We start from the raw sequence: 57,671 nt of genomic DNA, 5'->3' as shown, positions 1-57,671 counted from the left end.
ACAATTATCGCGATGGTGGGGGCCTAAAGGTTTTACATCTCCAATATGTAAGATTGATTTTAAAGTAGGAGGTAAATATCTTTTCTGTATGCGTTCTCCTGAGGGTCAAGATTTTTGGTCCACCGGAATTTATAAAGAAATCCTTAGACCCGAAAAAATCGTTAAAACGGATGATTTTGCAGACAAAGACGGTAATGTTGTTCCCGCTTCCACTTATGGAATCCAAGGAGATTGGCCCGAGTCTATTTTTATCACCCTTATCTTTGAAGATCATCAAGGAAAAACAAAACTGATTCTGCACCATACGGGTATTCCCGCCGGAGAAATAAGAGAGATGACCAACGCGAGTTGGAACGAATCTCTAGATAAATTAGAATCGATTCTCAAATAATCAATTCGAATACGATCCAAGTTTGGACTACTGATTCTTGATTGTTAGAGTGTCTTTAATTTTGGTAAGAATCGGTCTTCTGGATATAAATTAAAGGTACTCTATTATATTGGTCATCAGTAAACTTAAAAAATGAAGAACCAAATTCGACAATATAAAAGTCGGACAGATTTTAGGATAAATAATAAATACAAAAAATTGAATATTCTAAAAATAGAATTATTTATTTGAACCTTTCTTTCGTTTTAAAATCTCAAATAAATTTAGTATTCACTAAAAGGAGCCATGATGAACACTTCAACTTCAGATAGAGAGATTCGAGCAACTCGAATCTTTGACGCACCTAGAGATCTCGTTTTTAGAATGTGGACGGAACCGGAACACGTCATTCACTGGTGGGGACCAAAAGGTTTTACAAACACGTTCGAAACCATGGACGTCAGACCTGGCGGTATCTGGAAATTTATAATGCATGGCCCAGACGGTGCAGATTACCCAAATCTGATTGTTTTTTTAGAAGTAATTCGCCCAGAAAAATTAGTCTATAAACACGGCTCCGACATGGAAGATCATCCGGGAGATTTTCACGTTACTGTTCTTTTTTCGGAGCAAAATGGAAAAACCACCTTGGATATGACTATGCTTTTCAATACGGTTCAACAACGTAACGAAACCGTTGAGAAGTACGGCGCTATCGAAGGTTTGAACCAAACGATGGATCGTTTAGTGGAATATCTGGCAAAACAAAAAGATTAAAAACTATATTAGGAGAATATTATGTCAAAGTCAAAAATGATCGTTTTATCAGTGTCAGTTGTACTTGTAGTTTTAGTTATAGGAGCCGTCGCGGTTACTTCCAGACAGCCAGCAGAATTCCGTTTCGAAAGAACATTAAGTATAAAAGCACAACCCGAAAAGATTTTTACTTTCGTCAATAACTATCACAACTGGGCATCTTGGTCTCCTTGGGAAAAACTAGATCCAGGAATGAAACGGTCTTATAGCGGCGCGTCTATCGGTTTAGGCTCCGTTTACGAGTGGGAAGGAAACAGCGAAGTAGGAAAAGGACGTATGGAAATTATAGAATCGAATTCGCCTTCTAACATAAAAATGAAGTTAGACTTTATTTCTCCTTTTGAAGCTCATAATACCGCTGAATTTACGTTTATTGTCAAAGACGGCAAAACTAACGTCACCTGGGCGATGTATGGCCCGAACGCCTTCATTTCCAAATTGATGGGACTATTCTGCGATATGGATCAGATAATCGGAAAAGATTTTGAAACCGGTTTGAATAATATCAAAGCGATCGTAGAAGAAAAATAAGTGCGACTGATTTCGCAAGGACTTAAAATTAAGAATATCAATTATTTTGAATATTCTTAATTTTATATAAAAGAACGATAAAGCTATTCTTAAAATTGCGGAGAGTAGATTAATCGACACAATCTGTGTAGAAATCAAAATGTTTGGAGAGAAGTTCAATATAGATTTAGAAAAACTTTGAGCGTACTAATACATATTTTGCTTAAAGTTTCAAATTTCGATCAGCATGATCGTAAAAAATCTAATATTTACAACTTCTGGAAAATTAAAATTAGGAGAATGATCATGCCAAATCAAACGATAACCGCTTCCGATCGTGAAATCGTCAGTGTTCGTGTTGTCAACGCTTCTCGAGAAATTGTTTTTAAAGCTTGGACTGATCCACAACATTTACAGTTATGGTGGGGGCCAAAAGGTTTTACGAATACATTTCATGAATTCGATTTAAAACCAGGAGGCCACTGGCGCTTTACAATGTATGGTCCGGACGGTGCAGATTTTCCAAATCACAGTGTTTTTGTAGAAATTACAAAACCGGAAAAACTCGTATTTGATCACATTTCTGGACACGTTTTTAGAGTTACTGCATCTTTCGAAGAAGAATCACCTAACAAAACAAAGGTGATTTTTCGTATGTTGTTTGAATCTCTTCAAGAATTTGAAAAAGCTAAAAAATACGTAATTGAAGGAAACGAACAAAATTTTGATAGATTAGAAACTGAACTTAAAAGAATGATTAGTCAGTAATTCAAAAACTTCTAAATAATGTAAAACGATGAATGAACTTAAAATGTGGAAACTCATGTGATTATTCCAATCGCAAAAAAGTGCGTAAGAAGCTTATAGAACGGTAAAGAGACGATTTCTGTGGGAACTACCACGTTTAATTCAAGTTTAAAAATCAATTTTTTGGAAGCAGGTTCTAAAAATCGTTTTTGAAAGGAATTCCAACTTAGAGACGTCCTAAAACTATCTTTTTAAAATTTTGTTTCTTTTAGACGTTTATAGAGGTTTTGCGAAAATGAGAAATTTTTACAGATTGTATTATCCCAGACAGAATTAATGGCGTTTTCAAAGGAGATCCTACATTCTAATTTTTTGAACAAATTTATAATATTATTTTCAAAAGCTTTTCGCAGCAAAAGCCACATCGAAAACAATTCGATTTTGTTTTAGTTAGATGCTAAAAGTTTTTCTAAAGCGTTTTCGAAATGTATGATAATTTCAAAATAAGTTTTAGAATTTTTTTATAAAGAAAAATTATTATTGACTAATAAATTATACTTTTCTAATTCATTTGTTCAAAAGAAAATCCTGTAGTCAAAATATGAGAAATAAAATCGTTAAAAATTAAAAAAGAATAAATTATAAAATCTATATATAAGTCTTAAATCTTTTTCAATGATACCATTTTTATCACTACAAGTTATTTTAGAACAATCTGAATCGACATTTTGAGCAAAGATAAAATATTTTAGAGATAGCTTTTAATCAAAACTCCATCTCTATAAAAGGGCTTTTTTTAAAATTCATGTAATTTCTTCATAGAGGTAACAGCAAAATGTCAGATCTGGAAAAAAACAGAAAATTTTAAATTAATATATGATAAAATTCTTAATCAATAACATCTCTCGCTTCAAGACTTCTTTTATTTTATTGGTCTTCGTTTTACTTTTTCCAACTCGAGGAGAAATATTTCCATGTGCGTGTTGTTCCAACCTAGGTGAACGATTTGATTCGGAAATAGACCTAGATTCGAGATACGTAGATATTTTCGAGCAATTACGTTTTGATTCTAAAGCTTTTCTTTTTCTAGGTGAGAACGATCCAGAGTCCGTAACGGATATTCATACTGCTTCTGTAGAATATAAAATAAAAGTTACCTGGAAAAAGAGTCGTTTCGTATTTGAATTTCAGGATCTCAAAAATCATTCTGGAACGTTAACAGTAGAACTGCCAAAAAAAATTTCTGTTTTTTACGTAGACGACATCAATTCGACCCCATCAAACACGCAACCACTACTTTATAAAGAATTTCGCATAATGTCAAAAATGATTGGTACAGGAATTTTCGCTCCGGTTTTAAAAGCAAATCAATTCATTACTTTGATCTTGCGCGGAAGAGGTAATCTTTGTCACGATACTCACGATTTTATCCGTTGGACTCTGGGATACAAGGTCCCAAGTCGAATTATCATCTTTTCGGTACATTGATTCCTTAGAAATGTAAGGCGGAGAACGTGAAAAAAATTATTCTTCAAACGATACTTTCAGTGGACGGATATTTTGAAGGACCAGATAGAACCATCGATTGGCACGTAGTCGACGAGGAATTTAACAATTATACAATCGATTTTTTGAATCAAGTAGACACTTTGTTTTTTGGAAGGATCACATACGAACTTATGGCGAGTTATTGGCCTACTGCAATTACAGACAATCCGATTATAGCAACAAAAATGAATGAACTTACCAAAATCGTTTTTTCAAAAACTTTAGAAAAGGTCCAATGGATAAATTCTACATTAATTCATACTAATATTCAAAAAGAAGTGACTAAGTTAAAAAAACAACAAGGCAAAAATATAGCAATTTTCGGAAGTTCGGATTTAGCCGTTACACTCATTGAACAAAAACTTATAGATGAAGTTAGAATTTTCATAAATCCTATCGTGTTAGGCGAAGGTAAAACTTTGTTCCAAGGAATTCAAAATCGAATAAATTTGAAATTGATTCAAACAAAAACATTTCGATCTGGCAATGTACTACTTTATTATCAACCTCTATAAGAAGAAACAAAATGAATTCAACAAACACAAATCTCGCCAGTAAAAAAGAATGGATCGGTCTTGCGGTAATTGCACTTCCTTGTCTACTTTACGCTATGGATTTGACCGTACTTTACTTAGCCGTACCTCATCTTACCGAAGATCTAAAACCTACTGGCTCACAACTTTTATGGATTGTGGACATCTACGGCTTTTTAGTAGCCGGTTTTTTAGTCACCATGGGCACGTTAGGCGATCGTATTGGAAGAAGAAAACTACTCATGATAGGCGCGGCATCGTTTGGGGTTGCTTCCGTTCTGGCGGCGTTTTCCAAAAGTGCAGAAATGCTAATCGCAACCAGAGCCTTGTTAGGTATTACTGCCGCAACCTTAGCTCCATCTACTCTATCACTAATTCGTAATATGTTTTTGGACGCTAATCAAAGAACGGTCGCAATCGGAATCTGGGGAACTAGTTTTTCCATTGGCGGAGCGATCGGTCCTTTGATCGGCGGATTACTTTTAGAACATTTTTGGTGGGGTTCCGTTTTTCTACTGAGTGTTCCCGTTATGATCCTTCTTTTAATTGTGGGCCCTAAACTTCTTCCCGAATTTAAAGATCCCAAAGCGGGAAATCTGGACATTCTTAGCGCGATCCTTTCTTTGAGTTCTGTTTTGAGTATCATATACGGATTTAAACGGGTCGCTGAGGACGGTTGGAAAATTCTTCCATTTCTTTTCATCGTTAGTGGCCTTATCATCGGAACATTTTTTATCCGAAGACAACAAAACATTAAAGATCCTTTAATCGATCTTCAATTGTTTAAAGCTCCTGCCTTTAGCGCCGCACTGATCGCCAACTCATTGACCATTTTTGTCGGATTGGGTAGTTTTTTATTTCTGGCCCAATACTTACAATTAGTTCTCGGCTTATCGCCGTTAGCTGCAGGATTTTGGACTCTCCCTTCGGCTGCCGGAAACGTCGTGGGTTCCCTTACCGTTCCTATGTTAGTTAGAAAAATTCGTCCAATCATCGTAGTATCCGGAGGTCTCGTTTTAAATATCGTCGGACTCGCCTTCTACGCGTTAATCGACGCGGATTCTGGTCTTACTTATGTAGTAATTGGTTCCGTTATTATATCTTTGGGAATTTGTTCGGTGGTCATTTTAGGTACAGATTTGATTGTAGGTTCCGCGCCCCCAGAAAGAGCGGGAGCCGCTGCCTCTATTTCGGAAACCGGCGTCGAATTCGGTGGAGTTTTAGGAATCGCCGTTCTGGGAAGCATCGGAACCGCGGTTTATAAAAGTCGTATGAACAGTTTGACTTTAAACGGGATCTCACAGGAATCGATGGAATCCGCAAAAGGTACGTTAGGCGCTGCGGTCGCAGTTGCGAAAGAACTACCGGAAGATATTGCGCTTTCTCTACTACATTCCGCCAAACATGCGTTCACAGATTCGTTTCAATTAGTTTCGATCATTTGTGCTGTGATCTCCTTCGTATTAGCAATTACTATTTTTATAATGCGTAAAAGTTTGGAAAAAGAGGAAGAATTATAGACGTAACTGAAATAAATCTATTCAATTAATTAGAATATACTAAAATACTATGAAGTAAAAAATCTTGGCGACAAAAAACCAATACGCATTCCTGAATGCTGGCCTGCGAGCAATCATAGAAACGATGTGCTGAGCTTTCAAACCCAGAAAACGCCATCTGCAACTTGTTAATTACTACTCGGAAGTATGAAAATGATACTAAGTTATCAACGGTTGAATTTAGGAAAAAATAGCGGTATTTAAAAAATAACATAAATGCGGAATTTGCGACATTTTAGAGCATGGCCAAAACATTCAAATTATTGAAACAACCTAATCTAAGTATTCTATTTATGTGTTCGAGTAGTAAATCATCTCACTTTTTACGAGTGCTTGTTCAATAGATTACAACTAATAATCGTTTTGGTATTCACGTTAGATACAAGATTTTTGAGATGATTTACAGAAAATCCCTAGTCAAATTAATTTTTAATTCTATAACGATTCTATGTAAAAGTTTGACCCTACTGATCCCTATTTAAATGCCCATAAATGTTCTGACAAAGCGTCAACCGCAAGTTTGGCATAACTCAATGCGAAAGCAATTGAGGCGAGAACTCAGCCAAAAGTACGGTCCGGTAACGCCGGATTCGAATCTATTTTCTTAAACAGAATTCATATTATAAAAATTTAAAATATTAGAGCTGTTGAATATTTAATTTTCTAGCTGTTTCGTTTTATAGAAACGATCAATTGAAGTAGTTTAACCAATCTGAACTATGAGATTTTTCAACAACTCTAATGGATTTTATATAATCCTGAGTAATATCTTCGTTTTTGGATTTTATAGAAGTTTCCTTTAAATAAAAGACCCCTAATAAAATTAAAAACTAACGATAAATTAAATCGTTTTTCCAATTTCTTTCAGGTTGTGTATTTAATCGAACTCTGAAAGTTTCCCTTAGATTGTATGTTTTATTCCAAAGATATAAATATCCGTCCCAATTACCACCATCCCAAACTGTAAGGTAATAATAATCCAATGTGTTTTCATCATAATCTTTGAATACAATCCGACTTCCGTCTCTTATACATTCTTCTTCATCAATTATATGAATTTGTAAATTATTGGAAGCATCATTGAATTTAGGATAGTAAGCATAGTTACCTCCACCTCCTCCGAGCCACCAATTCCAATAGTAATTTAAATAAGATGAAGGTTCAATCCGAGTATACCCGCTCTTACTGACAATTGCATAATATATCACCAAAAAGAAGTACCCAAATAATCTAATAAAAAAAGACTGTAGAAATGGGTAATATAGCGGGAGTGAAACGAGATTTCAAAGGATTAGAGAAACGTCGTTTAAAAGGCCTGAAGCTGCGAGGGGAAGGGATTAAAAGATCTGAAGTGGCGCGTCGTCTGGGAGTGACTCGGCATGCAGTAAGGCAGTGGGAGAAACAAGTAGAGGAAGGAGGCGAAGAATCTGTTCTTTGGAACGGTCGAGCCGGTAGACTTCCTCGCTTGACGGAATCGCAAGTAGAAGAACTCACGAGCATGTTAATCGAAGGTCCAATGAAACACGGCTTCGATACTCCGATTTGGACTTGTCGTCGTGTAGCAAAGTTAATAGAAAAGAAGTTCTGTATCCACTATCATCCGGATCATGTATGGAAAATATTACGTAGAATTGGTTTTAGTGTACAAAAGCCGATTCGACGAGCTAAAGAACGAGATGAAAAAGCGATCTCGAATTGGAAGAAGCGTCGTTGGCTGAAAGTTAAAAAAAGCCCAAAAAGAGCGAAGAAAGATAGTTTTTATCGATGAAAGCGGTTTAACGCAAATACCTACCGTGTTTCGCACATGGGCCCCCGTAGGACAAACGCCTGTTCTTACACATGTAGGGTCTTGGAAAAAGATTTCCGTAATCGGAGCAATTACACAAAGGAATTTATATTTTCAAATATTAAAGGGAGCGGCTAAACAAGAAGATATTATTTGTTTTCTTAAGTCCCTACTTCGCAATATCCCCGGGAAATTGATCATCATCTGGGATCGAATCAATATTCACCGTTCCTTGGCAGTCAATGAGTTCATTAACTCTTTGAATGGTAGAATAACAATTGAATTTCTACCTCCTTATGCTCCAGAACTAAATCCTGTCGAATATGTTTGGGGTAAATGGAAACGATATCTTCTTCCTAACTTTTGTCCGGAATCCTTTGAAACTTTGAAAAAAGAAGCTAAACGTTCATTAAGAAAATTGAAACGTAGAATTAATCCTGTTAAATCATTCTGGAATCAAGCTCGGTTGTCTATTTAAATTGGTGATATATTATGCAAATGTCAGTAAGACAATTAGTATTGGATTTTGGATCATCCTCCTGTAATAGATTGAACTTTGTAAATTCAGTTTCATCCGATGTGTTTACTTGTAACCATCCATTTGCTTGTTTAGGATCAGCTTGGATTTTTTTTCCAGTTGCCACTGATTCAAAAGATACTTGGTCGTAATTTCTTCTATGTGCAGATTGAGTTGGAGTATTAGAATCCGCATAAGTAAAACCATAAACAGGATAGTGATTAGAAAACTCATACCCCGTGTATCCGGCAACGTTCCAAGTAGTCGACGTAATTGGGTCATACGCCAAATTTTGCCAGACTTTAGGCTTAGAATGAGTTTTTACAACAAATATGTATTCCAAATATCTGGATACTTGACCAGTGCTGTTGGTGTAAGAAGCAATTGCGTTTTTTTTAGGATCCCATGTATAAGAAACTCCTGCGTAATGGGGTTCATCTACACTAAGAATCATTAACATATCTTGATATTCTAAATTATCTTTGTCTACGTTAAGACTCCCAGTCAGAAATATAGGTTCATCTTTTGGAATTTGTTTCAAATCAATAAATTTTTTAATCTCAGTGAATTGATGTTTTCTTGCATTTTGTCCCAAATCCGAACAAAAATTATTTTGAACATCAGTTCCAATAATATGATACTTATGACCGCCTTTATTAATTTTTACGTAAGCAAATCCTTTGTTATAATAATAATCGTTTCCACATCCGTGATTTTCAAAGATGTATTGTATCTTTTCTTCAATAGGCCATTTGCTTAAAACGACTACTCCTCCATTATAATCGTTATCAAGCGGAAAAGCTCTAAAATCACCTAAAGTTTGATTCCAACCGTATTTAGTTCTTCCAATTACATCGGTTAAATTTGGATATTGAGAACGAAGTCCATCTAAAAGTACATTTTTCGACTTTGTATCAAAAACACCTTCCAAAACAATTACATCCTGATCTTTAACATATTTTGAATTTGCGAGCAACTGCGCTCTTTTCTCTTGACCCCAATTTCCAGAATTAAAAAGTCCTTTATGATACATAAAAAGATTGTAACTTAGAACTTTTATATCCACCCCCTGAGATAATTGAGCTTCAGTCCCAAGTCTTTCTGCACTTATATTTGTAAATTGAATATTTTGATTCTTAGGAAGAAACAAAATATTCATTAGTAAATCTGCATGTAGACTTTGTTTATCTGGCAAACAATTCAAAAAAAATACAAAGAGGTAATAAAAACACATTAGATATTTCAATTTTTTGCATGTATTTTGCACTTCATTAGTTTTTTTTCGGAAAACATTTCGCATAATTGAATCCTCGTTAATAATTAATTTACCAGATTCTGAGACACAGTATCAAAAATAACAGCATTTTTACTAAAAATTTTTAAAATAGAAACAATCATATTACCCAAGTAATTATTTGGGCGCATAATATTCATTCAAATGGAATATATTATTACTATTTTATATTATAAAATTCTGTTTTAATACAAAACATTGATATTTGATTATATAATTTTGAGCAATAACTTGTCTAAATATCTAAAAACTACGAATTTTTGATAAAAAACACCGAAATGACCGCAAACTTCAGATGTGAAGTAATCTGTGGGAACTGCAATATTTTAATGTGAGTTCGGCCTAAGAGAAAGAATTTTATAGAAGTATGAACTGCTACAATTTTAAAGTTTGCCTGTAAAATTGTAATATACAATAGTTTTTACAGTTCAAAGTTTTACTGTAAAATCATGTTTGTGATAGTTCCCACATTTTTATAAGACTTAAAAACCTCACTTCCTAAATGCTAATCCACCTACTAAGTTTCCCAATTAGCGCCTCGCTCTATGGTCACTTGACGAATACTCTTGGAATCCCTATCAAATCAATTTTTAATTCGATAAAAACCGTAAAACAACAATTTTGTGTAAAAGTTTTTAAGTTTTAAATTTTACTTAGCTGTTCACTCGTTGATATTATCAAGATAAAATAATTTCCAACCGGTTTTAGTATATGTAAATCCGTAAATGACAGGTTCTTCGTCCGGTGCTCCATTTCTCATTTTACAACTAATGATATATTCTTTACTATTTTCCGGATCTATAACCGGTTGTTTTTCTTTTTGAAAACATTCCTTTGTATCAGCTTGATGAAAAAAAATTTCATCATAACGTTTTAAAAACTCTTTCTTATTCTTAATTTGAGTATATCCATACGGCATTTTGATCGGAAATCGGGACAAGCTTGCTAACTTCTCTCGATCGTTTTTGAGAAATGCATCTTTAAATTCCTTCCAGAAAGTAGAAATAGGAGTCTCACTTTGAGATTTTACGTTTTTAGGACTTATAAAAAAAACACCTAACAAGATAAAAATGAAGAACCATTCATTTTTTGTTTTTTTATTTTGATTCATATACCTACCTGTAAATAGATAGATAATCATTTTTATTATCAACGTCAAGATTTTTGTGTTTCAATTCTATTTAACTACGCGTCTGCATAATATGATGAACTTGTTCAAAAGTTAAAATGAGATTTTCATTCAAAAAAAAATACATTTTGAAAATAAAAGGTGATAACTTCTACATCTTCTTAAAATCGATTGTTCATTTTCATACATCCAAATGATACGCGAAACGAGTATTTTATATTTTCTTAATATATAGTTTGAAAGATGATGATTCAATTTCAATCGAAGATTGTTGCAACTTCCAATTCTTAAAGAAATAAAAAATAATTATAACAAATTTGATTTTTAAGAGTTCAACTTTTCTTTTTTTCTTTCTTTGGATTCCGTTTTTCCCACGTAATTGGCCAGTACCAAAAGGATTCCTCCTAAAAACGCTGACCAAAATCCAGGCACGGATAAGGTTTCTGGAAACCAATCTCCGATGATTAGGATCACCCAAGCATTGATAATCAATCCGATCAGACCCAAACTTAGATAATAAAAAACGATTCCAATTCCAAGAGTCATAACGATTAGTATAAACCTTAAAATCGCATTAAGTATTACAAAGGCAACTACTACAATGAGAGAATTAATCCAGCCACCAACAACGTGAAAATCAGGATGAATGAGCGGAAATACAAACTCCACTACAAGTGACATTAAAATCAGAGAAAATAAAAAATGAATCATAAAAGTTTAAACGTATAAATCTATATTGTTACCAATCGAAGAAGGTGGAGATCCTGGAGAAACCACAGAAACGTCCGGGCTTTTTGTTTGATTGTCCTGAGTAGCCACAATCTCTCTCGGAGAAGAACCGGTTGCCGCCGGCGCTATTGAATCCGAAAAAAGAATCTGCCTAGATCCCACTGCCATATATGACATCGTATTTACTCCTTCTAAGGATATTATAGAAAAGTTCTAGAAGTCTTTAAAGGAAAATTAGAAAATCTTCACAAAAAATTTACTCGTTCATTTGTATTCATAATTTTGGTTCCCCAGAAAAACAGAAAATCATAGCCCAGAGATCCAAAGAAAACATTCAATTCGTTCTTTACACTACCTCCATAATCAAGAAACAAACTTCCATTTTATTCCACTTAGAGCTATACAAAAGAATACCTAATATTTTGCTCTGTAATTGACAAAACATTTTCTAAGTTTTTTAATTCAGTAAAACTCTCTTTATGAATTTCGTTATAGGCGCAACATAATAATCGCCTTTGACTTGGTCCCCAAATTTACAAATATTTTAATAAATTAAAATATTATAATATACACTTAATAAATTAAGTATCAATAAAATTGAAACCTTTTAGAGTTTTTGAAAAATATCGTTATAATTTTTGCCCAAAAACACCAGTCACAATTCCACCATACCAACTAAACAGATTTACTTTGGAAAACACGGAACGAAAGGATGGTTCGTCAGAGAAGATATTACCAAAAGTAGAGATTGAATTTGCTAAATATTTATTTTTCACAAACGGATAAGAAAATAATTTTCCAATCAGAGGAAGAAAATATACAAAATATAATTTCCAGAAAATATAAACAAAACCAACAGGTTCAGATAATTCTACAAAGACAAAAGTGCCGGAAGGTTTTAAAATCCTATACACTTCCAAAATTAAAAGATTTCTTTGTTCAGGTAAAAGAGTTTTTAATCCGAAAGTACAACAAACCGCGTCACAATAATTAGAAGGAACGGAAGAAGCCAAAACATTTTCCGTAAAATAAAGTATATTCTCTTCTCCAAAACGATTTCTTGCACACCCGATCATACGAATAGAAACGTCTACACCTATGATTTTTTTACAATGGAAATACTTTCTTAAAATTCCAATGTTTTGCCCATTACCACACATCAAATCACAAACAATATTATCCTTCAAAGGATTCAAAATGATAAGAGAACGTTTTCTAGCCCGATTCGCAAAACCCAACGTAAGTAATTCTATTAAACTATAACTTTCTGAAAAAAGGTCAAAAAATCTTTTTTGATTTTTAATTTTATTTAAGAGCATTCTATTTTATTTATATACTCAATTTATAATACGATTATATTTTTCAATTTATATCTTAATTGTTTTACTTCTCGAACGTATAAAGATAATTACTGACTTTTATAAAATTGAGTATTTAAATTTTATCATAAGACACTTTTTTAAAGCAAAATATAAACACTCTATTATAGTTTTGAGTAAAAGCTAAATTAACGATCGATTGTATAAAAATGTAGAAGTTCATACAAATTATATTTAATTCGAAATTATTATTGTTTTCTGAGTGAGATCACATTTTAACTTTTTGAACAAACTCGTTTTTATAAGTTCAAGTCATAAGATTTGGAAACAAACTCATCTTTGTTCAATTTTATTTTTAATCTTGTTCAGAACATGAAGATGAATTTCGTCTATCAGATAATCTTCCCATAGTTTCCAATAAAATTTAGGGCCGAGACTATTCACGTATTCTGTTGTAGCAACTATTTTAGTTTTGTTTTCGGAAACCTCTACCAGATGAAATTCTCCGAGTACCGCCCAAATTTTACCTCGAATATGTTTCGGTTCTACTTCTCCGTACAAAGACGTTTCTTTCATAGTAACTTGTGGTTCAGGAAATGAAAATGAAAACCTTTCCAAATTTTCAAAAGAATCCACGTTAGCCGATATTGTTCCATTTGTGTATTTACATAATAAAAAAAGTTTTCCATTTTGTTTTACAATTCTCATAAAAACCGGATAAGAAACTCCGTTACGAAGGAAAAAATTTTCCGCCTCTCCAAATTCAAACGGAGAAACAATCTGGTTCCAGACTTCTTTTTTAGAAGTATTGATTTCGATTGAAGTTTGAACTTTTTGTTTTTCGAAGTTTTTATTATTCCGATCATAAATATACGCGGACACGTTAAAAAATAGTACTATTAAAATTACTAAATACTTGGACAAATTTTTCATGTAGATATAAGAACCGACCAAGGCTCCGATAAAAATTAAAAGGAAAGCAATAGGAAACGCCATTAAAATACAGATCAAACCCTCCTTTCCGAAAACTAGAAATGTGAAAATGGAAAAACCAGCAGATAAAATCGTAGCAATCCCTATATATAAAAATTTCCTTTTAGGAGTTTTTGTGAAAATAAAAAGTAAATGAAACCACATCAACAACCCTATCGAAAACGGAAATGCAATAAAAAGAGCCATTCCATATTCTCCTTTCAAAGCCCAAAAAGGAGCTGTAAACAAAAACACAAGAAATAGAATTCCAAATATATAAAAGGTAACGATTCCTTTTGTTTTAGAAATTTGGTCCGACTCCATAAAGTTCTCCTAAATCCAAATTTTTAGAAAAATACGCTTTTTACCGATCTTTTTTGAAAAACTCGGATGCAATCCATTTCTAAATTATACTTTTTTTAAAAGTATAATTCAATTTCTCTTTTAAAGATTTTTGAATTTGAAATTTTATTTATATTTTGTCTATACTTTTTTGAACGTGTTCAAAAATAATTTAAATCGACCACAAGCTATTTCAAAAATATCTTATAATCAACATTTTAAGTAAAAATAAAGTATGGCCTTTATTTAACATACGTTCTGCGTAAAAAAATGAGAAAGAATTTTCTAAAAGTATGAGCTCCTACAATTTTAGAATTTGTTTGTGCTGCGGTAGTTCCCACAGATTTTATCTCTTAAAACAAGATAGAGATCTTCGAATCGTTTTTTCGTTATTATAAAAATGTGGTAGTTCCTACATTAGAGATTTGTTCGTAAAATCGTGATTTGTGATAGTTCCCACATCATTTTACAGAAAAACTTAAGTTTTGTGTGAGTTCCCACGTTTGAATGTGGCAGATTCAATTGTTATAAACTTTTATCTTTAAATTGCAGTAGTTCCCACATTTTAAGAATCAATCCGTAAAGTTCAGATTCCGAGTTTTTGCAGAAAAATGAATTATGATCGAACTCACTTTATTAGAGTTGAAAAATTAATTCTCCATCAGTTTTCGTTTTATGGAAACGATTGATTGAGACAGTTTTGTTGATCTGAACTATGGAATTTTTCAACAACTATAGGGAAGCTCTATAAAATCCGAAAACAGTGTTCTCAATATCAATTTTATTCATAAAATCGCCGTTTGTCGAAGACATCAAATTAAAAATTCATTTATGCTTCCTAAATAAAAATCTAATATTCTTTTTTCACAAACCAAATTTATTTACGAATCTTTCGATAAAGAAATCTTGCGGGATGTAAAGATTCTAAAATGGAAGATTCAACAGAAACCGGCTCGCCCAATATCAAAGAGGCAAGAATCTCAGAACCTAAAAAAGAACTTAAAATTCCTCTTGAACCTAAACCTCCAAATACATATAACCCTTGAATCGTTTTTAAATTCGGGAAAGTTTTATTCTTATTTTTAGGCAAATCGATTTCTTTATAAATTTTTTTAAATTCTCTTGGATCGAAGATCGGACCTAAAATCGGGAGACGGTCCGGAGTTTGAGCCCGCAACCCCACTTTTTCAGTAAGCACACAACTTGAATCAAAATCTAAACTTGGATATTTCTTTTGAACAAATTCTAAAAGTCGGTCCGTATCTTCTTTTCGGGGAAATGGATTTAAATCAAATTCGTCAAAAGTAGAACCTAAAGTATGTTCTCCCAAAATAGAAGGAGTCAAATAATGTTCTGCACATAAAATGTTCGAGATACAGAATGATTTTTCCGTTTCTTTTAAAGATATAAGTTGTCCTCTAACTTTTTGAATTAGAAACGGCTCTTCTCCTTCAAACAAAGAAGCAACTAATTTTCCAATCGAATGAGAATTACAGAATATAATAGAATCCGCAACTACTTCTCGACCTGATTCTTGAATTAGTAGTTTCCAAGAAGTCCCATTTTGTTCTATATGATGTGCGGTTCCCTTTATAAATTCGATTCCTGGTTGTTCGACACATTTTTTTGCAATAAATTCAGGGCGAGTCCAAAATCCGTTTCGGAAAAAAATTCCTGATTCGTTCTCTAAAAGATTTCCATTCTGAAGCTCGGAAGCAATCGGTTTCCAAAACACAATTTCTTCGGAAAGTTTATGATTTTCTATACCCTTTTGAAATCTTTCCGAATTCATTTCCTCAGTTACACTATGAAATAATCCTGTCTTTCCAAAAAAGTTTTGATCCGCAAATAAAGAAAGAAAAGAAAGAGCATATCTAAAGGCGCGTAACGTGAATAGACTGATAGGTCCTGGAATTTTAGTTAGATGAGGATGAGAAATCGCTATTGGAATTCCTGAAGTTTCCTTTGCAATCCCACAAGGATCGATCAGAAAAACTTGTATTCCTCGTTTTGATAAGGAATAGGCAAGAGTGGAACCCGCAATTCCCGCTCCTACGATCGCTGCAGTTTTAATTTGTAATTCCGGATAAGCTCGTTTACACCAAGGTTTTTCTTTTGAATTTGATTCTAAAAAAGAATCGGAACAACTTCCGATCAACATCTCTCTTTTTCTTCCAAAACCAGGACGTTTTTCCAACTTAAATCCAGCGGAAGATAAAGAATCTCGAACCGTTCTTGCCACCGTAAATGTGGATAACGTTGTTTCTTTCTTAGAAACGTATTTTAAGTTTTCTAAAACAGATTTGTCCCACATCTCAGGATTTTTAGAAGGAGCAAATCCGTCCAAAAAAATGGCATCCACCTTTCCAGATATTTCGCCTAACGCAATAGAGACGTCTCCCAAAAAAAGAGAGAGATGAATTTTTCCTTCTAAAAATTGGAAATAGTTCATTCCAGGAATTAAATCCTGATATGAGAATAGAAACTCCTTTTTAATTTCCGCAAGTTCTGAAAACACGGAGAGAGCTTTGGAAATTTCTTCCCGACTGAGAGGAAATTTTTCAACGGATATAAAATGTAACCTAAACCGATTTTTGAACTCTAAATATTCTTTCCAGGCGGTTAAAAAGTTAAGTCCCGTACCAAAACCCAATTCCAAAATACAAAAAGAATTTTGAATATTCAAATTTTTCCATCTATTGTAAAGATCATTCCCGCCGATAAAAACATGTTTAGTTTCCTCCAACCCGTTTTCCGGAGAAAAATAAATATCATTAAATCGTTCGGATATAGGAGTAAGATTATCTTTCCAAGTAAGCATTAGATTTTCGGTGGTACTACGGGTTCGGTGGATTTTGGAGGGGAAGATTCATTTCCAGGACCACTTTCTTTGCGAAGTAAATCTTCGGAGTTGGAACTGGATAATTGAATTTCTTTTCGGACTCCGATTCGGAAAGTGTTCATGGTCAGATAAAGATCGTGATGACCTTCTCCATTTGTACTGGGTATCGTCTGAGTAATCGGCGTTTTACCAAAATTACCAAAACTGAATAAATCCCTACTATCTCCGCTATCGTTATTCCCAATACTTGATACCTCTAAATATAGATATAAATTATAAAAAATGGTATCTTGTAAAAACCTACCTATATTATATTCATATAATATTTTAAATCCTGCAATTGCCCTTTTCTGGTTCCTTGCCGAGGAAACTCTAAAACCATTTTCCAAAACGTCAAAGTCGTAAATACTGTAACCCAGATTAATTCCAACTCCTAAATTCCAATTTTGAAGTTCCCAAAATCCTAAATAAAGAGTTGTATAGGCTTGATAGTCTATATATAAATATTCCATTTTTCTTGCAAAAGGTTCAGGAAGGGGATACACGCCATATAAGGATTGTTCCGTTAAATCGGAATAAACTCTTCCGTCATCCGGAAAATTAAGAAGGTTTCCTCGAAAAGTTCTAGGAGACGTTAACGTAAAATTATAAGCGAAGTAGTTTAGAAATTTAAAATAACCTTTAAATGGAAAACCCGGTAATCTTCTAGGAATAGATCCGATCGTATAAAACGCTACTGATTTAAAAGAATCATCATTGACCATACGATCGCTTTTATCCGAAATTTTAGAACCTCCATTGGTTCGGACGAAATTTTCAAGAGGATTGTACTTCGTAAAAAAATTCAACTGAGTGTTATCCACTCCTCCAGTAAGAATTACACTTTCGAAAAAGGACTCGAGAGTTTTACAAGAAGTCATACAACAAATCCATATCAATAGGATTACGATCTTTTTCGATACAAACGTTCTCTGTTTTTGATTTTCGAAAAGGTTCATCTTTTACTTATATTCTTTTACAATTCATTTTAGAATTTGTATTTAAACCTGTCTGCTTTTATTGTTTTTAAATTTGTTTTTTATTTCTTTAAAGTTTTTAATTTCCAAGCTTTAATTATAATTGAGAGGGTTCTTGACCGAAGGGTCCGGAATAATATTCTGGTAATCCGATTCTTTTATGTTAGAGAAATACGGTAAAATTCCCAAACGATATCCCATTTCGCTCGCCCCTATGATGGATTGGACCGATCGACATTTTAGATATTTTTTAAGACTAATTTCTAAACATACATTTTTATATACAGAGATGATTCATACTGGAGCCGTACTTCACGGGGATCGTCATCGACTTTTATCTTATAGTCCCGAAGAATTACCTCTTGCAATTCAGTTAGGGGGAGATGACCCGAAGGCGCTTGCAAAATCTTCCAAGATCGGAGAAGACTATGGATATACCGAAATCAATTTGAATGTGGGTTGCCCAAGCGATCGGGTAAGAGAAGGAAATTTTGGTGCCTGTTTGATGAAAACCCCAGAAAAGGTAGCCGAATTGACATCTGCAATGGATATTTCCGTTTCAATTCCAATAACCGTAAAATGTAGAATTGGAATTCCAGGTAAGGAAACTTTTGAAGACCTATGTAGGTTTATAGAATGTGTTCGTCAAACAGGCGTTAGACGATTTATCGTTCATGCTAGAATTGCGATTTTAGGTGGACTTACCCCCGCGCAGAATCGCCAAGTTCCCCCTTTACGTTATGCGGATGTTGAATCCTTAAAGAAGGAATTTCCAGATCTTTTGATAGAGATCAACGGAGGAATCCGAACTCTTACTTCGATTCGGGAAAAACTCGAAAAAAACGACGGAGTGATGATCGGAAGAGCCGCATACGAAACTCCTTATCTTTTTTCGGAAGTAGATTCCTTATTTTTCGGTGAAAGTCTACCTCCTTTAAGTAGGAGAGAAATTTTACTTAAAATGAAAGATTATATAGAAGAAGTAATCTTAAAAGAGAAAAACGGAAAACCACATCACGCACTTAGGCATATGTTGGGTCTGTTTTACGGAGAAAAAGGAGCCCGCAGTTTTAGAAGAATTCTTACGGAAGGAATGTATTCGGGTTATTCGAAAGATCTTTTATTCAAAGCCATTCAAGAAATTTCTAATGATTCTTTGGATCATATTTCATCTAACACGTGTTTGTATAAATTCGGTTCGTAAAACGGCTACTCTCCAAAGTTATCTTCAGAATAGTATAAAATTTGTTCAACTTTTTTGAATTCTTCCTCATACCAATCGGGGCTTTCGTTAAATGAAGGATCGTTTTCTAAAAAAGGAGGCATGAACGGCTTTCCAGATTCCTTCAGAAAAGATAAACAATATTCGTTCAACTCGTTGTTTTTTGTCGAATTTATATGTTTATTTAGAAGTTGATTTAACGATGTTTCTTTTGATTTTTCGTTCTTAATCCATATGATCGGATAAGGTTTATTTCCCATAACTCCTTTGAGTAGTTGCGGTTCTTCAATATAGAATTTAAATAAAGTATTGGTCACTTTAGTCAATAAAATCAATACCTCGACGGAAATGATAAATTTTAATTCGGTAGCAAATTTACTAATTCTAAAACCTATATCGATTTGGGGACCTATGTAATCTTTAGTTTCACTTTCGTCATTATCTGGAATTATGATTGCGTTGATAACTGGAAAGCCTGCAATCCAAGCACAACCTTTTAGTGATAAGTTTTTATCTTTTATATTATGAGAATAATCAAAAACCGCATCAGAGAATGCTTTTACAAGATATTGCACTTCTTGGTGTTGTTTAATTTCACATTCAAAAATTAATTCGTCTCCAAGAGATTTCCATAATTTTGGTGAGAGTAATTGTAAATTTTGAAACAAAGAAGAATGGGCTTCAATTTTACTTAAGAACGTAATCCTAAAATCTTTGTAAAAGATGGTAAAAAAACGCAACCAATGATTTTGAGATTGAGCTTTATTTTTGTATTCAGTAGAACCAACAATATCCACCGATAAAAATAAAATAACCTTACGACGTAAAGATGGAATTATAACGGACATCTGCCGCCTTCCGTGAGACTAAAAAATGGGCTGCTACGTAATCCATATTATGATGCGAAAACTTTTCGACCACTCTCTTAAATTCTTTTTCCGGCATTAAGAATGCAGCAGCAAACCAGTTTGCTTCCCATTCGCAAAGATTCGAACCGCTTCTTGCAGCAACGATTTTCTTTTCTCCTTCTGCAGAATGAAGAAAATAGTGACCTAATTCATGGGCTAAAGAGAAACGATTTCGTAATGGACCTGTGAAGTTAGAAATATAAATCTCGAAATTATTTTTTCCGGATACTCGAATAGAAGCGTCTTGAGTGTTATACCATTCTTCGAGAGACACGTAATGGATTTTCCCACCTAAACCTTGGATTACAGGTTCGAGATCCGCACCTACACAGTAATTGAGTTCTTGCGCAATCGATTCAGCTTTTGTAAAAATGGTCGGTTTCGAAAGATGACATGCTGACGCCTGAGAAAAAGTAGGTTCGCTTATCATATATTAAGTATTATTTGAAGAATTAAAAAAACAAGAAAAAAACTTTCTACAAATAATAGGAATATGACATAATTTGTATTGTCTTTTTTAACATTTAGATAGTTTTCAAAACCGTTATTTTGCTGTGAAAATGTGGGAACTACCGCGGTTTGTTATAACCAAATAACTTTCAAAAAACGTAATGAATCTCAATGTGACAAAAATCTGTGGGAACTACCGCATATCCGAGATTTTACAGTGAAACTCTGAAAATGCGGGAACTCATACAGAACAAGAAAAAAGACGTTCAAAATCTATAAATTCTCCAAAGAGACTTAACTTGTAAGAACTATCGCAATTTCTTAATAATAATTTTTTTGATTCAAAACCCTTTTTAAAATTGCACTGCGAAATCTTAGTTTTGTAGAAGTTCCCACAAAGTTAAGTCATCTTAAACATTCATTTCTCGAGATGGGAGTTCCCACATTTTCCAATTTTAAAATAAAATTCATTTAAGAATTTGTCCCAAAACCTCAAAATGTGGGAACTATTACAAAATTTAACAAGATTAGAACTACTCGAAAGTTCGCAAATTGGCACTGCGACCCAATTTATAGGAACTACTACATTTTATTAAAAATTTCTAAAGAATGATCGCATAAAATTCTTTGAGATTTTGGGACAAATTCAAAATTCATTTAAACATCTTTTAAAAAAAGCCCAATTTTTTTCGGTAAGTCTGTCTCACTCGTATTGAACCCTTTCTATATTTCTTTCGTGATTTCATTGGAGGTTCAATACGATGAAACAAAATAAATTACAAAGAGGAATGTTGAAGATTGCAATTTTCGCAACTATGGCATTGCTCCTAATTACAAACTGTAAAAAAGATAAGGACGATGATAAAAACTTATTGATGATGTTGGCAGTCTTAAGCAGTCCAAACGGAACCGCTGAATTTAAATTTTCAAATACAGCCAACTTGCTCGCAGCAAGAAGTAAGGATTCCTCGCGTTTTTTGACTCTTCCAAATTCCATCGGACAAAAACCCACATTTTTAACGGATTTAGCGGGAGAGAATCCACAAAATTATGGAGACGGAGCCACAGATGGTTTTAACGATAAATTCTTAACTCCAAAAGCAGTTGGGATCCAGGTTTGTCAAATTGTAGCTTACAAATCTGTGGAAAAGGGAGGTCCTGCAAAAGGAACTGAAACATTAAAGAATTCTAATTTTACTTCCTTCAACGCCACTGCAGGTATAGCTGGTCTGTTAGCAGGCGATTCAGGTCCTTGCGGTGCATTCGTATCAGTAGGGCTTACAGATATGGAAGGTGCAGATACCCGCATGTTCGGAATTCAACAAATTCCTGAGAATGAAAAAAATGATTATGATCGAATAGGAGTTGTTGTTAGAGCATTCACTTATTACTTCGAAAGTGCAGATATTCCAGAAAATTCATATCGATATGTCGACTTGATACTTAACAATGCAGATGTAGAAGGAAAAACTCCACCCGCAGGCTCTCCCGCAGCTTCCGGTATTTTATGGGGATTGGCCGAAAGAGGTGATGTAGTAACACCGATATTTGCGAAAGAGTGTTATCCTTCTTATTTAAACTCTGCAAGTTTTATATTTTGGGATCTTGTACCTTACCAGGAAAAAAGCATTCCACGTCCAGGATGCAATTATCTCGAAGGTTTTATAGACTCAAACAGTGGTTCTTTTATTAACGGGCTCGGCTCTAGAGAACATTTCAAAAGACCAAACGATTTTCTAAATCCTCCCGACAGCGTAGGAATCGAAACTTCTGATAAAACTAAAAAACTAAAATTCAAATTACCTACTCCTGCAAACTCCTTGGGAAAACGCGATCCTTATATCCTTGTTTTAGATCTAGATACAAACAAGGAGACACAAGGAAATCTATTATTTAACGTTTCCGCAGACAATACTCTATTCTGGGATTCCAACAATGGAGATAACGTATTTTCTCCACAATTGAATGCTGCAGATAGACCAAACGCAACTAGTGGGGAAGATAATTTGACAAACACTACAAGAAGAAATATGATCTTTCATTTACCGACTATCATTAGCTCGCTAAAATGAATTAGAATCTATTTAATCTTATATAGATGATCAAAAAATACGAGAAAGAATTCAAACGATTCTTTCTCGTATCAATTTTATAAGGGAGTTTATATGCAAATGACTTTGTATTTACAATTCAATTTGAAAAAGATTTTTATGAAGTTTATAGTTTGATCGTTTATATCTTGAAAATTTTCTATTCGAGGAAATGAGTTCAATTTCAATAGACCAAACCGAATCAAAATTTTTAAGGACAACTTCCTGAATATGTTTGAATTCTTATATATAGAGCATAGGTAATGAAATTAAGCCAGGATCACGATTTCTCAGTATTTTATAAAAACTATAAAGACTCCATCTATAAGGTGATCCGATTTCTTTCCAGCGATCCGGAAGAAGTAGAAGACGTAGCACAAGAAGTTTTTTTGAATCTATATAAATCCTTTCCCAATTTCTCACCCGAAAAAGGTAGTTTTTATACTTGGGCTGCAACGATCGCAAAGAATACTTTTTATACGTATAGAAAAAAACAGAAGAAAGATATGATTGTAGAAGGAGACGCAGTCTTTATCGAATCTCTCCAAGTAGAAGACAATTTTATTCAGAACATAGAAACAAAAATTGTAGAAGAAGAATTAAGGGAGATTATCTCTTCTTTACCAGAACCTGAAAAGAGTATTATTTTGTTAAAAGAAATCAATAATTATACATTAGAAAAAACTTCACAAGCGTTAAACATATCTTCCAGAACCGTCAGCAGAAAATTATTAAAAGCGTTGGATCTACTTAGAGAAGAATTAGAAAGAAGAAAAGTGGTATTATAATTATGGAAAGTAAAGATTTACAAGAAGAATTTGAAGAACTGATGTCTCTGTTCCTTTTCGGAGAGACGAAACCGGAAGAAGAAAAAAAATTAAACGAAATCATATCTCTTCATCCAGAATTTAAAAAAAGATATGATAATTATGTAAAGTTACAAACTGGTTTAAAACAACATAAAACTGGACTTGAGAAAGTCCTAATCGAGCCGTCAAAACATTCTTCTAAAATCAGTTTATTTCCCGGAAAATTTAAAAATCAATTTCTAGCAATCGCTGCGATCATTTCTTTAATCGTTTCTTTGTCCGTAGTTTTTCAATTAGGAATATTCAAAAAAGATGAACAATTTTCTATAATAACAACGGGAATGTGTAATCTGCAAACCTTACGTAGAGATTGGATTCGAACGGATCAAAATTCTTTTTGTGACGTAAAGATAGAAGACCAAGTTCATTTTAGAATCTTTCCAAATTCGGAAGTGAAAATTTTACAATTGGCCGAAACCGCGCAAGAAACAAAAATCAACGGTTTATCCATATTTGTACAGAAAGGAAACTTATTGTTAAACGAAACTCTAACAGATAATAAAAAACAAACTAGAATTTATCTGAATGGAACCGAGATCCAATTGACTGGAACCAAAGTATGGATCGAAAATTCGGAAGAACGTTATAAAATCAACGTTTGGGACGGATCTGCGGCAGTCCGGTCGGGAGTTCGTTATTTACTTCCATTCTTATTGAACAAACAAATGGAAAAGTTCGTAAAATATACGTTAGATGAATATCCAGAACAAAAAATAAAATATGAAAGCATCTGGAACGATATTTCTTCGGAAAAACTTTCTAATTCCTCTTTAGAAACAAAATCCTTATTTTTTCAAAAAGATTCTGTTCAAAACCCGCTTCTTGCTCTGAACGAAAAACAAACGAATCCAAATGAAATGTTCCTTGTTTTGGAAAAAATGCAAAAGACAATTGTAGAAACGGCTTCGTACAAAAAAACAACCGTATTAGAAAAAAAAGATATTCAAGAACTAGAGACATTGGTGAGTCATTTTGAAGATCCTAAATCGATAGAACTTCCAAAAGAAAAAATGGAACCTATCATATCAGTAGAAAAAAAAATAAAACCTAAAAAAGAAGAGCCCATTCGTCTAGGGGATAAAACGATCAAACTAAAAGACGGTTCCGAATGGAGGGGAAATTTAATTCAATACGAAGACAGATATATCATAGAAGTCGAAGGCAAAAAAAGAGTAATTTTATCCAAAGACGTAGAATCGATTTCATTTTAAATCGTTTAACATAAATTATGTTTTATAGAAATACACAAAGAATTGTAGTTTTTATAGTAATTCTTTGTTCTCATATTTTATTAAATTCGGAAAAAATTTCTGCGAACACAGTCATCTTAAAAGACGGCCAAACGTTCGAAAACGTCAAGACTTCTCTCAGACAAGATCACGTTTTAGTCCAAGACGAAAAAGGCAAAATCGAGAAAATAGACTTAACCTTAGTTGAAAAAATTTTAGTTTCCGAAATTAAAAAATCCGAAGTGACCCAAGAAGAAAAAGAATATAAGAATATCAAAAAATTCTATTTTTCTATTAACGGCTCCTCGTGGAATTTTAAGGTTTCGGAAGGGATTAATTTTGATCGTGGCTATAGTTTAACAGATGTTAGGACAAACGTGGTGAATATCGATCCGTATTTCGAAAGGAAATATACCGTAAACGTTCGAACCCTTTCTTTAAACGGAGAATATCGCCCAAAATCAAACTTTGGTTTTTCACTTGGACTGGAACAAAACTCTTATTCTTTTCCGGATCAACGTATTTCTCCTTTGATCGGAATGAATACGTACGATACTCTAAATACAACTCAGGAATATCAGACTCTTTCTTCCGTTTCCTTAAGTTCATTTCTAATCAATCAATTTAGAGGAAAATTTACTCAGAGTAGCGGCAAATTTTCCATAGAAACAATTTCGCTTTTATCGGGAGTAAAATATTATATTCCAATTTCAGAATCTTTTTTTTGGTTTGTTCAAGGTGGTTTTGGATTCGGAAAAAGTTATGAAAATGGGATTTACACCAAAGCGTTGATTCAAACCGCTCTTTTAATAGGAACTGGAATTCAATGGGAATCGGATCTTTATTTCTTCAACATGACTCTACAATTTCGAAAAACGGATTTAACTGGGTCCGTAAATTCTTATCATTTTCAAGAACCAATTTTTATGATTGGAACCGGATTTAAGTTGTAGCGTCCTCCAACTTCATTTTGCTCGTTCGGTAGAAGACTTCTTCTACAAAAATCCAAATCCTTTATCTATGTTTGCAATTTAAAATATAGTCTAACTTGAGTTCGATGGTCGAAAATCTAAGAGCCGGTCTCAAAACTGTTTGTAGAGAGAAAGGGTAATAATATCAATGTGAAATGGACAAATATTATTCAGAGATACCGGATGCACTTTGGAAACAAATAGCCCCATTAATCCCGAAAGAAAATGTAAATCCGAAAGGAGGTCGCAATCGAGTACCAACACGAGTAGTAATGTCAGGTATCATCTATCGAATGAAAACAGGCTGTCAGTGGCGTGCCATTCCGAATGAGTTTGGATCAGGCCAAACTTGTCACAGAAGATTTCAAGAATGGGAACGAGCAGGAGTATTCAAAAAGATTTATAAATCTATTTTAAAATATTATGATGTAAAGAATCAAATAGCATGGGACTGGGCTTCGATGGATTCGGCAATGGTTAAAGCTCCCAAAGGGGGAGCTTAACTGGGAAAAACCCTACAGACCGTGCCAAATTAGGTGTTAAACGGCATATTCTTACAGATGGAAATGGAATTCCTTTGGCAATTACATTGACTGGAGCTAACGTTCATGACAAACACGGTGTAAAAGATACGTTGAATTCAATCCTAATATTTTCCGGAAAAAGAAGAAAGAAGCCAAAACATATTTGTTTAGATAAAGGTTATGATTTCAAAGATATAGAAGTTTTAATCAAAAGAAGAAACATTCAATCTCATATTCGGAAAAAAGGTGAAAAGCCTCTCATCGGTAAATATAAAGGAAAACCTAGACGTTGGGTCGTTGAAAGAACTAACAGTTGGCACAATCGATTCAGGGCTATCCTAATTCGTTGGGAAAGAAAATCTGAAAATTATCTTGCATCTCTTTATCTCGCAAGCTCTATCATTGCTTTTAACTTTTTTGATAGGTAGTTTTGAGACCGGCTCTAAGCAAATCCTAGCTTTAGCTAATAAAATACATTAAATAAATTTAATACAATAGATTGTCTTAAATTTCAATTTATCATAGAAGCGAGACACTAAGCGTTCTGCTGAAGTTCCTCCGTATCAATCGCTTTCACATTGGTTATACAAACTCAGGTTAGTTTCAGGAATCAGATTTAGAATCTAGGTTCAATAATAAATTTTATGAAATAGAGTTATTGAAAAATATTCTCTCCACTTTTACTTTCCGAAAATAAGCGCGCGCTTATTGCCTTCTGTCCTCTATCTTCTGTCCCATGCCTTCCGTTTCCCAGTCCATCTTAATTACTAAAATATAATTATCTCTGAGAGTATAAGTAAAGATCACAACTTGTTTATGAAGATCCATATCGTACATTGGTTCGGTTACGGTCCATTTTGCAGAATTCTGAACTACCTTTGCCTTATGACGTATAAAAAAAGGCCTCCAGGCGTAATTGTTTCCAATTTCAGTAAGATCGGAATCCCACTCTTCTCCGGGATGAACTCGAAAATATGTAGGAGTAATCTGATAACCGAAAATATCACAGGCAAATACGGAAAGAATTTCCGTAGGAAGTTCCGAGAGCATCAGATGAAGAACTAAAGGAAGATCTTCCTTTCCATTATGTCGAAGAGCTTCTAATTTTTCCCCTAAGGAATCTATAACCGACTGACCTTTTTGAAATTCCTCTAAAAGTTCCATAAACCGAAGGCCGGAAAATTTTTCCAAAGTATCTCTGAGAGTTCTAGTAAATTGTTTTTTATCCTGAAACTCTACTTGAGGTCTTGAAAAATAAAATCCCTGAAGAAGATTTGCTCCCATAGAAAGAGCGAGATGTAATTCTTCTTCCGTCTCAATTCCTTCAAATAGAAGATCAGAACCAAGTTTTTGAGACATATCTGCAATCGCACTCAGTACGTTCTTAAAAGATCTTCGGTTTAAACTTTCCCGCATGATCTTGATATCCACCTTCATAATATCAGGATGAATATAACCGATTCTTTCCAGATTGGAAAACCCAACTCCTAAATCGTCCACTGCAATCTTAAACCCGTAATCTTTGAACACGTTTACGATCGAAAGAAGTTTTTCTATATTACCGTCAAACTTATCTTCCGTGATTTCTAAAACCACTTCGGAAGGTGGAATATCATATTTTTCGATTAGATTGAGAACATGAATTCTTTTGAGATCCAATACATCTCCTGTATGAATCATAGATAGAAAATTAGGCATCATGTTGAGGAAAAGTTTTGTTCGTAAACCGGAGTCTTTTAGATGTCGAATCGCCTTTTCTCGGATCAATCGATCGATTTGGATCAACCGGATTGCATCTAATTCAGGATTGTGAAACTGATAACCCAAAGAACGATATTCGTTCTTTTCGGGAAAATAAAATCTTCCTAAAACTTCGTATCCTATAATGTTACAATTAGTTACCTCCAGAATCGGCTGGTAATGAGGTTGGTAATTGTTTTCTCCATAGGAGAGTAAATTGCTTGTGTCCTGGCTATACAACATGTACTTACTTAAGAATCCCTTACTGAAATCCGCGAAACCGAGCTCCGCAAGCAAAATTCCAGATAAAAAAGTACCTAATTCAAGATTAGGAAAGACTACATTCTTCTTTTTTTTTGAAACCTTTTAAAAAAACTGACAATTTTAAAGGTATTTGCATGAAAGAGGCGATCGGCCATCTTCTCAACCCCTCTACATTAGAACCAAATTTAGGTCTTTATTCTGGAACTCTTGGGATCGATAATTCCAGAGAGTATAAAACCTCTTTTTTGTCTTCCTTGAAAAAGATAGACTCCGTTTTAGTTGATTTGATTACAGAAGATTTTCTACTTGGGCTTCGAATTTTTAGAGGGCCTGGAGCCTGCAAGGCGCTTCTCAATCTCTGGTTTTTCGAATCTGAAAATTTTAGAGACTTTGAATGGGCGGGAAGCGCAGGTAAAGATTTTTTATCCAGAGGTACGTTTCGAAACGGTTATTGGAGTTTTACAAAAGGGGATCAACGATTCAATTTTCGTTTAGACGACACGATCCAACAAGGTTATACCCATTCTTCTATCTTTAGTCCCAATCTCAATTTACAGTTGGACGCACTTGTCAGTACCGTAGAAAAAATAAACAAACCAGTTTCTTCCTTAGAAACTTCTGGAAAAGATTGGTTATTTAGACTGATTTCCCCAGATCTTTCGGTCAGAGGTCAGCTCGCAATCGACGACAAAACTTGGAATTTAGAATCTTCGGAAAGATTATCTTATAGTATTACAAGCGGCTTTGAGAACAGATCTTTTTTGTCGGAATCTAGAATTTACGGTTTTGGATCTGGAAAAAATTCGTTTCGCTTGAACTACAATCCAAACACTGGATTTCTTCTCTGGAAAAATGGAGTTCCTACATTTTTAGAAACTGCAAGTTTAAAAAAAGAATCCTTATCTTATGTACTTCATGACCCTTCGGACCAGATCGAACTTACAGTTACTCCGATTCGAAAAACTCAACATATCGTTTCTGGTTTTTTCGGAAAAAAAATTCCAATGGAAAGAGTAGAAGGTAGTGTTTCCGGTAAAGTTCGTATCGGAAGTAAAAAAGAGACGATCAAAAAAGGTTTTGCCATTTTAGAAATTTAAACTCCGACCTTCGTAGTAGTTCACACAGTTTACGTCTTTTAAAGGAATTATACAATCCATCCAGACAATATTATTGGTGAAGTTTGAGTGCGAGCCATTTCTGGCTATGAAACTCACAACCTGAAACGCTTTCGTAAAAAACGTTTCTTGAGTTCCAATTCCGCCGGAATTTAAACTTACTGTTGCTTCTTGAATGCCGACTCATAACTAATAAACATTCATTCATCTGCTACTGACATTTGCATAATATATCACCAATTTAAATAGACAACCGAGCTTGATTCCAGAATGATTTAACAGGATTAATTCTACGTTTCAATTTTCTTAATGAACGTTTAGCTTCTTTTTTCAAAGTTTCAAAGGATTCCGGACAAAAGTTAGGAAGAAGATATCGTTTCCATTTACCCCAAACATATTCGACAGGATTTAGTTCTGGAGCATAAGGAGGTAGAAATTCAATTGTTATTCTACCATTCAAAGAGTTAATGAACTCATTGACTGCCAAGGAACGGTGAATATTGATTCGATCCCAGATGATGATCAATTTCCCGGGGATATTGCGAAGTAGGGACTTAAGAAAACAAATAATATCTTCTTGTTTAGCCGCTCCCTTTAATATTTGAAAATATAAATTCCTTTGTGTAATTGCTCCGATTACGGAAATCTTTTTCCAAGACCCTACATGTGTAAGAACAGGCGTTTGTCCTACGGGGGCCCATGTGCGAAACACGGTAGGTATTTGCGTTAAACCGCTTTCATCGATAAAAACTATCTTTCTTCGCTCTTTTTGGGCTTTTTTTTAACTTTCAGCCAACGACGCTTCTTCCAATTCGAGATCGCTTTTTCATCTCGTTCTTTAGCTCGTCGAATCGGCTTTTGTACACTAAAACCAATTCTACGTAATATTTTCCATACATGATCCGGATGATAGTGGATACAGAACTTCTTTTCTATTAACTTTGCTACACGACGACAAGTCCAAATCGGAGTATCGAAGCCGTGTTTCATTGGACCTTCGATTAACATGCTCGTGAGTTCTTCTACTTGCGATTCCGTCAAGCGAGGAAGTCTACCGGCTCGACCGTTCCAAAGAACAGATTCTTCGCCTCCTTCCTCTACTTGTTTCTCCCACTGCCTTACTGCATGCCGAGTCACTCCCAGACGACGCGCCACTTCAGATCTTTTAATCCCTTCCCCTCGCAGCTTCAGGCCTTTTAAACGACGTTTCTCTAATCCTTTGAAATCTCGTTTCACTCCCGCTATATTACCCATTTCTACAGTCTTTTTTTATTAGATTATTTGGGTACTTCTTTTTGGTGATATATTATGCAATTGTCAGTAAGCTCGTATTCTGCAAGCGCAATAACAATCGCTTTCATATTAGAGTTGTTGAAAATTCCATAGTTCAATTTAATAAAACTTCTTCAATCGACCGTTTCCATGAAACAGATAGAAAATTAATTTTTCAACAACTCTATTGGTTATACCGAACTTACACCCAATAAACGCTCAGAGTCAAAAAATATAAATTTAAACTTATATATAATTCATATGTATGTTTAAAATAAACGAATTATCATTTTCATTCATTAGAATATATTAACAGATGCCTGAGGCACTTCGATGCTACTGTTTTCTAATTTATCGTATCACTCACAAAACGGCGTTTCTTTAGAAAACATGCACCGATTCAACCTAAGGTAAAATTATAAAAATATATTTTTATAATAAAAAAAATCTCTAAGAAATTAACTCAATCTTCCTAAGAATAAAATCTTAGAGTATTAAGATATAATTGATTTTTATTTTTAGAAATTAGAGTTCTTGAGAAGTTCCATAATTCAGTTGAACAAAACTGTTTCAATCGATCGTTTATATAAAAAAGAAATTAATGGAGAATTCATTTTTCAACAATTCTAATATTGATTCATAATTTAATCTTATAAAAGAGAGGGATAAAATATGCGTAATTGGAAGAAAGTGTTAATAGTAGTTCTGTTAGTCTCGATCGGAGTTGGTTTCGAGTATGGTGAAAGCCATACTCGTGTACACGCCGCTTCATCATCGAAGGCTAATTACTCGATTGCTCAAAAACCTACCGATCCACCAAAAGATAAACCGATCAAAGTAGTTGTAAGTAATAAGAAGGCGTATTGTTATTCTCCTGCTTTTACTAACGGTGAAGGTTACGTTTGGATTGACAAGTGTACGGATAAGACTCCTAAAGCAAGATACGATGTGTTTCAAAGAATCTCTTATTATATCAATGACACTTGGTTGTGTATTACTGCTCCAAGGTCAGTCATACGTGGGGTAGAACCCTGGGACTATGTAAATCTCAGACCTTGTACGATCAATGATCCTAAGCAAAGATGGATCGTAAAAGAGAATTCTTTTTGGACTGCAGATGGATTTTATCGTTTAAAAGATACAAATTGGTATGGTTATATCTCTAGAAACTCTGGAGATAAATATAATCACACATTAGATTCTTCTATGGATGATTGGGTTAAAACAGTAGCCACTCCTGGAAACATCAGCATTCAAACTTCCATTGCTTGGGATTTGCAAACTACTCAAGGAAATGAACGTTACTTTGTTCGTTGGGGAGGTTCGGATAAAAATACTACACCTCTTTACTACAATCCTGAAAGTGGACATCTTGCTCAGTATGATCCAGTAAGTGGTTCACTCTATTGTATGTATTCTCAGGTGGATGATAATCAATGGAATTGGGTCAAGTGGGCATTGTGTAGTGACGCAGCAATCAGTAAAGATAATCCAGCTTTTTGGAATGTATTTTTTGAAACTGATGAAGGAGGAATGATTACTGACTATAAAGGTAATATCCTCAGAGTTACCAGATACGGATTCAATAAGGGTGTTGCTTATGCTGCCAAACCTTCTTATTTAGAAAAAGATACTACCCATAGTCCCACTTCTTTGTTTGTTGTTGATGAAGGTTTATTGAATTGGACGCGTTATACAACTTCTAATCTTGGTAAGACAGATCAGTATTGTCCAGCTGGTAATAAAGAAGGTCTTGGACGTAAAAGAGTAGTAAGAACTTTACCACCTGATTTTCAATTAACTGAAGCTTGGATGAATAGACTTTATGATATATCTATGTCAACCACAGGTTCGACAATCTCAATTGGGGTATGTGGTGTTTGTATGCTTCACAGTTTTCAAATGTTAGCAGAACTACAAGAGTATCATTCTCAAAGCCCACTTCAAAGCGGAGGTTACTTCTTCAACACAGCTCCGAAGATCGATCCATTTATTTCATTTAGACAACTTTATCCGGAACTGGGTAATATGCTGGCAAATATACTACAAGTGTATGGTTCTGATAATTCCAGCCGAAGGTTAGCACTTAGAACCGCTAGAACTATGTTGTCTCAATATAGATGGAGTATCACTCGTGAATCTTCTACCACATCTGAAATACAATCTCACGTTACCTCACTCATTGATTCTTCTCCTGGAAGTACTTGGTTAGCACTCATAAGACGACAACGTCCTGATGGAACAATAGGGAGACACGCCGTTCCAGTTCTTAGAACCTCTCAGGGGTTAGTAGTAATTCCAACAGCTACAACAACTTTGACACTTAGCGATTATAGGCAAGCTTTAACACCTACCATGGATCCGAACCAGGTAATTAGAAACCTGGAAGCACGACCTGATAGGACTCTAACAAGACTTACAACTATACAGTTAGGAGAACTTTACAATAATCCCTTAGATTTCCTAGTTTCTAACTGGAATTGTACTGGAGAAGGAGAAGACAGAAGAGGTTCGGGACATTTCCCAACCAGTGCATCCATAAATCAATGTATAAGTGGCAGATGTCCATTACCACAATAAACACTAATTAAATAAGTATAACAGAAAAAGCCGTTGATGTAGATATCTATTTTGTGAATACATTTCTACATCAACGTTTACAGATATAATTTGTAATAGTTAGTATTTGATCTTACTTATCTATAACTATTTAACAAAGTATTTAATATTTTGCTTTAAGATAGGGTCTTGTAATAAAAACTTAAGAAGCCCAATTCTATAGAGATGAGAGACAAACTATTTTTAATATAAATAGAATTGTTGAAAAATTAATTTTCTTTTGTTTCTTATTCATTAAAATAAATAGATAATACTATATTACTAATATAAGATTTTCAAGTATTCTATTGAATAATAATTTAGAATTTTATTCCAAACATCTTTTTCTATTTAAATAAATAGCTTACATTTGAAAAAAATCTAGTAAATTTTATCTTGAATGCTATTCGAAGATGTTTTAAAAACTATTATCACAAAGATGTGTGAAAAATTATCGATGCATTTTTGTGAAAATATAAAAGTTCTTTAGATTGTATCTATCTCGCAATTTATATTTATGGCTTATTGAGGTAAATAATACATTCTAATTTTCTGAACAAACTATAACATTGAATAAGTACAAATCATAAGAAAATTTTTTGAATCGACCAATTATAGCAAGCTCAATATAGTTTATGACAATGAAAACCTATATCGCGCTATTAAGAGGAATCAACGTAAGCGGTCAGAAAAAAATTCTTATGAAAGATCTTTCTTCTCTTTTTGAATCCTTGGGATTTATGAATGTTAAAACGTATATCCAAAGTGGAAACGTTTTGTTTCAAGATAAAAATAAAAATGTAAAAGAACTTATCGCCTTAATTGAGAAAAAAATTGCGGAGGTTTTTGGATTCAATGTGGTAGTATTTATTCGATCCAAGGAAGAATTAAAAAAAATCATTCAATCTAACCCCTTTTTTGCAAAAGACTCAAATCGAATTTACGTTTCCTTTTTAAACGAATTCAAAAAAAATCCAGATCTTACCGAAGTCGAAAAAGTGAAAATAAAAGGTGAAGAATTGATCGTTCAAGGTAAGGAAATTTATTTCTTTTCTCCGAAAGGTTATGGTATTTCAAAATTATCTAATAATTTTTTAGAAAAAAAATTGAGCATATCTGCAACTACTAGGAATTGGAAAACTGTAGTTACATTATCCGAATTGACAGAGAATCTAGACCTTAAATAAAAAATTCTTAAAGTTTTTTAAAAAATATATTATAATATTTTGATTTTTAACAAAAACTTGTGCAAAATTTTAACTAACGCAGTCTCAGCTTAGAGTTTTTCTCAAAACCTCAAAGAATTTTACACGATCATTCTTTAGAAATTTTTAATAAACTATAGTAGTTCCTACAAATTAAGTCGCATTTAGCAATTTGCGAACTTTTGAGCAGATCTAATGTCGTTAAATTTTCGTAGTAGGGTTCCTACATTGGACGGTTTTGAGACAAGTTTTTAATAAAATCTGGGCGAATAAAAACTCAATACAACAACTTCCGGAACTCAATGCTGCTCTCTATGGATTGCAGCATAATAATCGCTTTTGCATTAGTTATACCGAACTCACATTCAATGAAAATCACCAAACATTTACTTTTTGTAATAGTTCCCACATTTTAGGAATTGATCCATAAAGTTCAAATCCAAACTTTTTTCAAAAAAATGAATTTCTACGCTGAACTTATGTTAATTAGCTAAAAATCAATCTGTGGAACTTACTGCAAACTTCAGATATCAACGTAAATCCAATGTGAGAAATTCGTTTTATAAAACCTGATTTTTCCGTAAAAATAAATGTGGGAACTATTACAAATCCAGATTTTACAGTTAAGATATAGAAAATGTAGGAGTTCACATAAATTTTAATCACGAAAAATGAATATTAAAAATTTGCAATGTGCCTTAATTCGTGGGAACTACTGTCTCAAGAAAAATTTTTCCGCTAATTTCTCTTATATCGAATTTGTAACAATATTAGGTTTATCTTAATATAAAAACGAAACCGTACTACGCAATAGTTAAGGATTATATCTACATTTGAGAATAGAACCAGTCAATTCGGAAAGTCGAATCTTTTGGTTACCATTTTCGTCAAAGTTATCGTCGTTTAACCAACGTAAAAAAGCGTTTTGGACTTTAGGCCATTCTGAATCGATAATTGCAAACCAGGCAGTATCTCGATTGCAACCTTTTAAGACATTTGCTTGCCTAAAAATTCCCTCAAAGGATAAACCTAACCTTTGCGCAGCCGCACAGGAAGGCGCGTTTAATGCGTTACATCTCCATTGATACCTTCTATAACCAAGTTTGAATACATTTTCCATCATAAGATACATCGCTTCCGTAGAAATTTTAGTCTTCTGCATCAAAGGAGAATACGCCAAATGACCAACTTCTATAGAGCCTGCGCTCGGTTGAATTTCCGCATAACTAGCAATACCTACCGGTCGCTTCATTAATAGGTCAATGATCGCAAAAAACAAAGGATCTTCATTTTGACACGTATTGTTTATCCATTCTTGGTATTCTAAAAAAGTTTCAAAAGGACCGTAAGGAAGATAAGTCCACATCTTTCCTTCTCTATCGAACAAATTTGCGGAATATAATTCTTGCGCATGCAACGCCGACTCCAAAGGTTCTAATCTACAATATTTGCCTTCAATCGTTTCTTTTTTGGGATACTGGACTGGTTTCCAATCAGAAAGTAATTTGCCAATTGGTTGGCCAAATCGATTTGTATTTTGCGTTTTCATTTTTTCAGATTGTTGTAGTTTGTCCATTTTCCCAAGTTTCTAGTCGTAGCCACTATTTTAATAATTAATTATATTTTGATATTCTTTCTAAAATTATATCCACCGATGTTATCTACAAAATATTTATGACTTTGAATCGAATCCTATTTTAAAAACAGACTTTTCAAATAAATTCTCGTTTAAAAACAAAATCTTTACACTTATCATATAGTTTTGAGCAGATATATTTTAAATTTAGAATATCACCGTCTCTATCTTTACAAATTCCAATTGTAGAAACCTTAAAACTAAGATTCTACATCAATCGGAACCTTAAGATTACGTAAAATTAAAAATTTATTTTATATATAATTCATAATATTTTAATTTTAGTCAAAAATTCCTAAATCCATTTTGGCTTCTTCCGTCGCCATTTCTCTCGGGTCCCATTTAGGCACCCAAACAACTTCCACTTCCGCTTCGGTAATTCCTTCCACTCGCAGTGCGTGATCCTTGACCTGTTGTTTCATTTGAGGTCCTGCGGGACAAGCCATAGAAGTATAAGTCATATCAATCTTTGCCTTACCATTTTCAACCTTGATTCTGTAAATAAGCCCGAGCTCGGCAATGGAAATTCCAATTTCAGGATCTTCCACTTGTTTTACTTCTTCGTAAATCTGTTCTTCTAACGTATTTGTAGGAGCTTCCAACATTTGATTTTTTCCCTTTCCTTTTTGATTAAACTCCATTGTAACGCGAGTTCAATTTAAGAAAATTAGAAAAGATCTTTTTAAATGTACCACTCAAACCTGAAAAGGAATTGTGGTGGTTCCCACAGATTAAGTCTCTTTTTAGATTTAATAAGTTTTGTTACCTATTGGCTTATTATAAATTTTTATAGAACGAAGGATCTCTCCCAAAAACTGTCAAAGAACCATAGAATCAATACATTAGAGTTGTTGAAAAATTCCATAGTTCAGATTAACAAAACTGCTTCAGCCAATCGTTTCCGTAAAACAGAAACAGATGGAGATTCATTTTTCAGAAACTCTACTAAGTTCATGAAGTGAGACACTCTAATTTCCAAAATGTGGGAACTACTGCAAACCAGGATTTAACTGTAAAACACTTGTGGGAATGAACTACGACAAAATCTTACTTCTGCAATTGCAAAAAAGCCCGCTCTAATGTGTTCCAAGGAAGAACGGCACATTTAATTCTAGCAGGAATTTTTTTAACCGACTCCATCGATTCCAAATCTTCCAGTCCCTCATCAAACTTAGGGTCTTGATTCTCTAAAATCATATTCTTAAAGCGTAATATTATATCTTTGGCTTCGTTTATGGTTTTTCCATAAATCGATTCCGCCATCATAGAACCAGACGCTTGTGAAATAGAACAACCCTTCCCAGTCACACGAATTTCCGCAATTCGATCTCCGTTTACATTGATCGTTAACTCAAGTTCATCTCCACAAAGTGGATTGACCCCGTGTTCGTACAAATCGGCTGGTTCCAGCTTTCCCCGAAATCTAGGATTTTGATAATGATCTAGAATTACTTCTTTATATAAACTATCGCTTAAGGACACGGGAGAAAATCTCCTTTACCTTAATTAGACCTTGAATCAATCGATCAATGTCGTCTTTTGTATTGTAAAGATAAAGACTAGCTCGACAAGTTCCAGGAATATTTTGAAACGCCATAAAAGGTTGTGCACAATGATGTCCGACTCGAATTGCAATTCCTTCTTCGTCTAAAATCGTTCCTACGTCATGAGGATGTACACCTGGAAAGTTAAAAGAAATCACCCCTCCTCTTTTAGATAAATCCCTAGTTCCATAAAGTTCTAAACCACCAAAATCATCTAATCGATCCAAAGCATACGAGAGCAATTCTACTTCATGATTTCTGATTTCCTGCATTCCTATATTTTCGAGATACTCGATCGCAGACCCAAATCCGATTACTCCTGCTATGTTCGGAGTTCCCGCTTCTAGTTTGGATGGAAGCTCCGCATAAGTGGACCTTTCCTTATATACTTGAGAAATCATATCTCCACCACCCATCCAAGGAGGCATTTCTTCTAAGATTTCTTCCTTTGCGTAAAGAACTCCAACACCAGTCGGGCCTAACATCTTATGTGCGGAGAATACATAAAAATCATATTCCATTTCTTTCATATTTACTGGAAGATGACAAACTCCCTGAGCTCCGTCTACCAACAGTTTAGCGCCAACTTCTTTTACACGTTTTTGTATGGGTAAAATATCGTGAATCGTCCCGGTCACATTAGACATCTGAGAGACAGCAACTAACTTAGTTTTGGTGGTAATAATCTCCTTTAAATTAGAAAGATCTAAAGTACTGTTTTCGTTTAAAGGAATGAATTTTAAAATTGCCTTTTTTTCCTGAGCCAACATTTGCCAAGGTACGATATTAGAATGGTGTTCCAATTCGTTGAGTACGATTTCGTCCCCTTCCTTAACTTGAGTCCTCCCCCAAGTTTGTGCGACTAAATTGATCGATTCCGTTGCGTTTCTAGTAAAAATACAAACTTTCGCACACTGAGCTCCGATAAATCTGGAAAGACGAATTCTACTCAGTTCATATTTTTCAGTAGCTTTTTGAGAAAGATAATAAATCCCCCGGTGAATGTTAGCGTTCTCTTCTCGATAATACTTTTCGATCGTATCGATGACCGTAAACGGTTTCTGAGAACTGGCTGCACTGTCTAAAAAGACAAGTGATTTCCCGTTCATCTTCGTTCCCAAGATAGGGAAGTCGGTTCTGATTCTTTCGGCAGAGAAACTCATATCTGTCAATCCTCCAAATCTACCTCGACGGAGTCATCTACGATTCTCACCGGATACACTGGTAGATCTTCCACAGCGGGCATACAAAGCGCTTTTCCGGTCTTGATGGAAAACTGCGCTTCGTGTCTCGGACAAGTAATTACGTCCCCGCATAGTTTTCCTTCCGAAATGGCTTCTCCGTCGTGTGTGCATACGTCTTCAAACGCGTAAACGTTTCCATCCAAACTCGTGATCCCGATTCTATTATATCTGGTTTCAATTACTTTGACTTTCCCATTTTCTATTTCGGAGAGTTTTGCGAGTTTACGAAAGCTCATATAACCCCTTCCACCTTTTTAGCAATCAACCGAAACAGTTCTTCTTGTATAAAATCCGATTCAATTTCGCCGATTACTTGGCCTAAAAATCCGTCCACAATCATCCTTCTGGCTTCATCTTCGTCAATTCCTCTGGAAGCGAGATAAAAAAGTTGTTCTTCGTCGATCTCTCCGACAGTAGCCCCGTGTTCACACTTTACGTTTTCTGCATATACTTCCAGTTTAGGAATCGATTCCGCTCTTGAAGTTCTATTGAGTAATAGATTATTGTTGATCTGAATTGCGTTTACGTCTTTGCAAGAATTAGGGATTCTTAAATTTCCTGTAAAGATATGATGCGCCTTATTCTTCAATGCGCTTCGATAAAGAATCGAACTTTCTGTATGACTTTCATTGTGGACAATTTTCACTTCTGAATCCTGAAATTCCCTCGCAGCCATTGGAGCAAGTCCGATCACTCTGGCTCTTGCACCTTTCCCGGAAAGATCTACGTTGAGTAAATTTTTTCCTTTATAACCGCCCGGTGTAACTTTTGCGATTTTTACGTCTGAGTCTTCTTTTTGATCGGAAAATAAATTCTGAAAATGGAATATAGAAGATCCAAAGGATTCGATTCCTACATAAGATACTTTGGAACCAGCTCCGATCTGTAAAACGGAAAGTCCCTGGAAAAACTTTAGTTCTTGTTCTTCAACACATTCATAACGTTCGACAATCAATACCTTGTTATGACTTCCGATTTTAGCTATGATCAAAGGTAGAATCTTGTTTTCCTTTTCAAGACGAAATTTGATTTCAATTTCTCCTTGAACTACGAAGTCGTTTCCTATTTCGAGAAAAAGTCCGTGAGTAAAATTGGAAAGACTATAGAGGGTAAACCATTCTTCATTCTGTTTTTGGAATATACTTTCCAAAGTATTTAAAAAGATTTCTAATTCTTTCCCGGAAAGTGTTTCCGATCTTTGTAGTTGAACCGAATCCGGAATTTTCCAAGATACAGCGGCGGAATCTGGCACTTCGGTAAATTCTTCCGGATGAAAATTAGAAAGAGGTATTTTTCTCCAAGATTCGTTCTCCGGTCCAGGAATTTTCAGAGTTTGAAATTTGGCAAAAACCTTCTTACGAAAATCTTTTAGAGCCTGAGATTCCTTACTTTGAGAAACGAACTTCTCAAACTGGTTTTCCAAAGACATTTTTATTTCAGTCTCTCGATTCTGCAAGGACCCAGTCATATCCTTTTTCTTCCAATTCGAGCGCTAGTTCCCTTGTTCCTGTTTTTAAAATTTTTCCTTTTGCAAATACGTGAACAAAGTCGGGCGTGATATAGTTTAGCATTCTTTGATAGTGTGTGATGAGTAGTATAGAACGTTCCGGAGTTTTATTTCGATTGATTCCTTCACTTACAATTCGGAGCGCGTCTATATCAAGTCCAGAATCGGTTTCGTCCAATACGGAAAGTTTTGGTTTGAGTAAGCTCATCTGTAAGATTTCGTTTCTTTTTTTTTCTCCTCCGGAAAACCCGTCGTTCACATAACGTGCAATAAATGATTCTGGCATATCAAGAGCCGCCATAGATTCTTTGAGTTCTTTTCTGAATTCTTTGACGGGTAGTTCTTTTCCTCTTACCGACTTTACGATGGTTTTTAAAAAATTTCCAATCGTAACTCCCGGAATGCTAGTCGGGTATTGGAAACAAAGAAAAATCCCAAGTCTGGCTCTTTCGTCCGTCGGAAGATTTAAAATGGATTTTCCTTCAAATAGAATATCTCCCGACAAAACCTGATATTTAGGATGTCCCATGATTACATTGGAAAGTGTACTTTTTCCGGAACCGTTTGGGCCCATAATGGCATGGACTTCTCCAGGTCGGATTGTGAGATCGACCCCTTTTACGATTTCTTTGATTTCTCCGGAATCTCCGATTTGAATTCCCGCTCTGAGATTCTGGATTTTTAAAATCTCGGTCACAAAAGCACCTTTCTTTGCGAATATTCGAGACTGCGATCCTTTTCCAACTTATTCAAACTTTGTTTTCGGTTTGTAGTTTTCCAAGTTTTCGACGAGAAAACCGTCCTAGATTCTTTCTTAATCCCGATTCTACCAATGTTTTTTCTAGTTAGGAGAGATCAATAGGAAAGAATTTGGATACAAAATCTGTTCTACAGAATTATCCCTGAAATGTGGGAACTATTACAATTCTTAACTCGATCATTCATAAAACTGAATTCTAAAAAACCAAAATATAGGAACGATTCATCTTACATAAGCTTCAATACAATTTAGATACCACAAAAAAGAGACGTAATTTGCGGGAGCTATTACAAAGTCTCGGATTTCCATCAAACTATTACATCCAGATTTTAGTTGATGATATTTATTTGAATCTTGACTCCTCTTTTATTTTCTCCTACAATATGGATCGAACAAAAAATCGTTCTTACAAATCTGGAATACTCTTTTGTATGAGTAGGTTTTTAACAGACGAGAATACTCTGATTCGAATTTGAGAAGTAAGTTTAATTGAAATAACTCAATAATTTACAAGAATGACAGTTCTATACGTAAATCTATCTTCACTTCTTACTGTCGAGTCAAGTTGTTCGTTTTCGTTCTGAATCGTGTAGACAACGGTTTTTGAGTCATTGTTGTAAAACAAAGATCCCAACATAACATCCAAGTAAAATTGTTCCGCAGGTTTTAGAGAGGAAAAGAAATATGAAAAACAAATGGGTAGTGGTCGCAAATAGGTCCGAAGCGAAAATTTTCGAATACAAAGGATCTAGAAAAGGTTTAGAACTTTTGGAAAGTATTGAAAACCCAAAAGGAAGAATGAAAAATTCTGAATTGATCCCCAATTCTTTCGGTGGCGGAAAACGAGCAAAAGCACAGAGAATCTCCTTTGATTCCGATTCCGTTCAAGAACCGAAACGAAAAGTTGCCGAATCATTTGCCAGTCAAATTTCGGATGTAATTTCCCAAGGAAGAAAGTCGAATCGTTTTTTAAGTCTCGTTCTAGTTTCAGAGCCCAGATTTCTCGGAATGCTTTTAGATAAAATGGATCGAAGATCTCAGTCTATGATTTTTCACAAAATGGGAAAAGACATTACAACGACGAACAACCAGGTGATTCTTTCTCATCTTCGAGAAATTCTTTTTTAACCTGTGATAGTTCCCACAAGTTAAGTCACATTGTAAATTTATAATTTTTTAATGAACCTGAACAGGCGTAAGGAACCCATGATTTTGAAAAAAGTTGGAATCTAAACTTTACAGATCGATTCCTAAAATGTGGGGAACTACTGCAATTTAAAAAATAGAAGTTGATAAATCTGTCGTTTTCAAATGCGGGAACTCACACAAGCTCAGGTTTTTCTGTAAAATTATGTGGGAACTACCGCAAATCACGATTTTACAGACTAATTCTAAAATTGTAGGAATTCATACTTTTAGAAAAGTCTTTCTCATTTTCATTTTCTTACGCAGAACTCATATTATTATAATTTTCATAGAATGTTTGGGACAGACTCAAAATAGATTTTTCACTTATAATGATCGCCAAACGATGATTTTATATAATCATTTGATCGGTTGGTAATTCTTTTTGAATTTTATAGAGTAAAAATTCCCTAAATTTCAATCCGGGTTAAAAACTCTATTCGGAAAAAAATAGACAGAAACCTACCGCTTCTATTACTTAACCTTTTAATTTCTCATTGAAAAACTTCGGAGATCCGAATGACTAATTCACAGGGCAAATACGTCCTTTCCATCGACAGCGGGGGAAGCGGAATTCGTGCGTTTTTATTCGATCGAAAAGGTAATATAGTCGAAAGACAATATGAAAAAACTCCTCCTAATATTCCAGAAGCAGGCGCATTAGAACACGATCCTGAAGTTCTATGGAAGGCGCTTCTTTCTCTTTTAAAAAAGATCCAAAAAAATCAGCAAATCGTAAAAGAAATTGCTGCATTAGGAATTTGTAATCAACGTGGTTCCTTTCTTTTATGGGAAAAATCCACAGGAAAACCGTTAACTCCTTTGATCAGTTGGGCTGACGTTCGTTCTCATAAAACCGCAGAACAAATGAACCGAAATCTGATCTGGACAATCATCCGTGTTATATCAACGTTTGTAGGAAGATTGACAAACCATCCGATGATGATCGCTACTTCTATGCTCCGATTTACGACAGATCACGCGACTTGTAGGTTAAAATGGACTTTAGATAAAAATCCGGATCTAAAACAAAGATGCAAAAAAGGTGAAGTTCTTTTTGGTACATTAGATACTTGGTTCATTTATAAACTTACCGGTGAAAAACAACATCTCACCGATTCGTCTAACGCAGTTGCTACGGGAATGTTTAATCCTTTTCAATTGATCTGGAACCTACCGATTCTTTCTATTTTCGGAATTCCTTCTAATTTATTTCCAGAAGTAAAAGATAGTAACGGAAACTTTGGTCACACTTTACCAGAATATTTAGGAGGGCATTCAATTCCAATCCGGGCTTCGATTGGAGATCAAATGGCCGCACTTTTTGGTCATTGTTGTTTCGAAAGAGGTGAAGTAAAAATCTCCCAAGGTTCCGGAGCCTTTGTGGATATTAACATAGGGCCCAAGGCAAAACTTTCCAAACGCGGCCTTTTTCCAATGATCGCCTGGAGAATCGACGGCAAAACTACGTATATGTTAGAAGGTTATGTTGCAACTGCCGGAACTCTCATAGATTGGTTGGGACAAGGAATCGGACTTTCAGATACACCTAAGGTTTTGAACGAACTTGCTGCCCAATCAGAGGACACAGAAGGAGTCGTTTTTATTCCAACTCCTACGGGAGCTCGTTTTCCTTATTTCAATCCTCGTGCAAAGGCATCCGTGATCGGACTGTCTCTCGCATCTCATAGAAGACACGTTGCAAGAGCCGTCCTAGAAGGAATTTCTCTCAGCCTCTATGAAATTTTAGAAGGAATTCAACAAGATACAAAAGTTAAGATCAAAGACATTAAAGTAGATGGTGGTGTATCTCAGTCTGACATTCTTCTCCAATGCCTTTCAGATTTTTCAAACGTAAGAGTAGATCGCTCCCCCGAACCAGACATGACCGCTACAGGAACTGCATATCTTGCCGGTTTGGCTGTCGGTTTTTGGAAAAATTTAGATGAACTGAAGAGTTTACAAAAAGGTTATAAATATTTCGAACCTAAAATGGATTCAACCAAAAGAATTCAAAAAATTCAACGTTGGAAAAAAGCAGTTGCTGCAACTCTTTCCATCGAATGATTACAGTTTTGAAATTCATAGAAGTGTAATTTCAAAAATATCTTAGAATGAATGTAGGAGCTACTTCAAAAAAGCCAACCGATTCCGATCAGATGTAATTTTTTTGAGACTTCTACAGCTTTAAAATCGATCATTCATTTCGGGCGCTATGTTTATGCGTCCGACTAGTCAGACAACGTGAGCAGGGCATAAGAAACCATGAGTTGAAATCTGAACTTTACAGATCAATTCCTTAAATGTAGGAACTACTACATTTTAAAAAATAGAAGTTTATAACAATTGAACCTGTCGTATTCAAGTGTGGGAACTCACACAAAACTTAGGTTTGTCTATAAATGATGTGGGAACTATTGCAAATCACGATTTACGAATAAATTCTAAAATTGCAGGAACTCATACTTTTAGAAAAGTCTTTCTCAACTGAACTCGCGTTAAAATGGGATTTAAATTTTGATGATGGCCGTAAAACAACGGTTTTGTGCAAAAATCTGGTTGGACGATGATTCTTTTTGTATTTCATAGTAGTTCCCACAATTTTCAAAGTTTAACTGTAAATCCACGATTTGTGAGAGTTCCCACATCTATTTTTTTACGAAAAAATTGACCTACGATTTCTTACACCGAATCCACGTTAAACTACTGATCTCTATCAAATTGAGTACTTAAATGTTTATTTCAAAGCGCCGTTTTCAAGTAAGTTCGATAAAATCTGATGCGAAAACGATTGAACTCAGCAGAACGCTTTCCTATGGGTCGCGTTAAACTCAGCAGAACGCTTTCCTATGGGTCGCGTTCTATATTGAAACTAAAGATGAATTATTGTATAACATTTTCTGCATGCAATTGGTTGACTGGAGCTGAAGGCACAACGGTGGATTTGCACCGATTTTCTTACGCAAAATTTACGTTTATGGTCATTTCCATAAAATCCAAAAGAATCAGTTACTGAAAAATTAAATTTCTACATAAAACCGTTGTTTTGCGACCAATTACACAGCTAAGAATGATTTCTAGAGATTTTAAAGTGTCAGACAAGCTCAAAGTTCAAGAAGCAAACTAGTACGGTCATAACCTTCGAGAAAAATCAAACCGTGACAAATATCTGACAAAAAATTCTATCGTGAATTTTCCTACCAAGATAATCTGGACTGCACAAATAGAGGTGATTTTCGATGAACTCAAAAAATATGACTCTTTCCATCTCGATTGTTCTGATCTCTTTGGTTCTTTTTTTGAACTGTGGAGATAAGTCCGAAAAACCAGTTGAAACGACTTCTGCTCCTATTGCAACGGAAACCGCTTCGACTCTCAGCCCCGAACTTCAAAAAGGACAGGAAATCTTTTTACAAAACTGTTCTTCTTGTCATGGTGAAAAAGGAGCGGGAGACGGAGCTGCTGCTGCAAGCCTCAATCCGAAACCTCGTAACTACAAGGCGCCTGCCTCACAGTGGAAAAACGGAAACACAGAGACGGGAATTTTGAAAACTCTCAACAACGGAATCCCAAACAGCCCGATGGTCGCTTATAAATTCTTAGGTGATGAAAATCTGAAACTACTTGCAAAATACGTAGTTCATCTTTCTCAAAACTAAGATTTTTTTGGATCGGAGAACCTACGTTTTCCGATCCATTTTTATTTTTTCGACTGGCTTTTTGAACCCCAAAGCGTATCTTAATTCTTGATGAATTCAAACAATTCACTTCCACCATGCGGTGAAAATTGCGGAATCAGTAGAACCTCTCCCAATACTCGAGAAGAGAAAACGTATACAAAACTAGGTATCTTTTTAATTCTATTTGGAATTTCATCTAAACCGAAAGCGGTTAAATTTTATTGCAAAAAATGCGGAAGACAATTTGATCAATTGTCTCCTACTGAACTCGGAAATTACGCGTAATTCGATTGACTTTCATAGAATTGAAAGGTTTTTTGTTTTAAGATTTTTATGTCCGAAGACTTTAAAATTTTTGTAGATCTAGCCGTTTCTGTTCCGATCATCCATATCGAAGGAGAAATTACTTCGGAAGCAGACGAAACAATCTTAGAAAAATATGAATCCATTCCCGAAGGAAAACGGAATCGTGTTATTCTAAACTTCCAAGGTACTTCCTATATCAATTCGGCAGGCATTGCTACTCTCATCAGTTTAATTACCAAAGCTTCCGAAGCAAAAAGAAAAATTGAATTTGCAGGTCTAAGCGAGCATTTCAGAAAGGTGATGGACATCGTAGGATTAGCTGACTTCGTTCTGATTCATAACTCCCTCCAAGAAGCCCTTAAATAAAACAAACTCTACTTAACAAATCCATTATAGAGTTTCGCTTTCAATAGAGAAAATTATTCTATAAGATAGATTTTTAATTCTTCTGAGAAGCAAAGCAATAGTTTTATACAAAAATTTGATTGGTCGATGATTCCTTTAGATTTTATAAAGTTTCCTAAAAAATAAAATCCAAAACGAGTCAAAAAAGTAGTAGTTCCTCATTTTTTATAGAACTAATTTTTAAGAATAGAAATTACTCAAATAATATGAGTGCCACTTTTACAGCTGTGGTAGTTCCCACAAATTCAGTCTGGTTTCGACCCACTTTGTGGTTTTGAAATATGTTTTCTCCGTAAAATAATTGTAGTAGCTCCTGCACTTTCAATTTTATTTACAAACCGAACGGATACACAAAGATTTTTGGCAAATGCTATTTTCATATCAGAACTTGTCCAAAATCCTGTCGAGCGACAATAGAAGCGAGACGCTGAGTTTCCCTTAGGAAGTCATAACCAACCCCACAAGTATTTGGATCTCAATACAAATCTGTCGGAATTACGACAAATCCTCTGTAAAAAGATCGGCCCCACCCGCGTTTCGGGTGGAGGAGGAGAGGTGGTGGGAAGATTTGAAAGATTTTTCTCTATCAGAAAAACATACTTTTTGCAAGTAAAAAGGCTCATTCTTGTTCTTGTCGGAACACTTGAAAAATGTGCGTTGATTCTAAAATCATCTTCAATTGTCGGGTTGGTTATGATAGGAAAGAGTGAGACGCTTTAGTTCCATAAATGTGGGAACTACTGCAAAATTTAACAAGATTAGAACTGCTCGAAAATTCGCAAATTGTCACATGCGACCTAATTTGTAGAAGCGAGACGCTTTAGTTCGAGAGAGCGTTCTGCTTTAGTTCCCTCACAAATCTCTTTCGCGTTATACCTAATCACGTTAATATGAGTTTTTTCAATTTACTTTCATTCAGAAATCCATTTTCGTTTTTTAAAATCTTCAATTACAATTTCTAAATCGGCGGGAGTATCCACGGACAATCCAGCTTCCGTTGATAAATAAATTCCAATCCCATAACCAGCTTCAATCGCTCTGAGTTGTTCCAAAGATTCCGATTCTTCTAAATTACTTTTGGGAAGAGAATTGTATTGTAAAAGGAAATCCCGATCGTATCCATAAATTCCCAAATGACGATACAAAGGAACCGTAGTCTTAAATTGACTGGGGATCAAAGATCTGGAAAAATAAATAGCCTTTCCATTCCGGTCTATAATTACCTTAACTCTATTGGGATCGGCTGCATGAGAAAAATCTAATAAAGGAATCGCTGCTGTACTCATCGCCCATTCCGGATGAGAGGCTTTTAAACTTGCAACCCCATCGACTAACTCCGGTTCAATTCCGGGCTCATCTCCTTGTATATTTATAATTACCGAATATTCAGAAAATTGATTGGCGACTTCAATAATTCGATCGGTTCCTGAAGGATGATCCGGACTAGTCATTATACTTTTTCCGCCAAATTTTAGAACGACTTCATGAATTCTAATATCGTCGGTTGCAACAACTAACTCAGACAAGGCGGAAGACCTGGAAGCGTTCCTATACGTCCATTCTATCATGGTTTTGTCGCCTATTTTTGCAAGAGGTTTTCCCGGAAAACGAGAGCTTGCATAACGTGCAGGAATTACTCCCAAAATTTTTTTCATCAATTAGTTGATTATAAATTCCGTGAAATAAACTTCCTGAATTTTTCCTTCAGTAAGAATATGATTTACTTGTGCTTTAATTTCTTCTCTTAGATCCAATTGATCCTCAATATTAATCAGTTCGTCTTTGGACTTTCTTCCCACGATCAAGTTAATCAAATCTCGCATTTGTGCGTTTCTTTCCGCAAGTTCTGCCGATAAGGTTTGATCTTCCTTTGCAATTCCAAACGCCAGTTTCATTTTTACGAAGTGAGCTTCTCCCTTATCGGAAGTGTTGATACGAAATTCTTCCGTAAAATTATAGTTTGCTAATGGTGGAGGAGGTTTTACCAGAGCCACATTCTTCATCTGAGTGAACGTATTTGTGGCGGTTTCTTTTGCTACTATCATCGCGATGACCGCCACGATAATAATTCCAAAAATGGCTCCCGCCACATATAAAAGCCATTTGATAATGGGCGATGTTCCACCACCACCCTCGGCGGCGGGGAGCCCGCCTTCTTCCTCATCTATTTCCGCGTCACCCATAGGTTTGCCTCCTGAATTTTAACGTTAGTCGCTCTTCCGATTACTCTTTGCCGGGTACACTCGACTCTGAGCCGGGAATTTTAGTATTTGGAAGTCCGTAGTTAGTTTCGTATGGACTTCTTTTTGTGGATTTCTCCGTCATAATTACTATATCAATTCTTCGATTATAAGCCTTAGCTTCGGGTGTTCCAGCATACTCTACAACCAAAGGTCGAAAGGCTCCGAAACTCACGGCCTGAAACCAAGACGGGTCCAGTTTTTCTACGTTAATGATATAATCCGTAGAGTTGATCGCCCTCGCTCCTGCTAAATCCCAATTGTTGATATATGCCCTTTCTTCTTTTCCGGGTGCCACTCCAGGATTGACAGCGTTCGCATCACAATGTCCTTCTACTCTCACAAAACGATTTAAATCTTTGATCAACGAACTCGCTTTTCTAAGAGCAATTTTAATTGAATCCGTTAAAATTGCAGAGCCAGGATTGAAATAATCCGCACTTACAAGTGAAATGATAAGACCTCTTTCATCTTCCGTAATTTTTACTTTTCCTGCTTCCACTTCCGGTTTAAAAAGTTCAGTTGCAAGCTGTTTCGATTTGGAAAGCGCTTTCCCAGTCGTTTGTGAAGGAAGACTTTCTATATTCATTCCCATCTCTTCCAACTTTCCTTTGGAAAGAGTTTGACCTCCGTCAAAAAATCCGGTCGTCGTTTTAAACGCGGAAAGGATGATCTGCATTTCGATCGCGTTCGTTTTTCCAGTGGTATAAAGCATAATGAAAAAACAAAGTAACAAAGTTACCATGTCTCCGTAAGTAAGCATATACTCTGGAATATTCTGAATACATTCCGGACATTTCGATTTTGCCATTGTAAAACCCGAACTTTATTCGCCTTCGTCTTTGAGTACGTCTCTTTCCGAAGGAGGAAGAAACGAAGACAATTTATCTTTTACAATTCTAGGATTGTCTCCGGATTGTATGGACAAAGTTCCTTCGATCATAATCTGTTTGATTGTAAGTTCATCTTCAGACTTACGTATAAGTTTTTTCATGACAGGAATCGCAAACATGTTAGCGCCCATAGATCCGTACAAAGTCGTAATCAAAGCCGCCGCCATCCCCGTTCCAATTGCAGAAGGGTCACCGGAACCTAGGTTCTTCAACATCTGGACAAGTCCGATCAAAGTTCCAATCATCCCGAATGCGGGAGCCAAGGCGCCCCAATTTTCCCACCAAGCCTTTCCGTTACCGTGACGAGAAGCGATATTACCCATTTCGGTTTCCATAATATTTCTAACAAGTTCGGGATCAGTTCCGTCCACTACGAGTGTAATTCCTTTCCGTAGAAATTCATCGGGTAGTTCATTTACATCGTCTTCAAGCGCAAGAAGTCCTTCCCTCCTCGCTTTCTCCGAAAAGGAGACTAACGTCTTAATTAATTCTATGAGATCGTGTTTTTCTGTTTTAAAAACTTTTTGAGTTATCTTACCAACCGCGAGAGTAGATTCCCAGGGAACGGCCATAATCGTACCTGCAGTTGCACCTCCAAAGGTAATGATAACCGAAGGAATATCAAAAATGTCTAATGGACTTAAACCTGCTGAAATGATCCCAAAAATCATCAGGACACATGCTGCACCAAAACCGACTACTGTTCCAAAATCCATGATATTTATTCCAACCTTTTGAACTGATCCGGAGAAGACTCTACAGGAAACACAAGAATACGTTTTTTATATTCTAAAATTTTTTCGATTACTTCAGGGACCGATTCTTTTACCACGTATTTTCTGTCATTAGAAAGTGTAATTGTAGTATCTGGATTCGCCTCAAGACATTCTATATGAGATGCATTGAGAACGAATTCATTCCCTTTCAACCTGTGAAGTAGAATCAAACAACTATCCCCTTTTCCTTGGAGTTCCGATTCTATTCTCGACCTGCTTTTTGATTTCGATAATGAATTTTTCCTCGGTAAAACGATTTACATTCTTCTGAAACTCGGAAGTTTTCCAGGAAATTCGATCAGATTGATCAATTGCAGCTTGCAAAGATTCCACGGTTTGTTCTGGAAAAAATACTCCCGTTTTATCTGAAACCACCGTTTCTAAAGCTCCTCCTTTACCAAAAGCGATCACAGGAGTAAAATGAGCCTGTGCTTCTACGGGAGCGATTCCGAAATCTTCCATTCCCGGAAAGATAAAAGCTTTTGCTTTTTTGTAATATTCCAACACTTCCTCTCGTTTGAGTTGAGGAAGTACTTCTATGTTTTTCGGAAGTTTGGAGGTGAGTTTTTTAAATTCTTGTCCTCCTCCAATGAGTACGAGTCGTTTACCATTTTTACGAAATGTTTCGATCGCAAGATCGATTTTTTTGTAAGGAGCAAATGCAGAGACGATTAGATAAAAATCGTCCTTTGTTGTAGAGACCACTTTCCATTTTTCGGGTAGACAAGGTGGAAAAATTACTTTGGCTTCTCTGCGGTAGAACTTTCGAATTCTCCGAGCTACAAATTCTGAATTGGACCAAAACCAATCCACTCTAGAAGAGGAAGCGACATCCCAGGTTCTGAGATAATTCGAAATCATTTCGAAGGTAAAGAACTTAAAACCTTTTCGAGAAGGAAAATAATCGTAATACAAATCCCAAACATAACGCATCGGAGAATGTACATAACTAAAATGTACCGAGTCCGGATCCGTTATGACACCTTTGGCCACACAATGAGACGAAGAGACGACAAGATCATATCCTTTTAGATCCAGAGATTCGATTGCAATCGGGAACAATGGAAGATACCATCTATATTTAGATTCCTTAAAGGGAAGACGATCAGTAAATGCTGTGGTGATCTTTCTTTGTTCGATCCTAGGATTCAATTTTCCGGGTGTATAAAATAATGTGAATAGATCAGCACTAGGATATATTTTCAGTAGGGAATCTAGAACCAATTCCCCTCCTCTCATTCCATTCAACCAGTCGTGTATGATTGCAACTTTCATACCGTTTTCATCGGCAAATTCTAGAGTTTTCCTCAGATGATTACGAATGTTTCTTGAACCAGTGGTTATTATTGACTTACAATATAAGTTCTAAATTCTTCTTATGAAACAATTTAGTTTTATAAAAACTGGAATTCTGAATCAGATTTACGTTCTTTAAAAAGATCATTATCGTTTTGTTAATAAGAGAATATGTATTGGACGATTTTACTACTTTGGCGCATGAAAATAAATACTATGAATTTGTTTCCAATGACCATCCATACAACTTAAATTAGAAAAACGCATGTAAGGACTACGAAGCATTTGTGAAAAAGTATAAAAGAGTTGTTGAAAAATTCCATAGTTCAAATTAACAAAACTTCTTCAATGGACTGTTTCCATAAAACAGATAGAGAATTCATTTTTCAACAACTCTAAAGATGATCCTTTAATTGAATACGAACAAGATCCCTTCTTTCCAAATAATTCGTTTCATTTTAAATTCAAAACTAGAAATCCTTTAACTATTACAACCATAATTCCTATTTGCAAAGATGTTTTCAGTAGATAAGAAAGGTCTAAAATAGAAATATGAAATACAACAAGGAAATTTCCCTTTATGACAAACCCTGTTTTATTTTTTGGACACGGTTCTCCAATGAACCTAATCACTCCTTCTGGCTTTACTCGAAACGTAGAAGAATTTGGTTCTACACTTTCAGAAGTTAAAAGTATACTCGTAATTTCAGCACATTGGAAAACAAGAGGAACCTATGTGACGATTGCCGATCCACCAGAACAGATCTATGATTTTTACGGATTTCCACAAGAGCTATACAAAGTAAAATACCGACCTTCTGGATCAACAGAACTCGCACAACGAATTCAAAAATTAGTAAAAACCGTGGACGTATGGGCCACAAAAGATTGGGGATTGGATCACGGAAGTTGGGGAGTGTTGTATTTTCTATTTAGGAAAGCGAATCTTCCAGTCATTCAACTGAGTATAGACGCAAACTTTAATCCAGAAAAACAATACGAAATCGGAAAAGAATTACGACCTCTTCGCGAAGAAGGAACCTTAATATTAGGAAGTGGTAATATTGTCCACAATCTTCATAAGGCTGACTTTTACAACATAAACGCAACTCCCGCAGATTGGGCGATCGAATTCGACGAATATATAAGACAAGCGTTGGAGTCTAGAAACGACAAGACAATATTAGATTTTCAAAACAAAGGAGAAATCGCAAAACTTGCAGCACCTAGCACTGAACATTTAGAACCCATCTTTTATATTTTAGGAGCAATGAAACCAGAAGAAAAAGTGAAGTTTATCCATCATAGTTTTCAAAATCGAACGGTATCGATGCGATCTTTCACTTCAGTTTAAAAAACGTGAATTCAACGTAAGACAACCTAACTGCCACGGGCAAATCGGACCGGGCTCTAACTCAGTTCTCCCTATGAGTTAAAATACAATGCTTCAATTTGCAAAACAACATGAAGTAATATCGTAAATAGAAATATTCTATTTATCGCATATTACATCACAGTATTGAACCCAATGTTGCCTACGGTCGCAACATAATGCATCGATCCCTTTTGCGTTAGTTGTATCGAATTACGTTCAAAATCATTCTTCGTCTCCGGAAAGAATCCATTCCTTATTGATAAGAGAATTGGAGACCTTCATAAGGTCTCTTTCCGGATCGATCAAAACCTGACTTTTCCTACCGTTTAAAGAAACCATAACGTCTGCATAGACTGAGACTTCTTGACCCGTTTTTTCCTTTTCGTTTTTACCGATCCAATGCGCAAATTGAAGGATTAAATCGGGCTGATAACTCATCATAATTCTTTGAATTTCGTTGAGATGAGATTCCGGAAGTACTACGTTCGTTTCTCCAGTTTGCTGATTTACCATTCTAAAAGAAGCAATTCCGTTTTTTTGAACCAACATGATCTGCCAGGAAAATCTAAAACCTTGTTCCGTCCAAAGGTGATTTCCAGGATATAAAAAATGTCTAAGAGGAAATAAGAACTGAAAAAGGATATAAAAAACACAGAAGTAACGAAGAGCGCGATCGAATAAAAATAAACCGAATCTATCTCTTAAAGTTTTTATTTTGGAAAAAAGAAAATTTTCCGATGTTTGAGACTTTAATTCTAAAAGTTTCAAAAAGGATTCAATAAAAGAAAAAACCGATCTTTTAAAATGAATCGGAAATCGAGTCCATAAAAAATGAAAAATATTTTCTTGATCCGGAAACATTTTTCTAGATTTTAGAAATCGAAATAAATCCACCGGCCAAGTAGGAGAAAAAAACAAAGTAGAATTCAAAATCATAATCCAAGGAAACATACCGATCGGAAACAATTTCCAAGTTAAAAAATGAAATATTAGAACTAAAGAATATCCAAATACTCTCATATTTCGGTTTAATAATAAAAAAGGAATTGTAAGATCGAAGATCAAACCCGCATAACTAAAAAAGTATCCAGTGGCTGGCATGGAAAGAATAGGACCAAAAATAGGAATATCCGAATTACGAAGAAGCCAGATACGAACCGGCTGCGCGTCAAAAAGCCAGTCCGGGACCAATTTACCAATTCCACCGAAAAAGTAAACCACACCTATTTGAAATCTGAGGATATAAAGGTTCCAAGCTGGGACCGGATCCATTTCTAATATTGATTTATTTTTGAATATTCTAAAAATATGAAATATATTTAAAACCTTATCAGCAGGAATCCAAATCAAAAGAAAAAGAAGCAAACAAACAAGATAATAATGATTTAGATAAACCGCAACTTCGAGAAGATTGATATAAGTAAAGATCAGAAAAAAGCAAAGAACGGAAATCCTGTAAAAAATTCCCAAAGAAATAAACACCGCAAAAAAAAGAAGAGAAACAAAAAGAGAATATAAAATCCAAGCGGGAAAAACTCCAATCCAGGAAAGACCGTAAAATTTAAAATGAAAACTCGGATCTAAAAAGTATTTGGAAATCCATCCGTTTGAAAAATAACGAAATGCTAATATAAAAAGAAGAATACCAAATACAATCCGATAAAATCCCAAAGACCAAGCCGGAATAGGATTAGAAACCCGGAAGAATAGGTTGGAAATAAGTTTTTCTCGCATAGTAACCCGCACCGATCGGTTTCCATTCGCCAGAAAAGCGTTTCTTGGAAAGTTCTGCAAGCATTCCCGGAATTTTCGACTGGGAATCCGGCAAAAGATCGTTAATGTGAAATACTTCTTTCATTCCAAAAGAGATGTCTTTTAAATTTAAAATTTCCGCTCCTTCTCCGATTAAAATTTTTCCTCCAAAATTTTTAGTCTGACGAGGATCAGAAAAGATAAAAACATTTCTATTTTGTTCTATTGCATTATAAGCGGATGAAATTGCTCCCGATTTTTCAGGAGCTTCTACGATATAAACGGAACTACAGAGTCCGGTGATAATTCTATTTCGTTTTGGAAACGTGTATTTTAAAATCTTTTGGCCGGGAGGATATTCCGTCAAAATCAAAGTTTGTTTGGAAGTATTCATCCTTTGGTAGAGAATTTTGTTTTCGAAAGGATATTCTTTTTCCGGGCCGGTTCCCATCACTCCGATAACAGCCAGATTTTCGTCGAGAGCGGAGTTCATACTCACAGCATCGATCCCTTTGGCAAGACCCGAAACGATTCCGGAAAAACCTTTATTCTTTAAGTAAAAAGGAAACAACTCCGCGGCAAAAACCGAAATCGGAGAAGGATCTCTGGTACCAACTACCGCTGCATATAATAAACTTAGAATATTCAAATTTCCTTTATAAAATAAATTCAAAGGCGGGTCGTAAATTTCTTTTAGAAGAGGAGGATATTGCGGATCGTAAAAAGATAAAACTCTAAATCCGATTAAATCTAGTTTCTTAGAAATTTTATCCGAGTTAAACAAAGATTTTTCGAGAACGGAAGCGGGAAGATTGTTTTTCAAATATTCTTTCAAACTTTCCCAAGAATTCAATTTTCTGAATATTTGATTTCTAAAACAGAATTTAGAAACTTGGGAATCGATTAGAACGAGTGGATTCATTCCGAGGAAGTTTTTTCTATTTTTTTCAGATTTTGAAGTACATTTTGATACGAATCATTTTTTTCAAGTCCACCTCGAACTAACCCTGCTTCATTTAAGTCTTCGATCGTTTTTTTTACTTTTAAATATTCTTCTTTGGAATCGTCTACCTTACCAAGCCTATATAAGAAATTCGCTTTTGCAAAACGAGCAGGAACGTTTCTAGATTCTTTTTTTATAATATCATCCAAAATTCTAAATGCTTTATCTTGATCGTGAAAACCTGCAGATACACCTTCCCAAGAAGAATCCGCCATAGAAGAATCGAAATAGATAAGAGCAAGTTGAAACGGAAATCTAGAATCTCTAGGATCTTGAATGGATAGATGAGTAAAAAGATCGATTGCTATTTGTCTTCTTGTAGTTTCCCAACCCCTATCTTTAGAAGCGTTTGCATAGGCAAGGGCGGTTTCAAATAAAAGTTGTTGATCAACCGGTTTTAGCAGGAGTGCCTTTTCAAAATAAGGAATTGCCGGTTCAAAAAAATGAAGTTCCGCTCCTACGATTTCTATTTTTTTTCCTTCGTTGTTTTCTTTTAAAGCGCGGTTATAAAATTTGACCCCCATATCGTAGTCTCCTATCTTCATATAACCTTGCGCGATTTTCCAACTAAGTGCACCCGCGGATCTTGTTTTTTGCGCCATTGAAGAAATTTTCTTTTCTAATTCGATGATCTCTGCTTCTTCCATAGCAAGCCTTTCTTTCCAGGCTTCTAAATCTTCCACAGTTGGTGGTTTATCTGCTCGATTTCGAAATCCGAAATTTTTGGATCTTTCGCAAGAGATAAAAACAAATAAACAAAAAGATAAAGTTAGGACTCGTTTCCAAAAACGGGAATGCGGTGTTTCAAATTTTTGACAACAAACCGTTTTGCGAAAAACAGAATTTGAATCTTTAATATTTTTATACCAGAGCCAGAACGTTTGAATTTTGAGTAAGATTCTATCCGAAGACCTATCGAACATTTTTACTGCTAAGTAGATCGTTTTGTTTTTTAGAAGTTTTGATAAAGGTTCTAAAATTAGAATCACACTTTTTTGAATCATAAAATTTCCCCGGAAAGAATCTGCTCTTTTCATAATATCGGCTTATAAAAAAAAATCCTTCTACTCTAATGGGTACGGTTTGTAATTCATGAGCCTCAGACTGAATTTTTCGAAAAAAATAGAACACTTTTCTCTATTTTTATCTGGATTTGGTGTAAACAATGAAAAGCGTCCCAATATAATCGAGCGATCTGCAGAGCGTCCATAAAAAGCGAGACGCTTTCGTTTCCCAAAAATGTGGGAACTATTACATTTTGACGTAGTTTTATTGCAGTAGTTCCCACATTTGAATACAATAATAAACTTTTATAAGTTTCTATCTTTTAACTTGAGGTAGTTCCTCATTCATTTTACAGACAAACCTAAATTTTGAGAGAGTTCCCACATTGAATGTTATCGATTCCTATAAAATTGAGTATTGTAAATATTTATTATAAGGGCCATCTAACTCATGTTCAGCGTAATCCAACGCGAAAGCGATTATTATGTTGCACCCGCAACATTGAGTTTAAATTCCGAAGGAATTTGGAGTGAAAAACGCGATCCGGTAACACCGGATTTGCCTAGATTTTTTTCGCC

The 57,671-nt window shown here is 35.0% G+C and carries 51 protein-coding genes and 3 pseudogenes (1 of these 54 cut by a window edge); 24 read left to right on the top strand and 30 right to left on the bottom strand.

Annotated elements, in window-relative coordinates; genetic code table 11:
- The 7 genes and pseudogenes from LEP1GSC059_RS15430 to LEP1GSC059_RS15400 all read left to right on the top strand — a co-directional run.
- On the top strand, positions 1-391 hold the 3' portion of the coding sequence (locus tag LEP1GSC059_RS15430) for an SRPBCC family protein (protein WP_017214067.1). Its footprint begins 98 nt before the window's first position; only the last 391 of its 489 coding nucleotides appear in the window; the start codon falls outside the window, past its left edge; its stop codon occupies positions 389-391.
- A gap of 288 nt (positions 392-679) precedes the next feature.
- Positions 680-1,147: an SRPBCC family protein gene (locus LEP1GSC059_RS15425; protein ID WP_017214066.1), complete on the top strand. Its 468-nt coding sequence runs from the start codon at positions 680-682 to the stop codon at positions 1,145-1,147.
- 21 nt (positions 1,148-1,168) lie between these two features.
- The gene (locus LEP1GSC059_RS15420; RefSeq protein WP_017214065.1) at positions 1,169-1,717 is read left to right on the top strand and encodes an SRPBCC family protein; all 549 of its coding nucleotides are present in this window, start codon (positions 1,169-1,171) and stop codon (positions 1,715-1,717) included.
- A gap of 279 nt (positions 1,718-1,996) precedes the next feature.
- Complete coding sequence (locus LEP1GSC059_RS15415) at positions 1,997-2,464, top strand: SRPBCC family protein (protein WP_420323980.1); 468 nt, start codon at positions 1,997-1,999, stop codon at positions 2,462-2,464.
- A gap of 855 nt (positions 2,465-3,319) precedes the next feature.
- A pseudogene (locus LEP1GSC059_RS15410) lies at positions 3,320-3,939 on the top strand (hypothetical protein).
- A gap of 18 nt (positions 3,940-3,957) precedes the next feature.
- Positions 3,958-4,506 carry a dihydrofolate reductase family protein gene (locus tag LEP1GSC059_RS15405; protein WP_002180419.1) on the top strand — a complete coding sequence of 183 codons (549 nt, stop codon included), beginning with the start codon at positions 3,958-3,960 and terminating at the stop codon, positions 4,504-4,506.
- A gap of 11 nt (positions 4,507-4,517) precedes the next feature.
- The gene (locus tag LEP1GSC059_RS15400) at positions 4,518-6,044 is read left to right on the top strand and encodes an MFS transporter (RefSeq protein WP_017214063.1); all 1,527 of its coding nucleotides are present in this window, start codon (positions 4,518-4,520) and stop codon (positions 6,042-6,044) included.
- Positions 6,045-6,913: 869 nt separating this feature from the next.
- Here LEP1GSC059_RS15400 and LEP1GSC059_RS15395 read toward each other — a convergent pair.
- Positions 6,914-7,267 (bottom strand): annotated as a pseudogene (locus LEP1GSC059_RS15395) (sphingomyelinase C 2 family protein); the annotation flags it as partial.
- 68 nt (positions 7,268-7,335) lie between these two features.
- On the opposite strand from LEP1GSC059_RS15395, the gene LEP1GSC059_RS24380 reads away from it, so the two are divergent.
- Positions 7,336-7,851, top strand: a complete 516-nt coding sequence (locus LEP1GSC059_RS24380) for a winged helix-turn-helix domain-containing protein (RefSeq protein ID WP_020980553.1) — start codon at positions 7,336-7,338, stop codon at positions 7,849-7,851.
- Positions 7,835-8,347 carry an IS630 family transposase gene (locus LEP1GSC059_RS24375; RefSeq protein ID WP_155243402.1) on the top strand — a complete coding sequence of 171 codons (513 nt, stop codon included), beginning with the start codon at positions 7,835-7,837 and terminating at the stop codon, positions 8,345-8,347. The genes LEP1GSC059_RS24380 and LEP1GSC059_RS24375 overlap by 17 nt, the downstream gene beginning before the upstream one ends.
- Positions 8,348-8,375: 28 nt before the next feature.
- Here the strand turns inward: LEP1GSC059_RS24375 and sph are convergent.
- From sph to LEP1GSC059_RS15345, 8 genes and pseudogenes are all read right to left on the bottom strand, one after another.
- A pseudogene (sph, locus tag LEP1GSC059_RS15380) lies at positions 8,376-9,686 on the bottom strand (sphingomyelin phosphodiesterase); the annotation flags it as partial.
- Between the two features lie 655 nt (positions 9,687-10,341).
- Positions 10,342-10,791, bottom strand: a complete 450-nt coding sequence (locus tag LEP1GSC059_RS15375; RefSeq protein ID WP_002180421.1) for a hypothetical protein — start codon at positions 10,789-10,791, stop codon at positions 10,342-10,344.
- 342 nt (positions 10,792-11,133) lie between these two features.
- On the bottom strand, positions 11,134-11,520 hold the full coding sequence (locus tag LEP1GSC059_RS15370; protein ID WP_002154237.1) for a phage holin family protein: 387 nt from the start codon (positions 11,518-11,520) through the stop codon (positions 11,134-11,136).
- A gap of 6 nt (positions 11,521-11,526) precedes the next feature.
- Entirely contained in the window at positions 11,527-11,715 is a 189-nt protein-coding gene (locus tag LEP1GSC059_RS15365) for a hypothetical protein (protein WP_020981038.1), read from the bottom strand.
- A gap of 452 nt (positions 11,716-12,167) precedes the next feature.
- Complete coding sequence (locus tag LEP1GSC059_RS15360) at positions 12,168-12,857, bottom strand: class I SAM-dependent methyltransferase (RefSeq protein WP_002180368.1); 690 nt, start codon at positions 12,855-12,857, stop codon at positions 12,168-12,170.
- Positions 12,858-13,190: 333 nt separating this feature from the next.
- A complete protein-coding gene (locus LEP1GSC059_RS15355) occupies positions 13,191-14,153 on the bottom strand; it encodes a hypothetical protein (protein WP_020981015.1) in 963 nt (320 codons plus the stop codon).
- 895 nt (positions 14,154-15,048) lie between these two features.
- Positions 15,049-16,992 (bottom strand): FAD-dependent 5-carboxymethylaminomethyl-2-thiouridine(34) oxidoreductase MnmC1, encoded by a 1,944-nt coding sequence (gene mnmC1, locus LEP1GSC059_RS15350; protein ID WP_017214058.1) that lies wholly within the window; start codon positions 16,990-16,992, stop codon positions 15,049-15,051.
- Entirely contained in the window at positions 16,992-18,011 is a 1,020-nt protein-coding gene (locus tag LEP1GSC059_RS15345) for an LIC10647 family lipoprotein (protein ID WP_017214057.1), read from the bottom strand. Before LEP1GSC059_RS15345 ends, mnmC1 begins: the two co-directional genes overlap by 1 nt.
- 178 nt (positions 18,012-18,189) lie before the next feature.
- Between LEP1GSC059_RS15345 and dusA the strand changes: the two genes are divergently transcribed.
- Entirely contained in the window at positions 18,190-19,233 is a 1,044-nt protein-coding gene (dusA, locus tag LEP1GSC059_RS15340; RefSeq protein WP_017214056.1) for a tRNA dihydrouridine(20/20a) synthase DusA, read from the top strand.
- A 5-nt stretch (positions 19,234-19,238) separates the two neighbouring features.
- Here the strand turns inward: dusA and LEP1GSC059_RS15335 are convergent, their stop codons facing one another.
- Together LEP1GSC059_RS15335 and LEP1GSC059_RS15330 are read right to left on the bottom strand one after the other, a co-directional pair.
- Positions 19,239-20,099 carry a hypothetical protein gene (locus LEP1GSC059_RS15335; RefSeq protein ID WP_002180398.1) on the bottom strand — a complete coding sequence of 287 codons (861 nt, stop codon included), beginning with the start codon at positions 20,097-20,099 and terminating at the stop codon, positions 19,239-19,241.
- Positions 20,068-20,589 carry an ImmA/IrrE family metallo-endopeptidase gene (locus LEP1GSC059_RS15330; RefSeq protein WP_004448422.1) on the bottom strand — a complete coding sequence of 174 codons (522 nt, stop codon included), beginning with the start codon at positions 20,587-20,589 and terminating at the stop codon, positions 20,068-20,070. Before LEP1GSC059_RS15330 ends, LEP1GSC059_RS15335 begins: the two co-directional genes overlap by 32 nt.
- A 781-nt stretch (positions 20,590-21,370) precedes the next feature.
- Between LEP1GSC059_RS15330 and srpA the strand changes: the two genes are divergently transcribed.
- The 5 genes from srpA to LEP1GSC059_RS23235 all read left to right on the top strand — a co-directional run bounded on the left by srpA (position 21,371) and on the right by LEP1GSC059_RS23235 (position 26,720).
- The gene (gene srpA / locus LEP1GSC059_RS15325) at positions 21,371-22,681 is read left to right on the top strand and encodes a sigma factor sigX-regulated lipoprotein SrpA (protein ID WP_017214055.1); all 1,311 of its coding nucleotides are present in this window, start codon (positions 21,371-21,373) and stop codon (positions 22,679-22,681) included.
- 281 nt (positions 22,682-22,962) lie between these two features.
- Positions 22,963-23,487 carry an RNA polymerase sigma factor gene (locus tag LEP1GSC059_RS15320; protein WP_002149140.1) on the top strand — a complete coding sequence of 175 codons (525 nt, stop codon included), beginning with the start codon at positions 22,963-22,965 and terminating at the stop codon, positions 23,485-23,487.
- Between the two features lie 2 nt (positions 23,488-23,489).
- On the top strand, positions 23,490-24,779 hold the full coding sequence (locus LEP1GSC059_RS15315; RefSeq protein WP_020981020.1) for a FecR domain-containing protein: 1,290 nt from the start codon (positions 23,490-23,492) through the stop codon (positions 24,777-24,779).
- A 17-nt stretch (positions 24,780-24,796) separates the two neighbouring features.
- On the top strand, positions 24,797-25,750 hold the full coding sequence (locus LEP1GSC059_RS15310) for a hypothetical protein (RefSeq protein WP_020981028.1): 954 nt from the start codon (positions 24,797-24,799) through the stop codon (positions 25,748-25,750).
- A gap of 194 nt (positions 25,751-25,944) precedes the next feature.
- Positions 25,945-26,720 (top strand): IS5 family transposase gene (locus LEP1GSC059_RS23235; RefSeq protein WP_238323700.1). Its coding sequence is split into 2 segments (ribosomal slippage): positions 25,945-26,269 and positions 26,269-26,720, totalling 777 coding nucleotides; the frame shifts between segments, so codons are not numbered across the junction.
- Positions 26,721-26,997: 277 nt separating this feature from the next.
- Here the strand turns inward: LEP1GSC059_RS23235 and LEP1GSC059_RS15295 are convergent.
- Positions 26,998-28,275: an EAL domain-containing protein gene (locus tag LEP1GSC059_RS15295; protein WP_002180427.1), complete on the bottom strand. Its 1,278-nt coding sequence runs from the start codon at positions 28,273-28,275 to the stop codon at positions 26,998-27,000.
- A 155-nt stretch (positions 28,276-28,430) separates the two neighbouring features.
- Here LEP1GSC059_RS15295 and LEP1GSC059_RS15290 point away from each other — a divergent pair, with 155 nt between their 5' ends.
- Positions 28,431-29,393 (top strand): hypothetical protein, encoded by a 963-nt coding sequence (locus LEP1GSC059_RS15290; RefSeq protein ID WP_002180367.1) that lies wholly within the window; start codon positions 28,431-28,433, stop codon positions 29,391-29,393.
- A gap of 259 nt (positions 29,394-29,652) precedes the next feature.
- Here the strand turns inward: LEP1GSC059_RS15290 and LEP1GSC059_RS24370 are convergent, their stop codons facing one another.
- Both LEP1GSC059_RS24370 and LEP1GSC059_RS24365 read right to left on the bottom strand, forming a co-directional pair.
- Positions 29,653-30,132, bottom strand: coding sequence for an IS630 family transposase (locus tag LEP1GSC059_RS24370; protein ID WP_036056827.1), 480 nt, complete (start codon positions 30,130-30,132; stop codon positions 29,653-29,655).
- Positions 30,133-30,161: 29 nt separating this feature from the next.
- A complete protein-coding gene (locus LEP1GSC059_RS24365) occupies positions 30,162-30,665 on the bottom strand; it encodes a winged helix-turn-helix domain-containing protein (protein ID WP_017214202.1) in 504 nt (167 codons plus the stop codon).
- A gap of 690 nt (positions 30,666-31,355) precedes the next feature.
- Here LEP1GSC059_RS24365 and LEP1GSC059_RS15275 point away from each other — a divergent pair.
- Both LEP1GSC059_RS15275 and LEP1GSC059_RS15270 read left to right on the top strand, forming a co-directional pair.
- Complete coding sequence (locus LEP1GSC059_RS15275) at positions 31,356-33,263, top strand: DUF1561 domain-containing protein (RefSeq protein ID WP_017214051.1); 1,908 nt, start codon at positions 31,356-31,358, stop codon at positions 33,261-33,263.
- 659 nt (positions 33,264-33,922) lie between these two features.
- Entirely contained in the window at positions 33,923-34,468 is a 546-nt protein-coding gene (locus tag LEP1GSC059_RS15270) for a DUF1697 domain-containing protein (RefSeq protein WP_002180410.1), read from the top strand.
- Positions 34,469-35,300: 832 nt separating this feature from the next.
- Here LEP1GSC059_RS15270 and LEP1GSC059_RS15265 read toward each other — a convergent pair.
- The 7 genes from LEP1GSC059_RS15265 to sufC all read right to left on the bottom strand — a co-directional run bounded on the left by LEP1GSC059_RS15265 (position 35,301) and on the right by sufC (position 41,114).
- Positions 35,301-36,062, bottom strand: a complete 762-nt coding sequence (locus tag LEP1GSC059_RS15265) for a GNAT family N-acetyltransferase (protein WP_002180378.1) — start codon at positions 36,060-36,062, stop codon at positions 35,301-35,303.
- 341 nt (positions 36,063-36,403) lie between these two features.
- Positions 36,404-36,727, bottom strand: a complete 324-nt coding sequence (locus tag LEP1GSC059_RS15260; RefSeq protein WP_004448449.1) for a metal-sulfur cluster assembly factor — start codon at positions 36,725-36,727, stop codon at positions 36,404-36,406.
- A gap of 442 nt (positions 36,728-37,169) precedes the next feature.
- The gene (gene sufU, locus LEP1GSC059_RS15255) at positions 37,170-37,604 is read right to left on the bottom strand and encodes a Fe-S cluster assembly sulfur transfer protein SufU (protein WP_002180384.1); all 435 of its coding nucleotides are present in this window, start codon (positions 37,602-37,604) and stop codon (positions 37,170-37,172) included.
- Positions 37,588-38,829 (bottom strand): cysteine desulfurase, encoded by a 1,242-nt coding sequence (locus tag LEP1GSC059_RS15250; RefSeq protein WP_002180441.1) that lies wholly within the window; start codon positions 38,827-38,829, stop codon positions 37,588-37,590. Before LEP1GSC059_RS15250 ends, sufU begins: the two co-directional genes overlap by 17 nt.
- Before the next feature lie 5 nt (positions 38,830-38,834).
- Complete coding sequence (locus LEP1GSC059_RS15245) at positions 38,835-39,146, bottom strand: non-heme iron oxygenase ferredoxin subunit (protein ID WP_002180382.1); 312 nt, start codon at positions 39,144-39,146, stop codon at positions 38,835-38,837.
- Entirely contained in the window at positions 39,143-40,378 is a 1,236-nt protein-coding gene (sufD, locus tag LEP1GSC059_RS15240; RefSeq protein ID WP_020981012.1) for a Fe-S cluster assembly protein SufD, read from the bottom strand. Before sufD ends, LEP1GSC059_RS15245 begins: the two co-directional genes overlap by 4 nt.
- Entirely contained in the window at positions 40,347-41,114 is a 768-nt protein-coding gene (gene sufC, locus LEP1GSC059_RS15235) for a Fe-S cluster assembly ATPase SufC (RefSeq protein WP_002180432.1), read from the bottom strand. Before sufC ends, sufD begins: the two co-directional genes overlap by 32 nt.
- 747 nt (positions 41,115-41,861) lie before the next feature.
- Here sufC and LEP1GSC059_RS15230 point away from each other — a divergent pair.
- The 5 genes from LEP1GSC059_RS15230 to LEP1GSC059_RS15205 all read left to right on the top strand — a co-directional run bounded on the left by LEP1GSC059_RS15230 (position 41,862) and on the right by LEP1GSC059_RS15205 (position 46,714).
- Positions 41,862-42,305 (top strand): host attachment protein, encoded by a 444-nt coding sequence (locus LEP1GSC059_RS15230; RefSeq protein ID WP_002180414.1) that lies wholly within the window; start codon positions 41,862-41,864, stop codon positions 42,303-42,305.
- A 576-nt stretch (positions 42,306-42,881) separates the two neighbouring features.
- Positions 42,882-44,429, top strand: a complete 1,548-nt coding sequence (locus LEP1GSC059_RS15220; protein ID WP_002180407.1) for a glycerol kinase 5 — start codon at positions 42,882-42,884, stop codon at positions 44,427-44,429.
- 1,172 nt (positions 44,430-45,601) lie between these two features.
- Positions 45,602-46,021, top strand: a complete 420-nt coding sequence (locus LEP1GSC059_RS15215; protein ID WP_002180139.1) for a c-type cytochrome — start codon at positions 45,602-45,604, stop codon at positions 46,019-46,021.
- 90 nt (positions 46,022-46,111) lie between these two features.
- Complete coding sequence (locus LEP1GSC059_RS15210; RefSeq protein WP_001087666.1) at positions 46,112-46,327, top strand: hypothetical protein; 216 nt, start codon at positions 46,112-46,114, stop codon at positions 46,325-46,327.
- A gap of 48 nt (positions 46,328-46,375) precedes the next feature.
- Positions 46,376-46,714: an STAS domain-containing protein gene (locus LEP1GSC059_RS15205; RefSeq protein ID WP_002180249.1), complete on the top strand. Its 339-nt coding sequence runs from the start codon at positions 46,376-46,378 to the stop codon at positions 46,712-46,714.
- Between the two features lie 950 nt (positions 46,715-47,664).
- Here LEP1GSC059_RS15205 and kdsB read toward each other — a convergent pair.
- Genes kdsB through LEP1GSC059_RS15170 form a run of 6 tightly spaced genes read right to left on the bottom strand, consistent with a single transcriptional unit; the run spans position 47,665 to position 51,937 of the window.
- Positions 47,665-48,408 carry a 3-deoxy-manno-octulosonate cytidylyltransferase gene (gene kdsB, locus LEP1GSC059_RS15195; RefSeq protein WP_002180250.1) on the bottom strand — a complete coding sequence of 248 codons (744 nt, stop codon included), beginning with the start codon at positions 48,406-48,408 and terminating at the stop codon, positions 47,665-47,667.
- Positions 48,409-48,411: 3 nt separating this feature from the next.
- Complete coding sequence (locus LEP1GSC059_RS15190) at positions 48,412-48,936, bottom strand: flagellar basal body-associated FliL family protein (protein WP_002155177.1); 525 nt, start codon at positions 48,934-48,936, stop codon at positions 48,412-48,414.
- Between the two features lie 40 nt (positions 48,937-48,976).
- A complete protein-coding gene (gene motB, locus LEP1GSC059_RS15185) occupies positions 48,977-49,804 on the bottom strand; it encodes a flagellar motor protein MotB (RefSeq protein WP_002180248.1) in 828 nt (275 codons plus the stop codon).
- 15 nt (positions 49,805-49,819) lie between these two features.
- A complete protein-coding gene (locus LEP1GSC059_RS15180) occupies positions 49,820-50,602 on the bottom strand; it encodes a motility protein A (protein WP_002180177.1) in 783 nt (260 codons plus the stop codon).
- Positions 50,603-50,607: 5 nt separating this feature from the next.
- Positions 50,608-50,832, bottom strand: coding sequence for a flagellar FlbD family protein (locus tag LEP1GSC059_RS15175; protein WP_002149850.1), 225 nt, complete (start codon positions 50,830-50,832; stop codon positions 50,608-50,610).
- Positions 50,833-50,836: 4 nt separating this feature from the next.
- On the bottom strand, positions 50,837-51,937 hold the full coding sequence (locus tag LEP1GSC059_RS15170; protein WP_017214045.1) for a glycosyltransferase: 1,101 nt from the start codon (positions 51,935-51,937) through the stop codon (positions 50,837-50,839).
- Positions 51,938-52,538: 601 nt separating this feature from the next.
- Between LEP1GSC059_RS15170 and ygiD the strand changes: the two genes are divergently transcribed.
- Complete coding sequence (gene ygiD / locus LEP1GSC059_RS15165) at positions 52,539-53,312, top strand: 4,5-DOPA-extradiol-dioxygenase (RefSeq protein WP_017214044.1); 774 nt, start codon at positions 52,539-52,541, stop codon at positions 53,310-53,312.
- 243 nt (positions 53,313-53,555) lie between these two features.
- On the opposite strand, the gene LEP1GSC059_RS15160 is transcribed toward ygiD, so the two are convergent.
- From LEP1GSC059_RS15160 to LEP1GSC059_RS15150, 3 genes are read right to left on the bottom strand one after another with little or no spacing between them, the layout of a single operon-like run.
- Positions 53,556-55,067, bottom strand: a complete 1,512-nt coding sequence (locus tag LEP1GSC059_RS15160; RefSeq protein WP_017214043.1) for an HTTM domain-containing protein — start codon at positions 55,065-55,067, stop codon at positions 53,556-53,558.
- A complete protein-coding gene (locus tag LEP1GSC059_RS15155; protein WP_017214042.1) occupies positions 55,024-56,007 on the bottom strand; it encodes a DNA-processing protein DprA in 984 nt (327 codons plus the stop codon). Before LEP1GSC059_RS15155 ends, LEP1GSC059_RS15160 begins: the two co-directional genes overlap by 44 nt.
- On the bottom strand, positions 56,004-57,092 hold the full coding sequence (locus LEP1GSC059_RS15150; protein ID WP_036057784.1) for a tetratricopeptide repeat protein: 1,089 nt from the start codon (positions 57,090-57,092) through the stop codon (positions 56,004-56,006). Before LEP1GSC059_RS15150 ends, LEP1GSC059_RS15155 begins: the two co-directional genes overlap by 4 nt.
- Positions 57,093-57,671 lie beyond the last annotated feature (579 nt).

Source organism: Leptospira noguchii serovar Panama str. CZ214 (assembly GCF_000306255.2).
GTDB classification, from domain to species: Bacteria; Spirochaetota; Leptospiria; order Leptospirales; family Leptospiraceae; genus Leptospira; species Leptospira noguchii.
Note: the sequence above shows the minus strand (reverse complement) of the source record. Positions and strands in the feature narration are given on the sequence as shown.

What these genes read in the sequence shown, in the direction of transcription:
- LEP1GSC059_RS15425 (WP_017214066.1), top strand. Translation starts at nt 680, where the DNA reads ATGAACACTTCAACTTCAGATAGAGAGATTCGAGCAACTCGAATCTTT.
- LEP1GSC059_RS15420 (WP_017214065.1), top strand. Translation starts at nt 1,169, where the DNA reads ATGTCAAAGTCAAAAATGATCGTTTTATCAGTGTCAGTTGTACTTGTA.
- LEP1GSC059_RS15415 (WP_420323980.1), top strand. Translation starts at nt 1,997, where the DNA reads ATGATCATGCCAAATCAAACGATAACCGCTTCCGATCGTGAAATCGTC.
- LEP1GSC059_RS15400 (WP_017214063.1), top strand. Translation starts at nt 4,518, where the DNA reads ATGAATTCAACAAACACAAATCTCGCCAGTAAAAAAGAATGGATCGGT.
- LEP1GSC059_RS24380 (WP_020980553.1), top strand. Translation starts at nt 7,336, where the DNA reads ATGGGTAATATAGCGGGAGTGAAACGAGATTTCAAAGGATTAGAGAAA.
- LEP1GSC059_RS15375 (WP_002180421.1), bottom strand. Translation starts at nt 10,791, where the DNA reads ATGAATCAAAATAAAAAAACAAAAAATGAATGGTTCTTCATTTTTATC.
- LEP1GSC059_RS15370 (WP_002154237.1), bottom strand. Translation starts at nt 11,520, where the DNA reads ATGATTCATTTTTTATTTTCTCTGATTTTAATGTCACTTGTAGTGGAG.
- LEP1GSC059_RS15365 (WP_020981038.1), bottom strand. Translation starts at nt 11,715, where the DNA reads ATGTCATATATGGCAGTGGGATCTAGGCAGATTCTTTTTTCGGATTCA.
- LEP1GSC059_RS15360 (WP_002180368.1), bottom strand. Translation starts at nt 12,857, where the DNA reads ATGCTCTTAAATAAAATTAAAAATCAAAAAAGATTTTTTGACCTTTTT.
- LEP1GSC059_RS15355 (WP_020981015.1), bottom strand. Translation starts at nt 14,153, where the DNA reads ATGGAGTCGGACCAAATTTCTAAAACAAAAGGAATCGTTACCTTTTAT.
- mnmC1 (WP_017214058.1), bottom strand. Translation starts at nt 16,992, where the DNA reads ATGCTTACTTGGAAAGATAATCTTACTCCTATATCCGAACGATTTAAT.
- LEP1GSC059_RS15345 (WP_017214057.1), bottom strand. Translation starts at nt 18,011, where the DNA reads ATGAACCTTTTCGAAAATCAAAAACAGAGAACGTTTGTATCGAAAAAG.
- dusA (WP_017214056.1), top strand. Translation starts at nt 18,190, where the DNA reads ATGTTAGAGAAATACGGTAAAATTCCCAAACGATATCCCATTTCGCTC.
- LEP1GSC059_RS15335 (WP_002180398.1), bottom strand. Translation starts at nt 20,099, where the DNA reads ATGTCCGTTATAATTCCATCTTTACGTCGTAAGGTTATTTTATTTTTA.
- LEP1GSC059_RS15330 (WP_004448422.1), bottom strand. Translation starts at nt 20,589, where the DNA reads ATGATAAGCGAACCTACTTTTTCTCAGGCGTCAGCATGTCATCTTTCG.
- srpA (WP_017214055.1), top strand. Translation starts at nt 21,371, where the DNA reads ATGAAACAAAATAAATTACAAAGAGGAATGTTGAAGATTGCAATTTTC.
- LEP1GSC059_RS15320 (WP_002149140.1), top strand. Translation starts at nt 22,963, where the DNA reads ATGAAATTAAGCCAGGATCACGATTTCTCAGTATTTTATAAAAACTAT.
- LEP1GSC059_RS15315 (WP_020981020.1), top strand. Translation starts at nt 23,490, where the DNA reads ATGGAAAGTAAAGATTTACAAGAAGAATTTGAAGAACTGATGTCTCTG.
- LEP1GSC059_RS15310 (WP_020981028.1), top strand. Translation starts at nt 24,797, where the DNA reads ATGTTTTATAGAAATACACAAAGAATTGTAGTTTTTATAGTAATTCTT.
- LEP1GSC059_RS15295 (WP_002180427.1), bottom strand. Translation starts at nt 28,275, where the DNA reads ATGTTGTATAGCCAGGACACAAGCAATTTACTCTCCTATGGAGAAAAC.
- LEP1GSC059_RS15290 (WP_002180367.1), top strand. Translation starts at nt 28,431, where the DNA reads ATGAAAGAGGCGATCGGCCATCTTCTCAACCCCTCTACATTAGAACCA.
- LEP1GSC059_RS24365 (WP_017214202.1), bottom strand. Translation starts at nt 30,665, where the DNA reads ATGGGTAATATAGCGGGAGTGAAACGAGATTTCAAAGGATTAGAGAAA.
- LEP1GSC059_RS15275 (WP_017214051.1), top strand. Translation starts at nt 31,356, where the DNA reads ATGCGTAATTGGAAGAAAGTGTTAATAGTAGTTCTGTTAGTCTCGATC.
- LEP1GSC059_RS15270 (WP_002180410.1), top strand. Translation starts at nt 33,923, where the DNA reads ATGAAAACCTATATCGCGCTATTAAGAGGAATCAACGTAAGCGGTCAG.
- LEP1GSC059_RS15265 (WP_002180378.1), bottom strand. Translation starts at nt 36,062, where the DNA reads ATGGACAAACTACAACAATCTGAAAAAATGAAAACGCAAAATACAAAT.
- LEP1GSC059_RS15260 (WP_004448449.1), bottom strand. Translation starts at nt 36,727, where the DNA reads ATGTTGGAAGCTCCTACAAATACGTTAGAAGAACAGATTTACGAAGAA.
- LEP1GSC059_RS15250 (WP_002180441.1), bottom strand. Translation starts at nt 38,829, where the DNA reads ATGAGTTTCTCTGCCGAAAGAATCAGAACCGACTTCCCTATCTTGGGA.
- LEP1GSC059_RS15245 (WP_002180382.1), bottom strand. Translation starts at nt 39,146, where the DNA reads ATGAGCTTTCGTAAACTCGCAAAACTCTCCGAAATAGAAAATGGGAAA.
- sufD (WP_020981012.1), bottom strand. Translation starts at nt 40,378, where the DNA reads ATGACTGGGTCCTTGCAGAATCGAGAGACTGAAATAAAAATGTCTTTG.
- LEP1GSC059_RS15230 (WP_002180414.1), top strand. Translation starts at nt 41,862, where the DNA reads ATGAAAAACAAATGGGTAGTGGTCGCAAATAGGTCCGAAGCGAAAATT.
- LEP1GSC059_RS15220 (WP_002180407.1), top strand. Translation starts at nt 42,882, where the DNA reads ATGACTAATTCACAGGGCAAATACGTCCTTTCCATCGACAGCGGGGGA.
- LEP1GSC059_RS15215 (WP_002180139.1), top strand. Translation starts at nt 45,602, where the DNA reads ATGAACTCAAAAAATATGACTCTTTCCATCTCGATTGTTCTGATCTCT.
- LEP1GSC059_RS15210 (WP_001087666.1), top strand. Translation starts at nt 46,112, where the DNA reads ATGAATTCAAACAATTCACTTCCACCATGCGGTGAAAATTGCGGAATC.
- LEP1GSC059_RS15205 (WP_002180249.1), top strand. Translation starts at nt 46,376, where the DNA reads ATGTCCGAAGACTTTAAAATTTTTGTAGATCTAGCCGTTTCTGTTCCG.
- kdsB (WP_002180250.1), bottom strand. Translation starts at nt 48,408, where the DNA reads ATGAAAAAAATTTTGGGAGTAATTCCTGCACGTTATGCAAGCTCTCGT.
- LEP1GSC059_RS15190 (WP_002155177.1), bottom strand. Translation starts at nt 48,936, where the DNA reads ATGGGTGACGCGGAAATAGATGAGGAAGAAGGCGGGCTCCCCGCCGCC.
- motB (WP_002180248.1), bottom strand. Translation starts at nt 49,804, where the DNA reads ATGGCAAAATCGAAATGTCCGGAATGTATTCAGAATATTCCAGAGTAT.
- LEP1GSC059_RS15180 (WP_002180177.1), bottom strand. Translation starts at nt 50,602, where the DNA reads ATGGATTTTGGAACAGTAGTCGGTTTTGGTGCAGCATGTGTCCTGATG.
- LEP1GSC059_RS15170 (WP_017214045.1), bottom strand. Translation starts at nt 51,937, where the DNA reads ATGAAAGTTGCAATCATACACGACTGGTTGAATGGAATGAGAGGAGGG.
- ygiD (WP_017214044.1), top strand. Translation starts at nt 52,539, where the DNA reads ATGACAAACCCTGTTTTATTTTTTGGACACGGTTCTCCAATGAACCTA.
- LEP1GSC059_RS15160 (WP_017214043.1), bottom strand. Translation starts at nt 55,067, where the DNA reads ATGCGAGAAAAACTTATTTCCAACCTATTCTTCCGGGTTTCTAATCCT.
- LEP1GSC059_RS15155 (WP_017214042.1), bottom strand. Translation starts at nt 56,007, where the DNA reads ATGAATCCACTCGTTCTAATCGATTCCCAAGTTTCTAAATTCTGTTTT.
- LEP1GSC059_RS15150 (WP_036057784.1), bottom strand. Translation starts at nt 57,092, where the DNA reads ATGATTCAAAAAAGTGTGATTCTAATTTTAGAACCTTTATCAAAACTT.